The organism is Anaerophaga thermohalophila DSM 12881, from assembly GCF_000191885.1.
GTDB classification, from domain to species: Bacteria; Bacteroidota; Bacteroidia; order Bacteroidales; family Marinilabiliaceae; genus Anaerophaga; species Anaerophaga thermohalophila.
Window position 1 is genome coordinate 1 of record NZ_AEWI01000015.1, and the last position, 44,269, is coordinate 44,269.

At 41.4% G+C, this 44,269-nt stretch carries 19 protein-coding genes and 2 pseudogenes; 7 read left to right on the forward strand and 14 right to left on the reverse strand.

The window, feature by feature from the left end:
• Positions 1-195 precede the first annotated feature (195 nt).
• The 12 genes and pseudogenes from ATH1_RS0106470 to ATH1_RS0106515 form a co-directional block, all read right to left on the reverse strand.
• On the reverse strand, positions 196-2,307 hold the full coding sequence (locus tag ATH1_RS0106470; protein WP_010419165.1) for a copper-translocating P-type ATPase: 2,112 nt from the start codon (positions 2,305-2,307) through the stop codon (positions 196-198).
• Between the two features lie 82 nt (positions 2,308-2,389).
• On the reverse strand, positions 2,390-2,614 hold the full coding sequence (locus ATH1_RS0106475) for an SHOCT domain-containing protein (protein WP_010419168.1): 225 nt from the start codon (positions 2,612-2,614) through the stop codon (positions 2,390-2,392).
• 15 nt (positions 2,615-2,629) lie between these two features.
• Positions 2,630-3,241: a hypothetical protein gene (locus tag ATH1_RS0106480; RefSeq protein ID WP_010419169.1), complete on the reverse strand. Its 612-nt coding sequence runs from the start codon at positions 3,239-3,241 to the stop codon at positions 2,630-2,632.
• 83 nt (positions 3,242-3,324) lie between these two features.
• Entirely contained in the window at positions 3,325-3,768 is a 444-nt protein-coding gene (locus ATH1_RS21940) for a multicopper oxidase domain-containing protein (protein WP_081467427.1), read from the reverse strand.
• Positions 3,737-4,918: a multicopper oxidase family protein gene (locus tag ATH1_RS19080; protein ID WP_010419172.1), complete on the reverse strand. Its 1,182-nt coding sequence runs from the start codon at positions 4,916-4,918 to the stop codon at positions 3,737-3,739. The genes ATH1_RS21940 and ATH1_RS19080 overlap by 32 nt, the downstream gene beginning before the upstream one ends.
• Positions 4,919-5,215: 297 nt before the next feature.
• Positions 5,216-5,590, reverse strand: a complete 375-nt coding sequence (locus ATH1_RS0106490) for a heavy-metal-associated domain-containing protein (protein ID WP_010419174.1) — start codon at positions 5,588-5,590, stop codon at positions 5,216-5,218.
• Positions 5,591-5,719: 129 nt separating this feature from the next.
• Positions 5,720-8,752 (reverse strand): BamA/TamA family outer membrane protein, encoded by a 3,033-nt coding sequence (locus ATH1_RS0106495; protein WP_010419176.1) that lies wholly within the window; start codon positions 8,750-8,752, stop codon positions 5,720-5,722.
• A gap of 725 nt (positions 8,753-9,477) precedes the next feature.
• Positions 9,478-11,325: an efflux RND transporter periplasmic adaptor subunit gene (locus tag ATH1_RS0106500; RefSeq protein ID WP_010419179.1), complete on the reverse strand. Its 1,848-nt coding sequence runs from the start codon at positions 11,323-11,325 to the stop codon at positions 9,478-9,480.
• A 254-nt stretch (positions 11,326-11,579) separates the two neighbouring features.
• Entirely contained in the window at positions 11,580-12,932 is a 1,353-nt protein-coding gene (locus ATH1_RS0106505) for a TolC family protein (protein WP_245531729.1), read from the reverse strand.
• 497 nt (positions 12,933-13,429) lie between these two features.
• A pseudogene (locus tag ATH1_RS22770) lies at positions 13,430-13,543 on the reverse strand (four helix bundle protein); the annotation flags it as partial.
• Positions 13,544-13,585: 42 nt separating this feature from the next.
• Positions 13,586-17,422 (reverse strand): efflux RND transporter permease subunit, encoded by a 3,837-nt coding sequence (locus ATH1_RS0106510; protein WP_010419183.1) that lies wholly within the window; start codon positions 17,420-17,422, stop codon positions 13,586-13,588.
• 324 nt (positions 17,423-17,746) lie between these two features.
• The gene (locus tag ATH1_RS0106515) at positions 17,747-18,118 is read right to left on the reverse strand and encodes an HYC_CC_PP family protein (protein ID WP_010419185.1); all 372 of its coding nucleotides are present in this window, start codon (positions 18,116-18,118) and stop codon (positions 17,747-17,749) included.
• Between the two features lie 842 nt (positions 18,119-18,960).
• Between ATH1_RS0106515 and ATH1_RS0106525 the strand changes: the two genes are divergently transcribed.
• The gene (locus tag ATH1_RS0106525; RefSeq protein WP_010419188.1) at positions 18,961-22,782 is read left to right on the forward strand and encodes a glycosyl hydrolase; all 3,822 of its coding nucleotides are present in this window, start codon (positions 18,961-18,963) and stop codon (positions 22,780-22,782) included.
• 125 nt (positions 22,783-22,907) lie between these two features.
• Positions 22,908-27,212: a discoidin domain-containing protein gene (locus ATH1_RS20070; protein WP_010419190.1), complete on the forward strand. Its 4,305-nt coding sequence runs from the start codon at positions 22,908-22,910 to the stop codon at positions 27,210-27,212.
• A 1,287-nt stretch (positions 27,213-28,499) separates the two neighbouring features.
• Here the strand turns inward: ATH1_RS20070 and ATH1_RS0106540 are convergent.
• Both ATH1_RS0106540 and ATH1_RS20075 read right to left on the reverse strand, forming a co-directional pair.
• Positions 28,500-30,635: a T9SS type A sorting domain-containing protein gene (locus tag ATH1_RS0106540; RefSeq protein WP_010419191.1), complete on the reverse strand. Its 2,136-nt coding sequence runs from the start codon at positions 30,633-30,635 to the stop codon at positions 28,500-28,502.
• Positions 30,636-30,896: 261 nt separating this feature from the next.
• Positions 30,897-32,432 (reverse strand): glycosyl hydrolase, encoded by a 1,536-nt coding sequence (locus ATH1_RS20075; protein WP_010419194.1) that lies wholly within the window; start codon positions 32,430-32,432, stop codon positions 30,897-30,899.
• Positions 32,433-33,316: 884 nt separating this feature from the next.
• Here ATH1_RS20075 and ATH1_RS0106550 point away from each other — a divergent pair.
• From ATH1_RS0106550 to ATH1_RS22170, 5 genes and pseudogenes are all read left to right on the forward strand, one after another.
• Positions 33,317-36,493 carry a two-component regulator propeller domain-containing protein gene (locus ATH1_RS0106550; protein WP_010419198.1) on the forward strand — a complete coding sequence of 1,059 codons (3,177 nt, stop codon included), beginning with the start codon at positions 33,317-33,319 and terminating at the stop codon, positions 36,491-36,493.
• Between the two features lie 158 nt (positions 36,494-36,651).
• Positions 36,652-37,866 carry a cation:proton antiporter gene (locus ATH1_RS0106555; RefSeq protein WP_029163992.1) on the forward strand — a complete coding sequence of 405 codons (1,215 nt, stop codon included), beginning with the start codon at positions 36,652-36,654 and terminating at the stop codon, positions 37,864-37,866.
• Positions 37,867-38,350: 484 nt separating this feature from the next.
• Positions 38,351-39,094 (forward strand): superoxide dismutase, encoded by a 744-nt coding sequence (locus ATH1_RS0106560; protein ID WP_010419203.1) that lies wholly within the window; start codon positions 38,351-38,353, stop codon positions 39,092-39,094.
• Between the two features lie 468 nt (positions 39,095-39,562).
• On the forward strand, positions 39,563-39,814 hold the full coding sequence (locus ATH1_RS0106565; RefSeq protein ID WP_010419205.1) for a hypothetical protein: 252 nt from the start codon (positions 39,563-39,565) through the stop codon (positions 39,812-39,814).
• Between the two features lie 327 nt (positions 39,815-40,141).
• Positions 40,142-44,122 (forward strand): annotated as a pseudogene (locus ATH1_RS22170) (CusA/CzcA family heavy metal efflux RND transporter).
• Positions 44,123-44,269: the final 147 nt, after the last annotated feature.

The window sequence follows — 44,269 nt, forward strand, 5'->3', positions numbered from 1 at the left end:
AATTTTAAGAATTTTTTGTTTATGGACAGAGTTTACTTTACAGTCTCATCTAATGACCTAATGACCTATTATGACCTAATGATCTATTAAGGCAAACTTTGCCATGCTCGTTTCATTGATTCAGCTCCCTCAGGGCGCATTAAACAAAACCAATTCAAATTATAATTCTGCGATTTCGTCTCTGCGTTTCGTTTCTTATTTCAGTTTTCGTTTCAGCAACTGTGCATTAATGGCCACAACAATTGTGCTTAAACTCATCAGTACAGCTCCTACTGCCGGGTTGATCAGGATGCCGGCGCTATAAAGAACACCCGCTGCCAGCGGAATTGCCACAACATTGTAGCCGGTTGCCCATACAAAATTTTGAATCATTTTCCGATAAGTAGCTTTACCAAATGTTATGAGCGAAGCAATGTCCTTAGGATTGCTGTTTACCAGGATGATATCGGCCGTTTCGCCAGCCACATCGGTACCCGACCCAACGGCAATGCCCACGTTGGCAGTGGCCAGGGCCGGGGCATCGTTGATACCGTCGCCGGTCATCGCCACAAATTCGCCTTCATCCTGCAATTCTTTTATCTTCTCCAGTTTCTGATCAGGTAATATTCCTGCAAAATAGTTGTCCAGTTTGAGTTCATCACTTACGGCTTTGGCCACCTGCTCATTGTCACCCGTCATCATGATCACTTTAATGCCATTCTTTTTCAGAGTTGAAATAGCTTCATGCGATTCTGGTCTTATCTCATCTGCCAGAGCAATTACGCCCGCCGGCTTGTCGTCTACCAGTACATAAACCACCGTTTCCTGGTGATTTTCTACCTGGTTTTCAGGAATTTTAATGTTATTTTCTTTGAGGTAACCGGGACTGACAACCTTCACATTTTTGTTGTCAACCTTGCCTTCAATACCTTTCCCGCTGATGGCGTTGAAATTATTGGCCTCCTGAACTTCAAGGTCAAGCGCTTTAATCTTTTGCATGATACCGGTTGCCAGCGGGTGTTCTGACTTAGATTCCAGGGCACCTGCCAGCCTGAGGATGTCATCTTTCTCATATTGGTCAGAAAGGGCTTCGTAACGGCTAACAGCAAAGTTGCCCATGGTCAACGTCCCTGTTTTATCAAAGGCCAGGAGCGTTATTTTTCGCGAATTTTCAAACGCCGTACGGTTACGGATCAACAAGCCTTTGCTGGCCGACAGGGATGTGGAAATAGCTACTACCAAAGGTACTGCAAGTCCCAGGGCGTGGGGACAGGTAATAACCATGACACTGGCCATTCGTTCAAGTGCAAAAACAAAACTCTGGCCCAATAACAACCAGGTGATCAATGTGCCAAATCCAACAGTTAATGCGACGATGGTAAGCCATTTAGCAATGCGGTCGGCCAGATTCTGGGTTTTGGATTTTTTACTTTGAGCTTCCTGCACCATATTGATGACTTTGTTGAGGTATGCCTCCTCGCCAACCTGCTCAACCGAGACGGTAAGCGAACCATTGCCATTAATGGTACCGCCGATCACCTTGTCATCTTTTGATTTCCTGACCGGCTTGGATTCTCCGGTAACCATCGATTCGTTTATGAAACTTTCTCCATCCGTAATGATTCCGTCTACAGGAATCTTTTCACCTGGTCGAACCAGTACCTTATCATCTTTTTTTAGTTCATTGACTTTGACATCCTCGGTTTCACCATTTTTTAAACGGTGAGCTTCGGATGGCATGAGTGCAACCAGTTTTTGCAGAGATTGTGAAGCCCCCATAACCGATTTCATCTCAATCCAGTGTCCCAGCAGCATGATGTCGATCAATGTTGCCAATTCCCAAAAGAAAGAACTGCCTTCAAGTCCGAATGTGGTAGCCGAACTATACCCCCAGGCCACTGTGACGGCTACTGCTATGAGGGTCATCATGCCGGGCTGTTTCTTCTTCAGCTCGTCGATCAGGCCTGTAAGGAAAGGCCATCCACCGTAAAAGAAAACGAGGGTTGAAAGGGCGAACAGCAGATATTTATCGTATCCCTCAGTTAATGAAAATTCAAACCCCAGAAGTCCCTGAATCATGGGAGACAAAGCAAGTATGGGGACAGAAATGGCCAGGGAAATCCAGAAACGTTTCCGGAAATCTTTGATCATCATAGCGTGGTGCTGTGAATGGTCATGGCCTTCATGTCCATGATGCCCGCCGTGGTCTTCATGACCTTCGTGATTACCATGGACATGGTGATGATCATGGTTTTGATGTTCTTTCTGGTGATCGTGACCATGATGCTGATGAGTTGAATTTTGGTGATCTTTATGGTTGTGTTGCATAAAGTTGTCTTTTTTGGGGGTAATTGGAACAGGTGGATTCTTTGCAGAGCAAAGCGGCAGAGCCGGGCGAAATCCACCGAATCTAATTCTCCAAATCTTTTTTGCGTTGTTCAAATTCTTCTTTGTCGATTTCACCTTTGGCATAGCGTTCTTTTAAAATATCCAAAGGTGTTTTTTGGCTGATAGAAGATTGCTCGTTGTTTGGCCGGAATACCTTAAAGGCCAGCCAAAGGATAATCAGTAGAATAATAATCCCGATTATCCAGCCGAAGCCCATTCCCCAGCCATATCCGAATCCATGCATCATATAAATGTTTAGGTTTTATTGATTTATCATGCCTTGTTTCATTCCGGGCATCATTCCTGTAGAATCATTATCCATCATTTTACAGGCTTTTTCTTTTTGGTCTTCGTTAAGGACGTCCTGCATGTTCATTGCTGTTTCATAAGCAGCGACCTGCAATTTAACTCTGGATCGGGCACATTCTTGTAATTGAGCCTCAACTTCAGAAGGGGAAGCCTCATTTTTCAAAAGTTCTTTCAATTGCTTTTGTTTTTCAGCCATTTCAGTTTTTATGTCCACTTGTTGCTTTTCGAAAGCGGCTTTCATGTCAATGAGTTCTTTCGTCTGTTCAGCTGAAAGCGAAAGCTTATCCTGCATTTTTGGTAACATCTTCACCATCATTATGTAGCGGTGCATTGGCATTTCCTGCATCATCATATTATTTCCGTGCATTCGCATCATCAGATTATGGTGTTGCATCATGGGCATTTGTCCCATGCCACTCTTCATGCCCGGCATTGCCTTTTGGTCGTCAGACATCATCGTCTGTTGCTGCTCCATGGATTTTTGTTTCTTTTGCTCATTCATCTGAGCGTTTACGTTTAATGTTCCTGAAAGCACAATCAGGATTGTAATTAATGTTGTTTTCATAATAAATCCTCCAATTATATTTAATGTCAATTAGTTCATTCTACAAACTCGTCTGCCTCTTTGCGCTTTTGCGTTAGAAAAAATCAAGGTAAAACCTCGTAATTCCGCATCATGCCCATGTCCTCGTGTTCAAGGTTGTGGCAGTGGTAGATGTATTTTCCGGTGAAGTCCCTGAAACTCATAACCACTTTTACTTTCATTCCGGGCATGAGTAAAAAGGTATCCTGCCAGCCCTGGTCAATAAAGCCGTCCTTTACGCTGTTCCAGACATCAGCATCCATTTCTGAGATATCACGTTCAAAGATTTGAAATTGCAGACCATGTATATGGGCCGGATGGGGGAGTTGCATCATATCCTGCATCATGCCCATACCACGACCGTTGTCGCCATTAATGAACTGCCAGACCTCAGTGGTGTTGAGTTTTACTTTTTCCCAATCGGCCACTTCATCCATCTCAAAGGTTTCCCCGTTGATGACCCAGTTCATGCGTTCATTATAGAAATGAAATTGGTTTGGGGGCATCATAGTTTACGGCATTGCCGGGATCAATCTCATTAATTTCAGAGAGGGTTTGTGGAAGTTTCAGTGACTTTCCCGCATCTTCCGTTACATTGAAGGTGTATAATTGCATGGCCTCTCCATTCTCTTCAGCGGCATTACCTCCCATCATGCCCCTTCCCATGTTGCCCATCATTCCGCCTCTGCCCATTTGGCCGGGTGAGGTGCCTGAGTTGAAGGCCAAACTTTCGAAAGTGATTTTATCGTCAGGGTTGTAGTCTGAGAAATCTTTCCAAACCTCCACCCGTTCTCCCGGGGCCAGTATCAGGTATGGTTTGCTAACAGGCTTTTCGAGTAGTCCTCCATCTGTGGCAATGACCTTTATATCTGAACCATCGCTCCATGCCAGTTTGTATATGCGAGCGTTGGATCCGTTCAGCACCCTGAGACGATAGGTTGCCCGCTTTACTTCCTGGCTTAAATTCTTTTGGCCATTGATAAAGATTTGATCCCCTAAGAATCCCTGCATGCGTTGCATAGGACTGCCTTCGATATAAATCAGCTGATTGTCGGAATCGAAAGACCTGTCCTGAATAACCAACGGTTGGTCGTATTCTCCTGAAGGTAAATCTTTACGCTTGTCTTCAATGATGAAAAGTCCTGCCAGTCCCCGGTAGACCTGAGGGCCTGTTATTTTGTCGGGATGGGGGTGGAACCAATACGTTCCGGGACGGTCAACAACTGCAAATTCGTAAACATATTGTTCGCCATTATCAACGGCATGTATCGGGTGCCCGTCCATTTCGGGGGGAATGTGCAACCCGTGCCAGTGAATAATACTTTCGCGGGGCAGATTGTTTTTGAATATCACCCTTATTTTTTGTCCCTGCTTAACGCTGATTATGGGGCCCAGATAGGATCCCGGAATTTCTGAAAGGTTACTCTCTTTCCCTTTGAGAAGCTTTGCTTCATAATGGAAGACGTTGGTCTTCTTACCGTCCAAAAGTTGCATGGCAACCGGTTGAGCGGTTAACTCGATTTCCACATCGGGTCCGAAATCGTTACTTGCTTTGGTTGAACCGTTTTTTGCATTGCTTTTCCCTTGTGCATTACAGGCAGTCAGACCCATAGCAACCCATAGCAGAAAAATGAGTTTTTGTGAAGTGAAGCTTTTCATAATCAATTGTTTTGTAAGGGGAACAATCGGTGCGGGGTGATTGTTTGGATGAGCATGAAGCCATAGTGCATGGGGATAGCGCTAATAATTGTCCCATGCCCTATGGGCTCTGCTCCATGCCCTTTTACTTAGTGTCTGTCCATCACGTGCCATTTACTGTATTACGCTTATCCGAAAATTACTCATTTACGATAAGTAAACTCTGTATTTTCGGACTTCGCAAGCCTTGTAAATGACACTTCCTGAACAGACAAATGATTTGTTACAACTTTTACCGACTTTATAGACGGGCACTACTTAGTGCTGATGACCCTGGTGGTCGTCTTTATCATCTTTAGCCTCTGATCGGTCGTACTTGCAACATGCAGGCAGATTGTTGTAAACTTCATCAGAAGCTTTGTGCTTTCCTGTATCATGTCCTGCTTTTGCAATGGCTTTTTGGATGTCATCCATTGAGGTTTGTGACTCATCAAAGACTACTGTAGCCATCATTGTTTCTTGGTCCCAATCTGCTTTACTTACTCCGTCTACTGATTTAGCCGCTTTTTCAATTCGTTTTTCGCACATGCCGCAATTACCTTTTACTTCAAACTTCTCGTTTTTGCTTTGTGCAAATACTGCAACAGATCCCATTAGCAGCATGGTTAACAGACTTAACATTGTTCGTTTCATAGCGTTTTGTTTTTAATGATTAATAAAGATTCTTGTAAAATGTTCTTGTTAAATATAACACATTGCAAGTGAGATGGTTTTACATTTTGGTGTAAAAAACTTACATAATTTTTCCGGTAGAGCCTGATGTTAAAATCCGCCTGCAGATAAATGAAGTCCGAAGGTACCTGATGTTTTTGTTTCCGGACGCTGGAACGGGAATGCGTAATAAGGTTCAAGGATAATGGCTCCAAAAAGGTTTAATCTGACTGCCACACCTGCGCTGAAAACAGGTATATGTTCATTTCCCTGAGTTGGTTTCCATTTCAATTCAATATCGTCAAAATCCGACCAGGCTAACCCGCCATCTGCGAAAACCACCAGATCGCTGAAAAACATCCTGGATTGTATCAGTGCCAGGTATTTGGGGCCTGACAGAGGGAAACGATATTCCACATTCCCAACGATTATCTTACTTCCAACCAAGTTATTGACACTCAGGCTATTCCCGACATACGACGGATTGTTGCTCATTGATTCAAAGCTATATCCTCTTACATAATACGGGTCACCGATGAACATCGGATAAAGATCGTTTGCATTTTTCCCGTAACGGCCGTAATGCATAAGGCGCAGACCTATCCCGTCGGGCGACAGGAAATAATATCGTCTGAAGTCGCCCAGAAGTCCCCAATATCCGAATTCACCAAATGTCCTATCCACCTGCAAGCGGTAACGATATCCCCGCATGGGCGAGGTAAGGCCAAAGTCGGAGTTATCTTCGGTATATGCCAGATAACTTCTGTAAATAAAGTAAGGATCGGGTGCATCAACCTGTTCCGATTCACGTGCGATATGAATCCCCCTGTAGAAATAGTTATTTATGCTGTCAATCCTGAAACTATACATGCTTGCAGAGATTCCGCCTTCGAATCGCGATTTGGTTGACAAGGGATATTGCCCCATCAGGCCAATTTCATCTTCAAAGGTGCGCTGTTCCATTAAGACCAGGTTCTGTACTGGCACTTCCCCCAAACTATCATTCTTTATTATTGCACCTGAAGAACGGTAGGGTATATGGCTGTAAGAAACGCCCCAGTTTAACCGGTTCTTCTGATTCAGATAATATACCTGACCGGCAATATCATAGATTGTGCCCTGCAAACTAAAAGAAGTAACCAACAGATGTCGTCTGAGGATATCACTAAACAAGAGACTTATACCCCCTGCCATGCCTGTTCCATAGCGATTGACCCCTATTCCGATACCTATCTGTCCGGCAGTTTCAAGTCCGAACTGTGGATCATAAGGTGTATAATCAAACAATGTGCTGTCGATTATGGGGAAACTACGAAGGCTGATATCAACTTTACTTATTCCGGGCTTTTCAATTGATATCAGTTCGGTAGGTTTTAGGTTAATGTCTTTTGAAGTGAATTTTGTACCTTCAAAACCGGATAATTTTTTCCTGTAAATCTCATATCCGTTGTTGATATAAAGCGTATAGACAAGTTCTTTGCTTTTCCGTGAAATATCGAAACAAGGTGAGATATCAGATATCCCGCTAACGCCGGTTTGAAGATTGGTAATTTTCCAGACTTCTTCAGTATTCTTGTTGTAACGGTAAATATTCCGGCAACCATCGGCATTTGATACAAAGTAAATTTCAGAGCCGTCGGGTGAATATTTCGGATTAATGATGTCGGCTCCTTTTAAAATATCAAATACTTTTATGTTACCTGTTTTAACATCATATTCCGACAGTCGGTAACTTCCATAGGTTAACATTTCGAAGTTTGTTTGTTCATCACGGTCGGAAACAAATATGATTTTCGAACCGTCGGGCGACCATTCAGGATGAAGGTCCGAGTATTCATCATTGGTCAGTTGTTCAATTTTTCCTGTTTCGAGGTGATAGAGAAAAAGATCGCTATCACCGTTTTTCAATCCTGATAGCAAAATATATTTTCCATCGGGTGACCAGGCAGGATTATCAAAAGCCTCCAGCGAATCAGGTTTAATGATAGCGGCAATTTTTTCATCTTCCAGATTGGTGATTATCAGGGAATTTTGGCCACCGCTAAAGCCGGTAACTGCAAACTGCTTGCCATCAGGACTCCATGTACCGGCCGATTCCAGGAAGCTATAGGCATCAATTTGGGATTTTCTGATTATCGGGCTTAGTTGCTTGGAAATTTCTTTTTTTTCCAGATCGGCCAGAAAATAATCGGTTGAAATCACGTTTTTATCTGAAATAAACACCATGTTTTTTCCATCAGGACTTAATGCCGGGGCAATATTCATTGTACCGCCATTGTTCACATCAAACAGCTTTTCGCCCGAAAACTTTTCTTTGTCTTTGAGATAAGGTCTGTGGGTTTTTTTCAGATAGTTTGCCCATAATATTGAAAGAGAGTCAGCCGAAAAGCCGGTAATGTTTTCCAATGCTTTTTCGTAGTTATTAAAGGCAGTTTCAATTAACAGAGGGCGGATGATGTCATCACCGAACATAGTGGTCATGAATGCCCAGAAAGTGTGGCCATATCGATAAGGAAAATAATGGTCCGGTTCCCGGGTCATTTCTTGGAAAGTCGGGATATCATCGTTGGCTACAGCATCCCGCATCCACATCGCGGTTTGTTCATGTGCACGGCCAAGAGACATATATTCTGCAAGTCCTTCAATCATCCAAATCGGAATATTATTCATTAAACCGATTGAAAGTGTGTCATTTTCTTTAAACATGGTGTACTGAAACACGTGCACCATTTCGTGACCGAGCACATGAGTTGTCTCCCTGTTTGAAGGTGAGTAGGGCATAATCAGCCGTTTCCTAAAACCTTCGGTAACACCTCCTGTTCCTACTCCAATCATACTTTGTATTGCTGTTGTTTGTTGAAAATCAGCATGATTGTTGTAAAGAATTATTGGGTTTTTCGACTTCAGTGTATCGAGAAAGATGACCTGGTGCCGTTTGTACCAGCGTTCCGCTAATTGTGCGAAGTCTTTGATCTCATTTTTATCCTCAATGTAATGGTAGATTTTGAAATTGGGCGATTCGTAAACCTTAAAGTCAAAGACTTCATAATTGACCTTGTTTTTGCCAAAGTATTGGGCATGAACAGGATAACCTAATAAAAGTAAGGAAACAGCAACAAAGATAGTTTTTGATCTTAATCTCATGGCTGTTAACTTTTAGTACGCGATATTTCTGTTTTAATCCGGCTAAAATATATGAGATGCCGACAGTCACCTGCTTATAAGGGCAATAATGCCAACAAAACTCAATAGGCATCAAGTTTTAGACTACAATTTAATTATTTTTATACTGCACTCATAAATAAAAAATTATTATTTCCATCTGAGTTCCTGCAAAAGAAATGCCGTTTTGCCCTGAAAAGAGAGTCGTTTATACCGCATTCATTCATCCGTATAAAATTTATCTAAGTTATTGGTCTGATGCAACTTATTAAGCTTTAATTGATTTTAGATTCTTCGCTCCGCTCAGAGTGACAAACAGCTAAGGTTGAGAGTTCACCACAGATGACACAGATGAACACAGATTATTTTTATTAGCATCAATAAAAATCACATTTTAATATGTTTGCTTTTTTTAGATTCTCCGCTCCGCTCAGAATGACAGACTGTTTAATGCTATTCTGAGGAGGTAACGACGAAGAATCTGTTCCCTGTTTTTTGGTTCTTTGAAGATTAGAGGTTAAATGGTGTTTATACCTGTTCTTTTGTGACAAACCTTTGTCATACTCGTTTTATTAGGGAGTGTTGATTTTCAGTTTGACGTTAAGAGCATCTGATTAATAATCAGACTCTCAGCCTCAATCTCAACCTTAACCTTAACCTTAACCTCAACCTTAACCTCAGCCTCAGCCTCAGCCTCAGCCTTCCTCTTACTTCATCGTCTCCCTTACTTCACCACATTCCAACATCATATCCCCATAATATGGATTGCGGATGTTTTCTTCAGTACTCAGCCAGTAAGCACCCTTGTCGTTGTTGGCCATGGGGCAGAACTGGTAGTAAATGGTTTTTCCGTCCAGACCAAATGCTTTGATTTTCCGGTATAGTATTGGATTAAAATCTACAAAAGCATTTCGCTGGACTTCTATTTCTTCTGACTGATTGATGACTTTTAGCGCTTCTTTCATGCTGTTAAGGTTTTGCATCCAGAAAATATGAGCTTCTCCCTCCAGTAGCGACATATCGGTTTTTTCAAGAGCCTGCAGCGTTTTTTCCGCTTCGGAAGCTGTTTTTGAGGCATCCGATTCAACCATGGCATCCTTCATTTTAATGTATTGATTAAAAAATACGGTTAGTTGCTTTTTAAACTGTTGAGGTGCCTTATAGTTGGGAACTTCCTTAGTGTCACCCTCCTGATAGTTGCTTTCCATATTTTCCATCTCCGCGGGAGTCATATTGCCGTGGTTATGTCCGGTGGCAGGCTTGCCGCCTTCAGGGCTCATCATACTTGGTTTTCCGCTGAGCTGAACTGCTGCGTCAATGCTGAATGTACCGTGAACGGCAATTTCTTCACCCGGTTCAAGTCCTTCTTCAATAATGTAACGGTCGCCCAGGTCGGGCCCCAGCAGGACTTCACGCATTACAAAGCTTACATTGTTTTCGGCAGTCTTTTTGACATAGACCACGGAACGTTTTCCTGTCCACATAACAGCCGACTGAGGCACAACAATACTCTCTTCATCTTCGGAAAGACCGGCGTCAACTTCTCCGGAAACAAACATTTCCGGTTTCAACTTCATATCTGAATTTCTAACCTCTACACGGGCTTTAGCCACCCTTGTTTTTTGGTCAATTACCGGATCTATGTAATGGATCTTACCTGAGAATGTTTCACCAGGCAGGGAGGAAACCGTAAAAACTACTTCATCTCCCTTTTCGATCCATGTAATGTCACTTTCATAAACGTCAAACAAGACCCAAACCGTAGACAAATTGGCGATTTGGTAAATGGTTTGTCCACGCTTTATATAATCGCCCCGTTTGACCAGTTTTTCAATTACGTAGCCCGAGACATCGGCCAATACCGTGAACTGCTCCTGCGGCTCTTCCGATGCGATGATTTTTTGAATTTGTGCATCCGTAAGTTTCCAGTTTTTCAGCTTTTCATAAGCGGCCTGGTAAAGCCCGGGCTGCGTATCTTTCAGTTTCCGGGCTTCAAACAATTCTTCCTGGGCTGTTACCAGATCGGGAGAGTAAACGTATGCTAAAGGGGTCCCTCTTTTAACATATTGTCCGGTGAAATTAATGGTCAGTTTTTCTATCCTTCCCGGAACATGCGACGATTGAGAAAAGACTTCCCGTTCATCGGCCTGCACTTTTCCGTCGAGGCGTACAGTTTTGTGAGCGGTTCCTGTTGTCACGGTTTGGGTTTGAACACCAGCAAGTTGCATAGCTGTAGGTGACATCTGAAGGGCTCTTGGGTTGGCCTCACCCTGGTCTTCTTCCAGGGGAATCAGTTCCATTCCGCAAATGGGGCAATCACCTGGTTCAGATTGCCTTATTTGGGGGTGCATGGAGCAAGTCCATATCGTCTCTTCGCTTTCATTGCCATGTTGAGACGCAGAATCCGGCGTCTCAACATGAGCAGGTTCCGGGCCAGAACCGCCAAAGAGGAGCCATCCCAGTAACAGTCCTGCCACAAGAGCAATTCCAGTCAGGATGATGCTTTTCTTATTATGAGACGCAAAATTTTTCGTGTTTACTTTATTATTGTCCATAGTATTTACTTTTTTGTCGTTTTATAGGTCGAATGGAACTCGCATGATTGAGTTTATACATGTCCTTATGCTCGTTTCTTCTTACATTTAATTAATTGTTACGGCTGTTAGAATTGTTAATATTGTTAATGTGTTAGTTCTTAGTTGTTAGAATGTTATAAGTTTTATTACAGTAGCTAACAATCTAACAATCTAATAATCTAATGATCTATTATGACAATTTTTGCCATGCTCGTTTCATCTCTTTTAACTTTCTACCTTGTTCCTAAAACATATTTCATTCTGGCGACGGCGGTATTATACTCACTTACTGCGGCTGCCTTTTTCTTTTCGTATTTCAAAAGTTCCTGCTGCATACGTAATACCTCCTCAAAATCTTTTCCCGAATTGGCATAAGCTGTTGTCAGCAATTTCAGAGCCTGCCGGGTTTCTTTGATTTGTTGGGTGTATAACTCAATGAGTTGGTCTTGCCTGGTGATGTTAAACCAAACGCTTTCATATCTTGAAATCAGATTATTGGTAAACTCCTCTTTTTGGAGTGCCAGACTTTCCTGTTTCAATTGTGCCTCCTTGATGGCTGCATTGTATTTTTTCCTGAAAATGGGAATGGAAACCGAAAGCATTGGCATGATCACATCCTTGCCGTTGTCGTCGATCTGCATATCGGTGCGTTCACCCACCGCTACATAGTCCAGGCCTATCCCCAGCTTGGGATATCCGTTTTTTCGTGCGGCAGGTTCAGCAGCCTCACTCGACTGGTGCATCAATTCCAGTTTTTTCAGAACAGGATGTTGTGTCATCAGAGAATCCTTGTTGAGGTAGCCTGGCAATGAATCTGCCTGCTCCTCCACTTCAATGATTACTTCTTCTTCTGAAGGTCTGTTCAGCAGTTTATTGAAAGTAGTGAGCAAAGGTTTCTCTTCTTTGTTGAGGATGTTCAGATTGGTAGAAGCCTCTTTCAGCATGATATCAACCCTGAGAACATCCACCATCTCTCCTTTGCCGTTTTCGAAATTGCGGGTAGCAATCTCTTTGTAGGATGTCAGAATGTCGATGTTCTCCTTTTCAATCTGTTTCCATTTGTTGAGTTTGTAGATGGGATAATAGGCCGCAGTCACTTCGTAATAAAGCTTATTGCGCACATCCACAAATTCCTGAAACTTCGCCTCGGCAGCCAGAGCAGCGGCATCTTCCTTTGCTTTCAGGGTTCCAAACCATGGAAACATTTGCGAAAGCGAGAACTTTGCCTTCTGTGGTCCCAGCCTGGTTTCTACCGGCGAGATAAAATATCCGAATGAAAACGTCGGATCGGGCAATGAACTTACCTGGGGTATCTGCTGTAAAGCTGCCTCAAACGCCTTGTATTTGGCTTGCAGGCCGGGGTTGTTCTCAGCAGCGGTGCTGAAGTAAGTCTCCAGGGATTGGGCACGAATCTGAAAAGTCCCTAAAACCATTAACAGGCAGGCTATAGCCGTGAATTTTAGGACAGAGTCAGATGTCAGATGACAGAAGTTAGATGGTGACCATCTGATGAAATATCTGTCATAATCCCTTATCAGCCTATGATGCTGTCTTTTTGAAGATATTTTATATTTGTCTTTTTTCATGGTTTCTCTAATTCTGGTGTAATTTGTTGAGCATTTTCCCGATTTGCCCGGGCTTATTGCTGAATCTGTTTCCTCTTTTTGGTTTCTTTGATGATTAGAGGCTAAATGGTGCTTATACATATTCTTATTGTGAAAAACCTTGTCATGCTCCTTTCATCTCACATTTAATAAATTGTTACGGTTGTTAGAATTGTTAAAGTTGTTGATGTGTTAGTTGTTAGAATGTTATAAGTTTTATCACATTAGCTAACAATCTAATAATCTAACAATCTAATAATCTAATGATCTAATAATCTAATGATCTAATAATCTAATGATCTAATAATCTAATGATCTAATAATCTAATGATCTAATAATCTAATGATCTAATAATCTAATGATCTAATAATCTAATGATCTAATAATCTAATGATCTAATAATCTAATGATCTATTAAGACAATCTTTGCCATGCTCGTTTCATTGTCGATATATTTACATTCAAGGGCAAAATTCAGTCAGGTTTCCGTTTCGGAACAAGAGCCTAAGGAATTTATGAGGTGTTGTTTAAAAACCTGATCATAGGTTCTTTTAGTCCGGCCTTCGGATATGTTAGCACTTATTGATCTGGATGATCTTACAAATTTTAACCTCCAATCCCTGACCTATAGTCTCTAACCTTCAACTTCCAGCCTCTGATTCCTGATTCTTCTTTCCTCCCTATAACTATACAACACCGGCACAATAAAGTACGTCACAGCTGCAGCGATCATCCCACCAAATGCGGGAATGGCCATGGGTACCATTATATCGGAGCCTTTTCCGGTGGATGTAAGCACCGGAAGCAGTGCGATGATGGTTGTGGCGGAGGTCATTACCGCGGGGCGGATACGTCGCAGGCCGGCATCGGTTACAGCATCCCTGATTCCGTTGATGGTTGTTGGACGGTTGCGCCTGAAACTCTGGTCGAGGTAGGTGCCCATTACCACGCCGTCGTCGGTGGCCAATCCAAACAGGGCGATGAAGCCCACCCACACTGCTACACTCAGGTTGATGGTTTGCATCTGGAACAAATCCCTGATGTTGGTATCAAAAACGGAAAAGTTGACGAACCATTCCTGACCGTAAAGCCAGATGAGTATGAACCCCCCGCTGAATGCCATTGCAATACCGGTGAATATCATCAGTGATGTTGAGACCGATTTAAACTGGAAGTAAAGAATCAGGAAAACAATGACCAGAACCAATGGAACAATGATGGATAGCCGCTTTTCGGCCCTGACCTGGTTCTCGTAGTTTCCCGAAAACTTATAGCTGACACCTGAAGGGACTTTCAGTTCACCATTGTCAATTCTTTCCTGTATGGCTTTTTGAGCATCATTGACTACCTCTACCTCTGAAAATCCTTCGCGTTTATCAAACAGCACATAACTTGTCAGGAATGTATCTTCACTTTTGATCATCTGAGGCCCGCGAACATATTCGATATCCAGAATTTGCGATAAAGGAACCTGCGCTCCTGTGGGGGTAGCCATGAGTATCTTTCCAAGTGATTCCGGGTCTTCCCTGAGTTCGCGCGGATAACGCACCCTTACAGGAAACCGCTCACGACCTTCCACGGTATTGGTGATTTTCATGCCCCCGATAGCGGTTTCGATGGTTTGTTGCACATCGTCTATCGTAAGTCCGTAACGAGCTATTTCGTTTCTGTTGATATTAAGATGAAGATAGGGTTTTCCAATCACGCGGTCGGCAAAGGCAGCTTCAGCTTTAACCGATGGCACTTCTTTAAGAATGCCTTCGAGCTTCATCCCAAACTGTTCTATTGTTTTAAGATCGGGCCCGTAAACCTTTATCCCCATTGGCGCCCTCATGCCTGTTTGCAGCATCACCAGCCGCGTTTCGATGGGCTGAAGTTTTGGCGCCGATGTAACACCTGGTATTTTGGTGGCTTCCACAATTTCGTTCCAGATGTCGCCGGGCGACTGAATATGCTCCCGCCAGTTGCGGAAGTAAATGCCATCTTCATCGGGGATCAGATTTTTTTTGCCAATGCTCAGTTCCAGAGCTTCACCGTTGGTGAGGGTATCTCCATCTACAGTAATGAAACGGCCTTCGTCATCGGTACGGAAACGTATGCGATGACCCGATTCATCAAGTGCATATTCGGGCTTGTAATTGATCATATTTTCGTACATGGACACCGGTGCCGGGTCGAGCGCGGATTCCACCCTTCCGAGTTTGCCTACGGACAGTTCCACCTCGGGGATGCTGGTCACCAGCATATCGAGTTGCTTCAGTACCTTCAGGTTGTATTCCATTCCCGAATGAGGCATGGATGTTGGCATCAGCAGGAAACTTCCCTCGTCAAGAGAAGGCATAAACTCTTCGCCGATTCCGGGAAACGAATGAGTCAGTCCTGACCAGACACCGGTGGGGCGGACATTCCACCCGATCTGATCAAAGCCTTTGGCAATGAAGCCGAACATGGTGTTAAAGCCCAGCCAGACGGTGAGTCCGAGTACAATCAGGAAGCCCGGAATGGCCAGGAATGTGGCTTTGTGTTCAAGTGTCCAGCGCAAAACAGGTTTGTAAAATCGTTCCAAAAGGATAAAGAAACCCAGAATGAGTGCCACCATCAGGGCTACAAACACGATGTTGGTAACCGTGCTTTTGCCCGGCCCCAGCGGCAACCAGTAGGTGGATAGAATCCATATCACTGCCAGCACTGATATGATCAACGCGGAATGTTTCAGCAGGTAGTGGTACCACTTTTGATCTTTGCGGGAAGATACATCATAATATTGTCTGGCACGGCCCGTAATACCGAATAACAACAATACCGTTCCGCCCCATTCACTTCCGAGTATCAGAGCTATTAATCCAATGACTGCCAATGTTCTATTGCCCCATTTGGATACCTGGCGATTTTTGATTCGGAATCCGAAAAACCAATGTGCCAGCGTCGGGAGTATTAACAGTGAAACCAAAAGTGCGGCAACCAGTGCGAATGTTTTGGTAAATGCCAGCGGTCCGAATAATTTTCCTTCGGCACCCTGCATGGTGAATACCGGAATGAAACTCACAATAGTGGTAGATACGGCAGTCAATATGGCCGATGATACTTCTGATGCACCTTTGTAAACCGTGGTGATTAGTTTTTGTCCGGGCGGTGCTTCTTCTATGTTTTTGAGCACATTCTCGGAAAGTATGATTCCCAGATCAACCATGGTGCCAATGGCAATGGCAATTCCCGAAAGAGCCACAATGTTTGCGGTAACCCCAAAGTAACGCATGGCAATAAATACCATCAATACGGCAATGGGAAGCAGGGCTGAGATCATCACCGAAGCTCTCAGATTGTATATCATCACGATAATGACCAGAATGGTGATGAGAATCTGCAATGAGAGTGCCGTTTCCAGGGTGCCCAGGGTTTCATATATGAGTCCCGACCGGTCGTAAAACGGCACGATTGTGAGTTGACTCTCAGTGCCGTCGGCCAGTGTTTTTTTGGGAAGACCGGGTGCTATCTCTTCGATCTTGTCTTTTACATTGTTGATCACTTCAAGTGGATTGGCTCCATATCGGGCCACTACCACACCTCCCACTACTTCGGCGCCGTCTTTATCGAGGGCTCCGCGACGTGATGCAGGCCCTAACGAAACTTTTGCTACATCTTTAATGCGTATGGGGACATTGTCATGAACGGCAACTACAGCCTGTTCAATGTCTTCAATGGATTTTACGTAACCAATGCCACGTACCAGATACTCTGCCTGGTTGATTTCAACGGTTTTCGCGCCTACATCACGATTCGAGTTTTTCACCGCCATCATGACCTTGTGGAGCGGAATGTCATAGGCTTTCAGTGCAGAGGGGTTGACATCTATCTGGTACTCCTTGACAAAACCACCAATTGAGGCTACTTCCGATACTCCTTGTGCGGCATTTAGTCCATACTTTACATAGTAATCCTGTACCGTCCGTATCTCTTGCGGGTCCCAGCCACCAGTTGGATTGCCGTCTTTATCACGTCCTTCGATGGTATACCAGTATACCTGTCCCAAAGCAGTGGCATCGGGCCCCAGTGTTGGTTGTACGCCTTCGGGCAATAATCCCGACGGTATAGAGTTAAGCTTTTCGAGAATTCGTGAGCGCGACCAGTAAAATTCAATATCTTCTTCAAAGATGATGTATATGCTGGAAAACCCGAATATGGAGGAACTTCGGATGCTTTTAACACCCGGTATCCCCAACAGGTAAGTTGTCAGGGGATAGGTAATCTGATCCTCTATATCCTGCGGCGATCGGCCTTTCCATTCGGTGAAGACAATCTGCTGGTTCTCACCAATGTCAGGGATGGCATCCACCGGCACAGGGTCTGATGGCAATGGATCAATTTTCCATCCGAATGGGGATGTGATGACACCCCAGGTAACCAGCGTTATTAGTATCAGCATGGTTACCAGCTTGTTCTCCAGAAAGTATTTTATAATTCTGTTTAGCATGTTATGATGTAGTTTGATTGGATAAACGCAGAGTCACGGGAACGCAAAAGGTAATTTTGTTAAATGGTAAATGCGTTTGGTAAAATATATTCCTTCTCTGTCAATAGAAAAACAACTCTGTCTTTCAAAGAGTTTAATCACAGAGATCGCAGAAGGGACACCGGGGGCATAATAAAAGGAATTGGTAGAAATTCAACTTTCAGTTTTTTAGAAAAATCTTCACATCAATAATTAATAGTCAGACATGAAAATTTATTTTAAATCTGAAAATCAACTCATCTCCTTATTTTTTTCTCTGTCTCTTTGCACCCTGCGTCTATCATTTCACAAAAGAAACACCTGCTGTAAAGCCAGGCGTGTGCCAATACAGCGGGGTGGGGGAGCTGTGTAGTTGAATGAAGTGATAAAGCAGTTTTCCGGCATGGAAATCTCAACTTCGGAGGTGGTCATAATCAGATCAAAAGCATAAAAATACTCAAGATTGATTTGCGGTGCAACTGCCAGAACATCCTCATCCAGATGCAGGAACTGATTTTCAGTATGACAGCAGGCGCCATCTTCACAACACGGGTCTGCCTCATTGTTTAGTTTCACCGATATAAGCTCATCGTCGCAGTAATGCTTAGACACAGAAAGACCTGTTGTTGAAATCAACAACAGGCAGACCATGATGCTATTTATGACGTTTCTGAGCATATTGTTTATTTGGTTTAAGCACGGAGGCTCTGAGGCCGCTAAGTTCAATTCAATGACTACCGGCACTCATCTTTTTTTCTCTGTGTCTTAGCTTCTTTGCGTTTAAACTGTTTGCAAATATAGCAACAGACATAAACAACTGTTTTACAGAATTTGCTAAAAAACTTGTAAAATTTCCGGAAGAAAGTGATTTGGGCTAAATTATTCATAATATTTTATTACTGATCCCTTTCTAAAAATCATCTTTGTTGCCAAACTCATTGTTGTATAGAATTTTTAAAATGAACATGAATTTTGGAGGGCTAAATTTTCAAAAAGGCATGAACAAAATTGGCTAATGCTGATTTTACGATTCATCGTAAGTCCCATTTGACCAATAGTAAAGGCGCCTATGAGTTGTAGTTTTAGCAAACTTATTTGGGTAATCTGAATTTTCACCTGCACACGAGAAAATAAAAAAAAGATAAGAGATAGCAGAAAATATTAAAATTTGTTTTATTGAAAATTGAAATTGTTAACAGTTTTATTTTTTAATCCATTGATTTGCAGTATATTAATATAAAGATTGACATTAGCTAAAAAGAATGCAGTATAAATGCAGTAGTATTGAGTATCTTTTTGTATAAAAAAAATATCTTTCTTAAATAAGCTCCTGTACATTTGTTTTTGATGTACTGTGCAATCGATGGTGGGCAAGTCAATCGGTTTGCGACTTTTCATGGGAGCTTCCTACTGATTATCACCCTTTGTTATCTAATATACTGGGGGTATTGAACCCTTAATGATTCATCGTTTATTATTTAATTTATCCCGTTTAAGCGGGTTAACAGTTTACCTTTACCATGAAAAAACAAAGTCTAATTTACATTCTGTTTCTTTTGTTTGGAGGAATAGAAGCTCAGAATCCGATAAGTCTGGGCTCAGGAAGCTTTGCTGAATTTCCTCCTCCATCGGTTTACGATGAAGGGGCATATTTTGGAAAGCCTTACAGTGAGATAAAGGATGGATGGCCGTGGTACATTCATCCTGATAAAATTGGTGAACCAATTCCAACTAATGATTGGTGGACTGCCACTATTTTTGACCAATATACAGGATTTCTGGACGCTTATCCTCACCGTGTAGAAGGAACCTCTTCCGGCATTAAAGTTTCCCTTCCTGACCGTTTTGAAATGCAAGGAGACAGAGGCATTGGAACGGTATATGAATCCTGGATAGACATCAGGGGGAAAGTGAAACCATCTGAAGCACCCGAAACCGAGGTTTTCACCGGATTTGAGACTGAAACATATCCTCAGGGGTGGTTGGTTTCAGAAAATCCTGCTTATCCGGGGCCGGTTAAGCTATCAGATTTGAGCCAAACACCTACACCTAATGGTTTTTGGGGTGATCGGTTTGTAAATACCTATAATGGTAATGGCATTTTGATGACATTGACCTCTCCTGAATTTACCATTGAAAAAGATTATATATATATGCTCGTGGGAGGTGGAAATTATCCTGACGACGCTTTTGTTGGTCTTTTTGTTAACGGGCAGCGCGTTTTAAGTGAAACAGGTGAAAATAGCGGAACTATGACCTGGAGACAATGGGATGTTTCGTCCTTTAAAGGTCAGAATGCAGAAATCAGAATTGTTGACAATACTACCGGTGGATGGGGTTTTATTATGTGCGATAATATTGTCTTTACTGATCTTACAGAAATCGGCAGTTCTTTTACAGACGCTTTCTGGCCTTCTGATGCCAAGGTATATGACTGGTCCGATTTAGGATTTACTTTTAAAATGGAGGATGATTTTGGTAATTACATGGATTGTTCTGTATTTCATGGTGTTCCATTTACATGGATCGATATAGAAGAGGTTGACCCTGTTTTTACACTGAGTCATTTGGTTGACGGGGTTTATGATTCAAATAACCAGGAGATTACTACTTATCCGATTCAGAGAAATTCGTTGTTCTTTTCCGTTAATGGAAAAATATTCGGGGTTCACGGTCCGGAAGGAACTATATTTGACAAAACGGAACAAGGTGAATGGCATCCACAGCTTCCGGAAGGTTCTTCAGGCTATTTGGTTGTTTCAGTGATTCCGGACTTGTCATTAATTGCTCTTTATGAGGATCATGCCAGAAATAAAATTGTTGACAGTCGCTTTGAGTGGGAATATAACCCGAACGTTGGGAAGATTCTAACCAGCTTTAAGGTAGAGACACAAAATCTGGAAACTGGAACGATCAATCAACCTGTGTTAATGAGCTTTCTTCCTCATCATTACAGAAATACCGATCATCCTTCGTTTATAGTTAATGCCAATTATAAATCTATCATTGGTGAAATGCAGACCTCTTCAGGGACTACTTTTTCTTTTTCATACGATTTTGGTGGAATGCCTCCTTATTTACCATCACCGGTCAATTTGAGTGAGAACAGGCGACAACGTTTAAATGAGTTGATAACTGCCCGTGTGAATGCGTCAGAAAATGCCTTTGACGGAAATACTTATGCCAAAGGATTGAATGAACGATCAAATATTATGCTAATGGCCAAAGAGCTTGAGCATCCCGGATTTGTTAAAATAAAAAACAGTCTGAAAAGGGAATTAATAAACTGGCTAACTTATGAGCCGTCAGAAGCATCAAGCGGTAGTTATTTTTTTAGCAGGTACCCTAATTTTGGAGCACTAATCGGTTTTCCGTGCGGATATGGGTCCCAGGCATTTAACGATTTGCATTTTCATTATGGTTATTTTGTTGTCGGAGCGGCGCGGTTAATGATGGTTGATCAGGAATTTAAAACGCAATATGGAGATGTGGTTAAGGAAATAGCCAAGTCCTATGCCAACTGGAAACGCTATGGTGAAAATGATGATTCCAAACTTCCTTTTTTGCGCAACTTTGATCCATACATGGGACATTCCTGGGCAGGAGGTGTTGGTAATTTCGTTGACGGAAATAATCAGGAATCAACCTCGGAGGCAATGAATTCATGGTTTGGGATTTATTTGTTGGGAGTTGCCCTCGAAGACGAGGAAATCATGTCCATTGGAGCAACAGGTTTTTTGTTGGAAGGTCGGGCTACCAGATATTACTGGTTCAACAGGCACGGTGATTTGCCTGAAGCTTACCCGTTTAACTATGTGGGAATTCTTAAGGCAAATAATCTTTCTATGGCAACCTATTTTAGTGGGGATCCTGCCTGGGCTTTCGGAATTCAATGTGTACCCTCCGATTTTTATTACAATCACTACCTGGTCAATGATCCCTTACTTGCAGCTGCTGATTTCGATGCCATGCTGGCTGACAGGGTGCAGTTTGGATCTTTTGAAAATACTGACGTATATGCCAATCTTGCCAATATGGGGGCTTACCTGGGAGGGTATCAACTGAATTATATCAAAACGTATGAGCCCGCTTTAGCCGCTGATTTGTTGGATCAGTTTTATGAAAATGAAGCAGGAGAATGGACAGAACATACCAATGTGGCAGTCAATTATTATTTGGCGAATGCAAATAAAGATTATGGACATCCTGCTAAGGGGTACCATACAAGCATTTCTACAGGTTCTGTTTATGAGCATCCTGAAACAGGAGAATTTACTTATTTGATATATAATTACAGTACCAGCCCTAAGGATGTTACGGTTTATCGTGAGAATACTGCTATTGAAACAGTTAGTGTAGGGCCTCATCAATTCTACAATTCAGCATTAAATAACCAGCGACCTGTCGCTGAAGCTGGTGAAAACCAATCTCTTGAGATTTCTGAAAGTACAGTTCGACTTGATGGCAGCGAAAGCTATGATTCAGATGGTAGCATTGTAATCTTTCAATGGAGTCTGGAAGAAGGAAGCGGAGCATATATTGTTAATCCCGGACAAGCAATTACAAATGTTGAAAATCTGGTGCCGGGGGATTATATTTTTAAACTGACGGTAACGGATGATGAAGGTGCACAAAGTTTTGATTTTGTTTCGGTAAGCGTTCCGATTAATCCAAATGAAATAAACCTTGCACTGAATAAACCTGCTGAAAGTTCTTCCAATCAGGCTGGTTTCACCGTAACACCCGTAAATGATGGTGACCCCGCAACTCGTTGGAGTAGTGAAGCTTTCGATCCTCAGTGGGTGGTGATCGACCTGGAACAACAGTACTGTTTGCAAAGAATTGAATTGGAATGGGAAGCTGCCTATGCCACTGATTATGAGATACATTTGAGTAATTCCCCGCTTTTTGAAGATTATGCAATTATTGCAACCGTTTCCGGAGGGGATGGAGGATTAGATGTAATACCAGTCGACAAAACTGTTGCAGGCAGATATTTACGTTTTTATGGTACCAAAAGAGCTACCGAATATGGATATTCTCTTTTTGAAATTAAAGCTTTTGGCCAAAATACAACAACTTTTATCGGACAAAAAAATAATGAAGAGCCGAATTGTTTAATCTATCCTGTACCGGCAAAAAATACCCTCAAAATTGTTGTTCCCAACGAAGAATTTCATGTAAGGATTTTCAATATTGCCGGCATAGCCATTCTTGAATCTGAAAGTGCTGTCAGTGAAATGCAGCTCGATATAACAGCTGCCAAAAACGGGCTTTATTTCGTTGAAATAATTCTGGCAAATCATAAAACGTACCTTAAAAAACTCATAATTAATAAATAATATAATAAAACGAACATGAATTTTGTAGGGTTGAAATCTCAAAATGACGTGAACAAAATTGGCTTACGATGATCTTACGATTCATCGTGAGTTCCATCCGACCTTAATAAATAAATTTTATACTGATGAAAAATATGGATATTCTTAAATGGATAGTTTTGTTTATTTTTCTGTCAATTATTCCTGAAGGAATAGCACAGAAATATACAGGCTTAACAGCAGTCTCTTCAGACGGACAAGAACCTACTCAGATATTTGACGGAAACACCACCGGAACGATGTGGCAGGATTCGGAGAATATCGATGATGCCTGGTTAATTGTGGATATGGGCAGTGTAAAGGAAGTTGATGCTTTCAAAATATATTGGGAAAATGCCAATGCACTGGATTACAACATTTCTTTTTCCGAAGATGGTGAAAACTATTTTGGAACAATTGAATATAGAGAACTGCCATTTGGAAATCGTGTTGATGTGGAAACAGACCTTAATTTAAGCTGCCGATACATCAAAATGCAGGGAGTTACCAGACAGATGGGGTATGGGTATGCCATCTATGAATTTGAGGTATATCCACCATTTACCCCGGAATTAACTTCCTTGAGGATAGTGCCTGAAGAAGAAAGTGTTGGTGTAAATGAAGTGGTGAATTTTGATGTGATAGGACTTGATCAAATGGATAGGCCTATTGCATTATCGCAAGCCACTACCTGGACTGTTCAACCTGCAAATGGCAGTTCTGTCACATCAGCCGGAAGTTTTTCTTCCTCCGAACCGGGTTTTTATGTTGTAACAGCTGTTAACTCCGGTTTATCTGTCGAAGCCGGGGTTGAGGTTCTACCGGCTGAACCTGTTATTTCATCAGGGAAGACGGTGACTTGTTCTTCGGGAGATGGCAGTCTGGTTGTGGATGACAATTCCGGAAGTCGATGGATTGCTGAAACAGTTAATGAAGAATGGCTTGTCATAGATTTAGGGGGAACTTATATCATTTCGGATATTTTTATTCTTTGGGAAACGGCAAATGCCAAAGATTATCTGATAGAAGTTTCAGAGGATAACAATCAATGGGCACCAGTTGCCGAAAAGACGGGGATGGCTGCAGGCGAGAGAACAGATCGTTTAACCGGTATAGATATGGAAGGACGATACGTTCGATTGACAACACTTGCTGCCAATACTCAGTGGCCATATTCGATTTATGAATTTAAGGTGTTCGGGACTCAGGGAAACGGTAATGACAATGAGGCACCATCAGCACCAGGGGCTTTATCAGCAGCTCCGGCTACCTATGCAGTTTTTCTGTCATGGGGTGCAGCAACCGACAATAATGCCATAGATCATTATGTGGTTTTTAAAAATGGAAACCATGAGGCTATAGTTGATGGTAATAGTACATCGTTTACAGTTAGTGGATTAAATCCGGATACTGAATATCAGTTTAGTGTTCGGGCTTATGATGTTGCGGGAAATGAGTCCCCGGAGACTTCCGTGGTGACAAGGACAAACCCTGTAGAGAGCAATGATACGCCCATTTATGGTATTGGCAATATTGCCCTGGGCATGCCCACGGAACACTCCTCTGTAAATGTAGAAGGCGTCAACGGATCTTCTAATGCCGTGGATGGAGACCTGACATCTCGCTGGGAGAGTGGATTTAGCGATGATGAATGGATGTCGGTTGATCTTGGTTTAAATCATTTTATTGATCGGGTTATTATTCACTGGGAAACGGCCTCCGCGAAAAAATACGAAATTCAGGTTTCTATGGATAATGTAAACTGGGAGACTGTCTATGTTTTTAATCCTCAGGATGAATTGCCGGTTGAACCCCGAACGGATGATCTCTCGTTTTCACCTGTGGTAGCCAAACATGTCCGAATGAAAGGTGTGGAACGAAACACCCAATGGTCCTATTCAATTTTTGAATTTGAAATTTATAGCCCGGGGAGCGGAGTCGATGATATTCCTGATCCTAATCCCAATCCCAATCCGCCACCGGTACCTCCGGGTCCTGCCTCTTTTGAAGTATTGACTCCTGCAAAAGGTGTTGTTGTGTGGGACAGTCGCCGTCCTACACTGACTTGGGAAAATGTTAGTAGTGCTGAAACATACGAAATTTGGGTAAATATTACCAAAGATCATTATGACTGGTATCAAATGGGAAGTTTGCTCGACAGATTTACCAAAATAGGGGAAGTGTCGGAGTCCAACTTTACAGTTTCGACAGATTTGCCGGACAGATGGACCTATAAATGGTATATTGTGGCCAATACTCCTTCCGGGAAACAATATTCTGATTTAGGGAATTTCAGTGTTTATCTTCCTGAAGTAACCAGTGTTAACGATGGTGTAAGCATTATTGATGGTTGCAGAGATCTGAATAAAAACGGACAGGTTGATCCATATGAAGACTGGCATTTGCCAGTAAGTGAGAGGGTTAATGATTTGATGTCGCGAATGACTATTGAAGAAAAAGCATATCAAATGTTTTACAATGCACAAAAATACCCTTTATCGGGATGGGCATTTGGTCCGGGCACCGTTGAAGATATGCTGGAAAAACAAAAAGCGGCAGCGCAAACCCGTTTGGGAATTCCTTTTGTTTCAGCCGGAGATAATATCCATGGTTATGCCACCACGTTTCCCACTCAAAGTACTTTGGCAGCATCCCGCAATCTGGAACTGGCTTTTCAATGTGCCAATATGCAAAGAACAGAACAAGTAGCGGTGGGTGCAAGAGGTGTTTTAGGACCGCTTGCAGAAGTTGGCACAAAGGTCTTATATCCTCGTATTCAGGAAGGTTGTGGAGAAGATGCTGATTTTGCGGCGGCTATGGTACGTGCATTAATTTGTGGCTATCAGGCAGGTCCTGAAATTAATCCGAATTCGGTAATGGTTACAACCAAACACTGGCCTGGTCAGGGAGCAGGCGGTGAGGCGTTGGTGGTTTATGATGCAATAACAGCCAAGTATCACCTGAAACCCTGGTTTGCCCATATGGATGCGGGAGGGGCTACGGTAATGCCGGGATATGCCGGAAGTTCCTATTTGGATCCTGGAGGGCCCGGAGCGGGAGACAGTAAAAAGATTATAGATTACCTGAGAGAAACTGTGGGTTTTCAAGGACCTGTATGTACCGATTGGTTGCCTTGGGGAGCATGGATTGATGCGGCTAATGCCGGATCAGATATAATGGGAGGAGCAGACCCTGGTGCAGATGGTTTTAGTATGAACAATTTTATCGCGGGTGTTCCTGAAGAAAGAATCAACGAAGCTGTTGAACGGATTTTGAATGTGAAGTTTAGACTTGGTGTATTTGAAAATCCCTATGGAGATCCTGTTAACGGGAAGAATACCTGGTTCACGGAAAGCAATCAGGCGCTGGCTGTTGATGCAGCACGTCAATCAATGACTTTATTGAAAAATAATGGTATTCTGCCTCTCAATCCCTCAGCAGGAACTAATATTCTTGTAACCGGTGCAAGAGCTGATGATGGCGATAGTTATCGCATCTGGACCAGTTATTTTCATGATGAATATGGTGCTCAAACGATGTATGAAGCCATTAAAGAGCGGGGAGATAACAATGGATTTAATGTATATCTGAATGATGCTGTTAATCCTTCTGTAGCTATTGCCATTGTGGGTGAACCTACTTATACGCACGGCACCATGTATGATAATGAGAAGCCCTATATTCATGATGCCTATTATGCCATTTCCAACTCCTATGAATATGATCTGTCAACGCTGAATGATTTAAAAAGCCGCGGTATTCCTATGGTTGTTGTAGTTATTATGCCTCGTCCTTATGTGTTGCAGGATGTTTTAGATATGGCGGATGCGGTGCTGATTGCGTATCGCCCGGGTGATGGTGGAGGCCCTGCATTGGCACAGGTTCTTTTCGGAGATTATCCGCCAACCGGGCGTCTTCCTTGGCAATTGCCCAGAAACATGGAACAAATAGGAACGGATGATTTAGTAAATCAACAGGAAAAGTGGGATCTGCCTTTCGATTTGGGCGCTACTGCCGCAGAACGTCAGGTTATCAGAAATAAAATTGCTCTGGGTGAGCCTTTGCTGCCGGAATATGGGAATCCATTGTTCCAGTATGGATTTGGAATTCAGGGGTATAACGGAGATGACACACCAACGGGAAATTTTGAAGACCATGAAAGTAAGATTGCCTCATTAATGTTAATTCCAAATCCCGCTGAAAATTACGTGGAGATTCAATTTCCGGAACAAGTAGATGGTTTGGCCAATGTTACCATTTTTACGCTTAAAGGTGTATCTGTTTATGATGCATCAAAAATTATCACTAATGGTCGGACCCAAGTGCAATTGTCTTCCTTAGATACAGGGATTTACCTGGTTAGAATGCAGCTGGATGGTAAATTTTACTCGCAAATACTAATGAAGAAATGATAAGTGCAGTGTGATAATACTTGTTGAGAAGGTATTTTCTATAAGTTGTAACAAAAATAAGAAGCAGTGAATAATTCCTTAGAATCATTCACTGCTTTTTTAGCATCCTTTATGCATACACTATTGTTATGATAAGTTCAAATATCAATAAATACAAGTAACCGCTATCAAATTCGAAGCATGAAAAAGTAAACTGTTTTCAATTTAAAAATGATGTGAACACTTTATTATTATTTGCTGATAAAAAGATTTTTGAGGATGTTGAAATATTGGCTATCCATTTTGCCGACAAAATTATCAATGAAACGAGCATGGCAAAGTTTTACCACAATCAGAATATGTATAAGTTCTTGCATGCGAGTTCCATCCGACCTTAAAAATAAATTTTATACGGATGAAAAATTATTTGCCTCTGGTACTTGAAAAGAGAGATAATTTCTAAAGAAATTCGCAGTAATATCCAGTAAGTTGATTTAGAAACCATAGAACAAGTTGACGGCACGGAGATTGGAGGTGAATGGCTTGTGAAACAAGTGTTTGACAAATTAGGAAATGAGATCAATGCAACCCTCAATATTAGCGTGAACAACAATGAGAATAAAAAAATCTATATTAAATTATGCACCAGACCAACAAATGACCAAAAGCAAATTTTCGACAGCCATAATTTTAAATACCGCCCACATGTTAGAAAAAAATAGTTCTCCAATTGAAAATCGTAACACGTTTTATTTGATATGTTTATGTTTGTGTTTCTGTATTTCAAGTTGGGTTAAGGAATTTGCCTGTTTAAAAACGGGTTGTTAATTTACGACAAGTTTTGATGCTATTTATGGCAAATTTCCTGTCATAACTGGTAGTGGCAGAAATATTTTCATATAGGAGTGATTTTGGCAAAAAAGTGACTTGATTACAAACTTTAAATTAAGGGTGAGTCCGGTCTAAAAAGCATCTTTATTGCCAAACTCGTTGTAGTTTTAATTTTTTGCATCGTCATTAACAGCAAGTTAACTCCGATACAAAAAATTAAAATGCCTTGATTTTGACAAAAATATGCTTTTATATTGCACTCAATTATAAAAAATTAGTCAGGACTAATAACATTTACAATTTTTCTGATAGACTTACAAATATCCCTTTATATATTTCAGACGAGAAAGGTCTAAAAAGAAAGACTTCTAAACAGTTACGTACCATGTAAGTTGAGCCCAAACATTTCATCTCTTAGGCGTTAAAATGATTTTCTTTCATTTTAACACACTTTCTTTTTAGACAGCCTCATGAAAATTATTTTCTGACAACTTTAAAAGTTTCACTTAGTCCATCGCCTGACAGGGTAACAAAGTAGATTCCTACATCCAAATGGCGCAAGTCCAGATTCAGAATCGATTCATTGGTGTTAATCTTCTTTGAGGATTGCACCTGACCAGCCATGTTGCTGACGGTTACTTTCTTGAAACCATTGTCATTAAATTTAATAAAAAGGTAATCTGAAACAGGGTTTGGATAAATACTGACAGTGGAGGACATATTGGAATTATTGATGTTAGTAATCTGTGTGGGGCGTTCCCAAGGAATGGGATCATTTGTGCCCTGATAATCAATAATAAAAAATCTGGAGCCCGCACCATTTACATAGTAAGTACTTGGCACTTCTCCGTTAATGACCGAAACGAATCCGCCCATATCATCGGGGGAGATACCTACATTACAGGCATGATGAATTTTAACCCCTTTTGAATCTGGTACTTCTATGGAGTTGTCAATCGCGATTTTTTCTCCCCCTGTATTAATCAGCACATCATAAATTCCCAGCATGCTTGCCTCATGGTAATTTACATGATCTGCTACTTTATATGCAGCATATCCACGCACAGTTCCATTGTGACTCATATAGTCGTTCTGATCTACAGGATCGTAAGGCGTTTCATTTTGATAAAAATAGAGTCTTCCTTTTTCTCCGTTCCAGAGGGTACCGTACTCCTGAAAGTGTTCATTAAATACCCCATATAGGGTAACATAATGTCCATTAACTACCAATCCGTTTCTGGCGGTGTTTTTGAACCATCCAACCCCTTTTCCGTGGTCAGCTCTCCAAATCCAGAAATGATCACCAATTATGTCTGAGGAGTTTATCTCAAGGGCGATATCGACATTTACATTTTCTTCACGAAATCCTCCTACACGAAAAAATAAATCTGCAAGCAGGGTGGGGTTATCGGAGTGGTCCATTGTAGAATTTTGTTTACCTACCTGTACCAGTGTTCTTGAACTATAATGTGCATCAAAAAGAAGACTGGCAATAGTAACTCCATCCACATCATCGACAAGAATGGCTGTATTGGAATTAACAGAAGAAGGTATAAGGGTTGCATAGCCTGTTCCTAAAATAATGGTGTTAGGATGCGTAACATGAAGTGGTTCGGATATTTCGTAAATACCCGGGGTGATAAACAGATGTTTTCCTGCAGCAAGTTGTTCGTTCATGGTTGAAGCAGGTGTCCCGGGTTTTACAATATAAAAATCGTTCAGCAAATCTATGGTCTCTCCGGGTCCCATATCAGAAAACGTCCATGATGTGCCCTTCGATTCTTTGCGCAGAGCTGGTTTAAAAACTTTATATCTTCCATCATCTCCAATATAGAGAAATGGCTTTTCACGTATAATAGGTGTTTTATCTACACGGCTCACATTGTTCCATAGTCCACCCGAGACACTCCAGTTGTCACTATGATTGGCCATATTAACATTGGGGCCGAATTCTACACCCTGGTAGGCAAGGTTCCAGCCCCCTATGCTATAATCTTCAGATCCTTTTTCAACATAAGTGTTGCGAAAATACCACTGCTGCTGAGACCATGACCCTGCACGATCGTGGAAATAGCAATCTCCGGTAAAACCACCACTGCACCAACCGTCATACCACCACTGATAATGGGCTCGTCGCTCGGAGTTAATCCTTCTGAGCGGAGCCGCTTGGGAAACAGCCCATTGAAACCACGTATTCATGTCACCATCGGAAACTCCGGCTACGGTTAGATTTTCTGCTGAACGCCAAAATGTGCAGGTGGCATTGTTATTAGGAAGTGGGGCAGGAGTGTAAATATTTGAAACTCTGATATCGGTGGGCAGTTTTCCCAAACCTCCAATGTGAGTATAATAAGCTATGTTAAGCGTTCCTGATCCCGTGTAATTGCCCGGTTTAAAATAAAATGCATATCGTTTGGTGCTGAATTCATCGTGAAACATTTCGTCATGAATGTTATTGATGATTTCATTTATTGCTGCCATATCATCATCAGGGCTGAAAATAAACATGTTCGGCCCAAAAAGTTCTTCATTTTTGTATTCCTGGGCAGTTGTGATTGACATGTTGTTAATCCCTGTTAGTACTATAAGAATTAATAAAAAGATTTTTTTCATAGGAAAGATTTTTTTTGCTTTGTTATTTTAACTTCCTGACGTATAATTACCTACTAAAAATAAGTTAAATCTCAATGAAACGAGCATAACAAAAATTGTCACATAAGAACATGTATAAAGCTTAATCATTCAAGTTCCAACAAGCCAATAACTTAGTCTAATTATTTACTGATAAATTCTCATTAACAATAAGTTAACTCCGGTACTAAATTTTAAAACGTCTGGATTTTGACAAAAATATGCTTTTTATACTGCACTCAATTATTTGATTATAAGCTTCTTAATGGCTTGTTCGTTTTGAGACCCGGTTATTTTCATTATGTATTGGCCTGAAGATAATTGTCCCACAAATACACTTCCATTGGTGTCCTGAGAGATTTCTAATTCCCCGGTTAAATTATAAATCTGAACATGTTTTATCTGGAAAGGTGAAAAAATGAAAACCCTGTCATTGGCCGGATTTGGCGCAATATTTGTAACTTTATTAAATCTTGATTTTTCGTTGATGCCGGTTGCAGAGGTTGATTCAACAGGAGTTGCATTGTTTGCGTCTTCTATGACAAGTGTCAATTCTCCGGTTGCAACTCCTTCGTTATCAACTGTAAATTCAAGATTTCTGCCTACATGGATGTTCTGAAGGGAGTTTTCGGTGCGGGCTTCGTCTATCCATATACCCGGATTCCAGTTGTAAGTTAAGCCTTTTGTTGGTATGAAAGTATATGACCATATCCATTCTTCCTCGTTCTTTTCAAGATTTCCGCCTTCAACTCCGCTATACATTCCTATCCAATTACCCTCCATGGTACCTGGAGGCATATTGTTAAGGCCTACCCAGGTAGTAGTATTTCCCAGCCAGGTATAAACGGATTGGTCAGGCCAGACAGCACTGTTGGTTACTTCGCCTTTGGTTTTATCTATTACTCGAATGGTAATATAATCAGATTGAGGAATTGTGTATTGGTCTGTGTATATGAGTCCTAGTGTTGTAAGCTCTCCAGGGGTTGTTCCCAATAAGCTGTTGTATGGAATTCCTGTAGATTTTGCTGTAAACCAGGCATAGCGATAAACATCAGGATCATTATCCAGTAATTCCAGGGCTTCTATCATAAAATTCTGTTGATATTCAGGAGTTACAGTCGTTTCTATGCCGTCCCACGCGCAAAATTCTGTCAGCCATATTGGCTTGCCATATTTTTTCCATTCATTGAGATACCACCTAAGGGCATCAACATTATTCATATAACTATGGACATTTACATAATCGAAATGACAACCACCCAATGCATCACATTCTTCCAAAAATTCATCCATCCATTGAAATGGATCATAATAAGGAGCATCTGGGGAATAGTTAAGAGCCGGTCCTACTATTTTTAAGTTATAATCTTCCGCAATAGCCTCTATTTTATGCCATTCCGCAGCTGCCTGTGCCGGCGTTAAATTGGCCTGAGCTTTAAAATTAGGTTCATTAAAGCCCATGATGTATTTAACATCAGGGTGTTCATTAAGGTATTGACGTAAACCGGCTTCGTCAAAGTTTGCATTCCATGCTTGTGGAACGAATTCCATTCCATAATCCTGATATACATTGATGATGTTGTCGGTGGCATCCGGTCGGTACCACCAGTTATACCACCATGTTGTTCCTGCCGATAAGGCTTCCATGTCTGCCTGAGTATGATTTCCAAAACCATACCCTCTCTTGAAATTCCGATTATCCACTTGTCCGAATGTGAAAGAGTTCACAATCAATGACACCAGAATGATAGAAGTGGTTGTTAGATTTGTTTTGGTCATGAGATGTGTTTTTATGTTAATTTCATTAAAACAAATGTATTAACGAAAATCGTTTTTATTAAAATATTAGAAATAGAAATAAATACGCATTGGTACTGCATTTTTACGTCAACTAATATATATCCTCTTTCTTTAGTGAGTTTCTTGTATTTAGTGTTGGTTTATAAAGTCGGCATAGGTTGTAGCAAATTACGTGTCTGTTCAGAAAGTGCCAGTTGCAAGGCTTGCGAGGTCGTCCAAAGCGGCGTTTACTTTTTATCCGTATAAAATTTATTTATTAAGGGCGGATAAAACTTGCATACAATGACTTATACATATTCTTTTGTGTTAAACCTTGCCATGCTCGTTTCGTAAATGAGCGTTTTGGAAGCAAGCGTCGTAATACAGCAAATGTTGCTTTATGGACAGAAACCATTTATGTGTTGGTGTGTTGGTGAATTAGGTCTTTTTTAATTTTGGGAGAAAGTTCAGTATTCATGTCTGGTGTTTCGATTTTTACAACTATTTTTGTTTTTTTAATTTTTAAATTTGGATTTGTTTTTACAAAACTCCCGGTAAACCACAGATGATCTTATCATTATGACCAATCCTTCCGATGAGGAGTAAGCTTTTTGGATTTTTTTGATAAAATGTAGCTTAAACTTCAATAAGGTAAAGTTTTTGTTATGAGAACGTTGTGATTGATGTTGTTAATGATAAAAAATTCATTATCAGTTTTTTGCGCGTGTTTAACGGAGTGTTGTATGAGAGGAGTCACTATTTTCTTTTGAAAATTTGTATAGTTGCTTGTTTGGCTGATTATTGGCAACCATAACAGAAAATTTGTGAAATAAAATTCTGCAGGAATAATAATGCAGGTCAGTAAACGAAGTTCAAAAAAGTCTATGAAGCAGGCTGAAAAAAATATTATAACTGTTAATGCAGTATTTTTTGTTTTTGCATTTTTCATTTCTCAATTTTTATCGGCTGAGATTCACGAATTAAAATTTGAAAGGCTGAATATGGAAGATGGTCTTAACCACAATTCCGTGAATTGTTTTCTACATTCTAGTAATGGATTTCTCTGGATAGGTACCTTTGAAGGTATTAATGTTTTTGATGGTTATAAAATGGAGTCATTCCAGGCAGATCCGATGGATGACACATCTCTTAGTAATAATTTTGTAGAGTGTATGTTGGAAGATTCGTACGGAAATATATGGGTAGGTACACAAAATGGGCTTAATTTATTTGTTCCTGAAAAACAAGAATTTATTAAATATTATCCGGATTCTCATGATTCAACGTCTATCTGTCATAATGTAATCAAAACGTTATACCAGGATTCAGAAGGATTTTTGTGGATTGGTACTTATGGCGGCGGATTGTCCCGATATGATTATGATGACGATACTTTTACCAACTATACAGAAATAAATTCAAATTTGCCCTGTAACTTTATCAATACCATTTTTGAAGACAGAGATGGCGTTTTGTGGTTGGGCACTTGGCAGCATGGAGTGGTTTGTTTCTCTAAAGAGGAAGGAATTTTTGAGAATTTTATGATAGACGCCGGTTCTGATGATGCAGCTGAAGTAAACACAATAAATGCTATAATAGAAAAACGTCGAAATGTTTTATGGCTGGGCACTTGGGGGCATGGTATAATGGAGTTTAACATCCAAAATCATCAGGTTAGGGATATTTCATGTCATTCAGGTTCCGCTTCCTGCATACAGGATGCAATTATAAAAACAATTTTACCGATCAGTAGTAATGAAGTTCTGGCCGGATCGTTTGGTAATGGTTTATTCCAGATTATAACTGCCGAAAGTATTTCTTCATATAGGGTGAATGCTGATTTATCGGAAGGTTCCGCTAACAGTCATAATAAACTTTCTCAATCCTCCTTTTCGGATGGCTCTGACGAAATATCCGTGTATGAAATAGAGCAATACAATTATCAAATATGGAACGATAATTCCATTAGTAATAATTGGATTTGGTCGATATATCAGGACAATTCAGGCTTGTGTTGGGTTGCTACATGGGGAGATGGTATTAATAAAATAGACTTTTACAAAAACAGGTTTAAAACATTTTATCCGTCACCGGTGGATAATAACAATTTTTTTCATTATCAGATTTCAGCAGCTATAGAAATTACTCCGGGGGTACTGTTAATAGGAACTGTGGATGGTGGATTTTATCAATTTTTTAGAGACGAAAAAGTTTTTATCAATTTGGATGAAAGTGGAATCATTGAAAGAGCCAAAGGAATTACCACATTTGAAAGGGGAGAAGATAGTTGTATTTGGGTAGGAACCAGAGAAGGGCTGTTTCAATACAATCCGAAAAGAAGAGAATTAATGGAATATAAATATGATAATGTTGGCGAGCAATTATCCGGAGGAGAGGTTTCTGCCATACATTCGGATCGCTTAGGACATGTTTGGGTAGGTTTCAGAGGGAAAGGAATTGATAAGTTAATACCGATTAAGGAGAATCCGGAGAGGTATATTAAACACAGCTACCGCGAAAACCCATCTGATACCACCCGTTTGCCGTCCAATACCATAACAGCGATTTATTGTGATAATTATGATAATATTTGGATTGGCACTTTGGCAGGTGGAGTATGTGTTTATGATCGGGCAAACGATAGATTTAAGCAGGTATCTGTTGTTGATAAAAAGGAGGGTATCATCCTGAAAGATGTTCTATCAATATTTGAATCAGAGAAAGGAGAATTATGGCTTGGAACACTTTCTCAAGGCTTATGGCACTTCGATAAAAAAACCTCCGCTGTTGTTAAGTACTCTAAAAAAGAGGGTTTGTCAAATAATGCGGTTCACAGTATTCTGGAAGACAGGGAGCACAATCTTTGGCTTGCGACGGGGTATGGTATTTCTAAATTTAATCCGGAGACAAAGAATTTTATTAATTTTCAGAAAAAAGATGGATTGCATGGGAACAATTTCAATTTTGATATCTATTCAGCGGTCATTAAAATGTCAGATAATTCCATGTTTTTTGGGGGGAAAAACGGGTTTACCATATTTTCCCCCGAAGATATTCGAAGAAGTACTTATATTCCTAAGGTGGTGATAAACGGATTGACGGTGAACGGAAAGGAAGTTGAGGCAGGGGATACAATAAATGGCAGGGTTCTTATTAGTAAACCTCTTTATGCAACAGATAAAATTACGTTAACTTCGCATGAGCATTTAATTACTTTTGAGTTTGCATCACTTCATTTTGCCACCCCGCTTAATAATAGTTATGAATATACGCTGGAGGGTTTCGACGGGCAATGGTTTAAGGTGGACGCCTCGCGTCGGTTTGCTTCCTATACAAACCTTCCTCCCGGAGAGTATATTTTCAGAGTTAAAGCTTCCAACAGTCATGGAATTTGGCATCCCGACAGTCATGCATCTCTTGAAGTTATTGTGTTACCTCCGTTTTGGAAAACTCCGTGGTTTATTATTCTGATAAGTCTTCCGTTTTTTATCCTGGGATATTACATTTATAAATCCAGAACCAGATATGTCATGTTAGAGATGAGTATTCAGGAGAAAGTCATGGAAGCGGAACAAATTATCAGGGAGAAAGAATTGCTGAAACAGGAACAAGAAAAACTTACTAACGAACTCGATCAAAAGAATAAGGCTCTTGTTTCCAGTGCGATGGCGGTTGAGGAAAAAAACCAAAGGCTGAAAAGGGTAAAAAATTATTTGTCGGAAATTACGCCATATGTATCCGATCAGGCCAGAAAAAAACTTGAAAATGTGTATTCATTAATGGAAGAAAACTCTTATCCCATGGAGGATTGGAAATCTTTTGAAACAAGTTTTGATGTATTACACAATGATTTTTTAAGGCGTATAACCGAAACCTTTCCTAAAATAACCCATAAAGATCTTAGGCTGGTTAGTTATATAAGAATGAATTATAGTAATAAGGAGATTGCAGAAATGTTAAACATTTCTCTTAGAAGTGTGGAGTCAAGCAGGTATCGATTAAGAAAGAAAATGAATTTGGCTTCGGATATCAATTTAAATGATTATATAATAAGGTTTTAGTAATAGTGTACCTCCGATTTTTTTAATCTCGTAGTTTGACTGAAATTCAGGAACAAAATTTCTGTAACCCTTGAAAAAAGGGGATAATAAATAAGAAAAAGGAGTGGCTTTTATAGCGCACTCAATCATAAATCTCTCAGAAAAATTATCAGTAACAAATGAGCGTACTATTGATAACCGGTATAATAATTTTTTCCGGATTTTTATTTGGCGAACTGGCAGCCAAAATTTCACTTCCAAAGATATCGGGTTACATTGTGGCGGGAATATTTCTGAACCCGCAGGTTTTGGGAATTGTACCGCACTCTTTTATTGAGACGGGCGAGCCATTGGTTGATATTTCTTTGGCAGTGATTACTTTCCATATTGGCGGTTCATTATCGTTTGATAAAATAAAAAAAGAGGGCCGGAATTATTTTATTATGACTCTTGCAGAGTCTGTCTTTGCTTATCTATCGGTATTCTTTATGTTGTTTGTGGCGGTGGAATATGTTTTTACGATTTTTGACTCTGTTTATCTTTCTCTGGCTTTCAGTATGATATTGGCGTCACTGGCAGCACCAACGGATCCATCGGCAACGCTTGCCGTTATCCGGGAATACAAAGCCAAAGGACCAGTGAGTTCGTCTGTTCTGGGAATAGCTGCTTTTGACGATATTATGGGTATCATTCTGTTTACATTATCTCTGTCATTTGCAAAATTTCTGATGGGTCATACCGATGTTTCGTTCCTTAATTCCATTGAACACCTCTTTTCAGAAATAGTATTGGCCGTCATCGTTGGTATTGTCTTTGGTTCTATACTGAACTTGCTATCACGTATTTTTAAGCGGGAGACAGAAGGTGCCCTGATCGTTCTGATTCTCGGGGTTCTGATATTGTGCTTCGGGACTTCAGCTTATCTGGGTGTTGATGAGTTGCTTTCAACCCTGGCAATGGGCGTAATCGTTGTTAATTTTAATCAACAGAAAGAAGAAATTTTTGGTGTCGTGGAACGGTATACTGAAGAATTGATCTTTGTAATTTTCTTTACACTTTCCGGCTTACATCTGGATATTTCCCTGCTTTCAGGTAATTCGGCATTGGTTATTTTGTATATCATTGCGCGTGCACTGGGGAAATATAGCGGAATATCAGGCTCATCAACCTTTTTGGATATTTCAAAACCTGTGAAAAAATATACAGCTGGCGGTCTGCTTCCCCAAGGCGGAATCGTGATCGGGCTTGCGATCCTTGTTTCCGAAGAACAGGCCTTTCATGAATTTTCTACACTTATCATGACTGTTGTTATAGGGACAGCAATTATTCATGAACTGTTGGGCCCCGTTATTTCAAAATATTCTCTGAAAAGGGCCGGAGAGATTGAAAATTAGGACAATGGATCCGATGGATATTATTTCTGCAGATGATAACGGCTGTCGGTCAGGCAGGTAATACCATGTTCAACTGGAGCACTCTTTTTATTCAACTTCGAAGGATTTTATTGGCAGGCACCGTCCTGGCAATCCTTCGGAAGCTCTTCGGTCTCTGGAGGCATTGATAAGAAATGAATTGCTGGATAACAGAGTATCCGAAATCGGGCAATCGTTCTATGGTGTTTACGATGTATGAGTGCAGTATAAAAAGCATATTTTTGTCAAAATCAAGGCGTTTTAAATTTTTGTACCGGAGTTAACTTGCTGTTAATGAGGATGCAAAATTTAAAACAACAACGAGTTTGGCAACAAAGATGCTTTTTAGACCGGGCTCATGTATTGTTTCAGCAATGGACAGAGACTGTGTAAAACTGCTTTTCCCGACCGAACAATTTGGACAATAACATGTTTCTATAATTTAGAACCAATAAAAAGAATTGATATGGAACGACGTCATTTTCTTTCACTGGCAGGCATGGCTGCTATAGGAGCATGTATGCCCGCAGGTCAAAAACAGGGTGGTAATAAAGGAGTTGCCGCTGCAGCAGTCGCAGGTTCCGTTGAGAAACATAAATTTCCGCAGCTGGGTTATGCTTACAACGCTCTTGAACCCTATATCGATGCTCAGACGATGGAGCTGCATTACGATAAACACCATCGGGGCTATTACGGCAAATTTATGGCCGCCATCAAAGGTACCGATATGGAGACTATACCTATGCATCATATATTTGCCAATATATCTCAGCATAGTGAATCGGTACGTAATAATGGTGGCGGTTACTACAATCACCGTCTGTTTTGGGACAATATGTCACCCGATGGTGGTGATCCTTCAGCCAGGTTATCAGATGCATTGGTAAAGAACTTCGGATCGTTTGACGAATTTAAAAAAGAGTTTGGCAATGCCGCCAAATCACATTTCGGAAGTGGCTGGGCCTGGTTGTACCTGGATGCTGACAAAAACCTGAAGATAACTTCTACCCCCAATCAGGACAATCCATTGATGGATGTTTCGGATGAACGTGGTATTCCGCTGTTGACACTCGACGTGTGGGAACATGCTTATTATCTGAAATATCAGAATAAACGTGGCGATTATGTTGACAATTTCTGGAATGTGGTCAACTGGAAAACCGTAAATAAGCGCTGGGAAATGGCGATTAAAGGAGAATGGAAAGGGTAAAAATTGTTTGTACTTAAAGTGCCGGTTGCAATGCCTGCCCTGATATTATCGGGGGCTTACGTAGCCGTCAATAAAGGAGTCCCGAATGTGCTTTTTGTTGAGGGTATCTGATAAGTAATTCTTTGGAAAAACTGAATTCAATTCTTGCTGCCGAAGGTATTGTTTTTCAAGTAATTACATACAAGTGCACGGAGCACATCACAGATATCCACAATGGACTTTTTAGACAGCGTCTTTTTAAAGCTACTTTCGGGATGAGTAATCTTCGGACGATCGTAGCACAGTAAATGGCACTTTATGGACAGCTCCTAATTAAGTCAGTCGTCGTGAGTTAATAATTTATTTCAGTTTCCTGCAAACTCAAATATTTTGTTTCAACAGGCCGAGGTGGAACTGCGTGCTCTGCTTCTGCCTTTTTTTTATATATTTGCGACCCGGATAACTTCGTAATAGATAAATTTTATACGGATGACCAAGGGGAAAAATATCGCTCTTTTCTTGTTATGGGTGGCCGGTCTGGTCATCTTTTTACATGAAGTCATTCCCCATCATCATCATTTCCATTCGGTTTATTCGAATGTTCCGGTTGCGGGAGATTCTACTTCCTGCGAATATCCCATAGAACACAATGAATCGTTTGATGACGCCCGAAATCATTGCCATGCATTTAACGATATAACCGTTGAACGACAGAGCATTGTTAAGATCAGCCAATCCTGAGAGGTTAATGATTCTTTCCTGCTTTTATTGTATGTTACGCCAGCGGTTGATGATGAATCTGGAAATCGGATTATCCGTGTACTTATCCCGAATGTATCGCCTTTAGATATATTTATTCTTTCTGTTTTCCCTCACCGGGGCCCACCATTGGCATAGTTTCTTTTTCTTGGTAATTACATTTCATATTTTCCCGGCTCATCGGGATAATATTGTTAACAAAAGACTTACCAAAAGACTTTATTCAAAGACTACCAGAGTTCTTGCAAAGAAAGCCGAGCGGTCGCATGCTTGCGAGAATTTATTGCCAAACTTAAAAAAAACCAGTAAATGATTAACAAAATAATCGCCTTTTCAATAAAGAACAAGTTTATTGTGGGGCTGTTTATTTTTGCCTGGATAGGATGGGGTGTGTATGCATTGCTGCATTTGCCGTTGAACACGGTTCCCGACCTGACCAACAATCAGGTAAAAGTAACCACTTATGCCCCCGATCTGGCAACAGAGGAAATAGAAAGGCTCATTACTTATCCGGTGGAACTGGAGATGGGTAACCTTCCGGGGTTGATTGAGATTCGTTCCAAATCTAAATTTGGCTTGTCCGACATCACCCTTGTTTTCGAAGAAAAGATGGGAATGTACAAACCCCGTCAGCTGGTATCTGAAAAACTTAAAAGTGTTTCCGGAAAATTACCTGCAGGTGTTGGTGAGCCGTCGATGGGCCCCTTAACAAGTGGCTTGGGAGGTGCATTTACCTACAATGGCAAAGGTGAAGCTGTAGGTGGCAAAGTGATGATGCTGCGGGGGGAAAACCCTGCCGAAGTGATTGCCAATGTCAGGGAGCGCTTGCCGCGGGTTGAAGAAGCTTTGCCCGAAGGTGTTCAGATTGAGCCTTTTCTGGACCGTTCCTCGCTTATCAAAGATACAACGACCACGGTTGTTGAAAATCTTGTTCTGGGTGCCTTGATTGTCATTTTTGTTCTGGTCTTTCTGATGGGGAATTTTCGTTCGGGACTCATCACAGCTTCTGTTATTCCGCTTTCGTTGCTGTTTGCACTCGGCGTTATGTACACTTTTGATTTGTCGGCGAATCTGATCAGCCTCGGGGCGGTAGACTTTGGAATAATTATCGACGGAGCCGTGATTATTGTGGAGTTTGTAGTGTATCAGATGAGCCTGAGGATTTCGCATTTCAGACAATTAAGTGGGAGACAGATAAAACAAAGAGTTGAAGAAATCACTATTTGGGCTTCCGGGCGTATGATGCGTACTGCCATTTTCGGTCAGCTGATTATTTTGATTGTCTTTATTCCCATCCTGACGCTTACCGGACAGGAAGGCAAGATGTTCCGGCCAATGGCCATCACATTTGGGACAGCCCTCGTGGGGGCCATCATACTTTGTCTGACTTATGTTCCCATGATGGCTTCATGGATTTTAAGACCGGAGAAAACAGACAAGCCCAGGCTGGCAGACAGGGTCATCGGACAAATTCGTAAAAGTTATCGGAAAATGTTACGAGTAGCTCTGCACTATCGTTAGGCTGTTACCGGGGCTGTTATCGTGCTTTTTGTGATTGCCCTGGCAATTTTCACCCGCCTTGGAGCGGTTTTCATCCCCCAACTTGACGAAGGTGATTTTGCCATTCATCCATTGCTGCAACCCGGAACTTCGCTCACGGAAACAGTAAACATCAATACCAAACTGGAAAAGGTGCTGATGGAGAAATTTCCTGATGAAGTGGAACAGGTGGCTACGAAGATCGGTACCGGCGAAATTCCTACCGACCCAATGTCGCTCGAGATGGCCAAAATGATTATAAATCTGTCTCCCAAAGATGAATGGGTGAGGGCCGAAACCAAGGATGAGCTGGAAAAACTGATGAAGGAAGAGATGTCCGCAGCGGTTCCGGGTGTGAATTTCTTTTTTGCACAGCCGGTAGAGATGCTGTTTAACCACTTGCTTACAGGTTCATCGGCCGATGTTTTGCTAAATATATATGGAGAAAATCTTGACACGCTATTTCATTACGGAAATCGAGCACGTGAAATCATTGAAGACATTCCCGGTGCCGGTGATTTGAATGTGCAAAAAGTGATAGGATTGCCCCAGCTGGTTGTGAAATACGATCGTGATAAACTGGCTCAATACGGACTGGATATAGAAACGGTCAACCGTACCATACAGGCAGCCTACTCAGGCGCTGAGGCAGGTATTATTTACGAAGGCGAGCGTCAGTTCTCACAGGTAGTCCGTTTGGATGAGCAGTTCAGAAACGATCCTGAAGCTGTTGGCGATCTATATCTTAAAAGACCTAACGGCAACCAGGTGAAATTGAGTGAGGTGGCAGATATCAGAATGCAGACGGGCCCTGCAGCTATTTCACGCGAAGGTGTGAAGCGGAAGCTCGAAGTGGATGTTAATATCGGGAATCGTGATACCGAATCATTTGTTGAGGAGGTAAAACAAAAGCTTGATTCGGAACTGAATCTGCCCCGGGGATACAGCATTTCTTACGAAGGTGATTTCAAGAGTCTTCAAAGCGCCAAACAACGACTTTCATGGGTAGTACCACTGGTTCTGGCTTTTATCTTCATTCTTCTTTATTTTACGTTTGGTTCGTCACGACAGGCGTTGCTGGTATTTTCGGCAGTTCCCCTGGCAGCCATTGGCGGCGTCTTTTCTTTGTGGATACGCGGAATGCCTTTTAGTATCTCTGCAGGTGTCGGATTCATTGCATTGTTTGGTATAGCTGTGCTTAATGGTGTGGTGTTGATGAGTTTCTTCAATGAACTGAGAGCCGAAGGCGTTAACAATGTCTTTCGACGCGTCTATCATGGCACCGATATGCGGCTTCGTCCGGTTATTCTGACAGCACTAACCGATGCGCTGGGCTTTCTGCCAATGGCCATGTCAACATCATCGGGTGCTGAAGTTCAACGCCCTTTGGCAACGGTTGTTGTCGGTGGATTGATAACTGCAACATTTTTAACGCTGTTTTTATTGCCGATTATTTACACTTTTAAAGCCAGAACTATCAGGATTCCTTTCCTGTCGCAAATGCTGGCCAGGGATAATTCTTCTGAAAAACGTGATATTAGACCGTTTTTCTTTTGCCTGATTGCAGGAATGCTGATTGTGCCATCCTCTCTTCAGGGACAACGCCCGGAGCCACTTTCATTGAATGAAGCCATACAGATGGCTCTGGACAATCATCCGGAGATTAGGACCGGCATTCTGGGGGTTGAGCAGCAACAAAAGGAGAAAGTCGCTGCTTTTGATTTGCCCGATACTAAAGTGGCTTATGAAAACGAAAATGAGGGAAGCGGCCGTCAAAAATGGTCGGTAGAGCAGGAATTTAGCAATCCTGCCGGGTATGTAGCCCGCGGGAAACTGGCCAATCGGAATATTGAACTTTACCGGTCGCGTCTGAACCGCGCGAAAGCACTGGTGATACGTGATGTAAAAGAAGCCTGGAATGATGTTCTTTTTGCCAAAGAGAAGCTTGCTTTGATGCAACAATTGGAATTGTATTTTTCTGAACTCTATGAAGCCGGAGAATTGAGATATGAGACCGGAGATATTTCTTATCTGGAAAAAGTTTCGGCACAATCGAAATACAAAGCAATTGTGCAGGATAAGGAAATGGCTGAGATGGAGCTACAAAACAGCCTGAACCGACTTCAGGAAACTCTGTTTTCTGATACTCCCGTTGCGGTTGAAGATTCGGTGCTGCCAGTTTATCCGTTTCCGTTGGATACCATCGGACAACGGCTGCCCGACGGAAATCCCGATCTCATGGTTTCGAAAGACAAACTGAGTGCATCGGAAGCAGAGAGTAAAGCCATTCGTTCATTGTCATGGCCCGATCCTTTTGTCCGTTTAAGTAAAACAGATGTGAATGGTGGCGATGGATTCAGCGCTTTTGAAGTCGGACTGAAAATTCCCATTGACTTCTGGGGGGAACATGCTAAAAACCGGAGTGCCCGTATCGATGCCGAAATAGCGGGAGAGCAACACCGAATCATTCAAAAAACTTTGGAAACAGAATTTCAAAATCTTTGGAACAAAGTGAACAACTACCATCAGCAGTTGAAATTCTTCCGGGAAAACCGGCTGCAAGAAGCAAGTTTGATCTCAAAAAATGCCACTCTTCAGTATCGTGAAGGGAATATCGATTATCTGCAATATGTTCAGTATTTCGATCAGGCCACAACTATAAGGCTGGATTATCTGAGCCTGGTGAAATCATATAACGAGGCAGTTATTGAATTGCAATATTTAACAGGCAGAGGGTTGGATGGTAGATGAAGAGAAAGATAAAAAGACAATTTTGAGCATCTCAACTACAAAAAGTATAGTATGAAACGAGCATGACAAGGTTTGTCCCAACAGAATATGTATAAGTCCTTGCATGCGAGTTCCATCCGACCTTAATAATTAAATTTTATACGGATG

What these genes read in the sequence shown, in the direction of transcription:
- ATH1_RS0106470 (WP_010419165.1), bottom strand. Translation starts at nt 2,307, where the DNA reads ATGCAACACAACCATAAAGATCACCAAAATTCAACTCATCAGCATCAT.
- ATH1_RS0106560 (WP_010419203.1), top strand. Translation starts at nt 38,351, where the DNA reads ATGGAACGACGTCATTTTCTTTCACTGGCAGGCATGGCTGCTATAGGA.
- ATH1_RS19080 (WP_010419172.1), bottom strand. Translation starts at nt 4,918, where the DNA reads ATGAAAAGCTTCACTTCACAAAAACTCATTTTTCTGCTATGGGTTGCT.
- ATH1_RS20075 (WP_010419194.1), bottom strand. Translation starts at nt 32,432, where the DNA reads ATGACCAAAACAAATCTAACAACCACTTCTATCATTCTGGTGTCATTG.
- ATH1_RS0106505 (WP_245531729.1), bottom strand. Translation starts at nt 12,932, where the DNA reads ATGAAAAAAGACAAATATAAAATATCTTCAAAAAGACAGCATCATAGG.
- ATH1_RS0106540 (WP_010419191.1), bottom strand. Translation starts at nt 30,635, where the DNA reads ATGAAAAAAATCTTTTTATTAATTCTTATAGTACTAACAGGGATTAAC.
- ATH1_RS0106525 (WP_010419188.1), top strand. Translation starts at nt 18,961, where the DNA reads ATGAAAAAACAAAGTCTAATTTACATTCTGTTTCTTTTGTTTGGAGGA.
- ATH1_RS0106515 (WP_010419185.1), bottom strand. Translation starts at nt 18,118, where the DNA reads ATGCTCAGAAACGTCATAAATAGCATCATGGTCTGCCTGTTGTTGATT.
- ATH1_RS21940 (WP_081467427.1), bottom strand. Translation starts at nt 3,768, where the DNA reads ATGATGCCCCCAAACCAATTTCATTTCTATAATGAACGCATGAACTGG.
- ATH1_RS0106480 (WP_010419169.1), bottom strand. Translation starts at nt 3,241, where the DNA reads ATGAAAACAACATTAATTACAATCCTGATTGTGCTTTCAGGAACATTA.
- ATH1_RS20070 (WP_010419190.1), top strand. Translation starts at nt 22,908, where the DNA reads ATGAAAAATATGGATATTCTTAAATGGATAGTTTTGTTTATTTTTCTG.
- ATH1_RS0106500 (WP_010419179.1), bottom strand. Translation starts at nt 11,325, where the DNA reads ATGGACAATAATAAAGTAAACACGAAAAATTTTGCGTCTCATAATAAG.
- ATH1_RS0106555 (WP_029163992.1), top strand. Translation starts at nt 36,652, where the DNA reads ATGAGCGTACTATTGATAACCGGTATAATAATTTTTTCCGGATTTTTA.
- ATH1_RS0106475 (WP_010419168.1), bottom strand. Translation starts at nt 2,614, where the DNA reads ATGATGCATGGATTCGGATATGGCTGGGGAATGGGCTTCGGCTGGATA.
- ATH1_RS0106550 (WP_010419198.1), top strand. Translation starts at nt 33,317, where the DNA reads ATGAAGCAGGCTGAAAAAAATATTATAACTGTTAATGCAGTATTTTTT.
- ATH1_RS0106490 (WP_010419174.1), bottom strand. Translation starts at nt 5,590, where the DNA reads ATGAAACGAACAATGTTAAGTCTGTTAACCATGCTGCTAATGGGATCT.
- ATH1_RS0106510 (WP_010419183.1), bottom strand. Translation starts at nt 17,422, where the DNA reads ATGCTAAACAGAATTATAAAATACTTTCTGGAGAACAAGCTGGTAACC.
- ATH1_RS0106565 (WP_010419205.1), top strand. Translation starts at nt 39,563, where the DNA reads ATGACCAAGGGGAAAAATATCGCTCTTTTCTTGTTATGGGTGGCCGGT.
- ATH1_RS0106495 (WP_010419176.1), bottom strand. Translation starts at nt 8,752, where the DNA reads ATGAGATTAAGATCAAAAACTATCTTTGTTGCTGTTTCCTTACTTTTA.